Annotated in this window: 55 protein-coding genes and 1 pseudogene; 33 read left to right on the top strand and 23 right to left on the bottom strand. The window is 63.2% G+C overall.

Annotated features, from left to right (window positions below):
• Positions 1–252 precede the first annotated feature (252 nt).
• Entirely contained in the window at positions 253–765 is a 513-nt protein-coding gene (locus ACX3OZ_RS17780; protein WP_459096026.1) for a hypothetical protein, read from the top strand.
• Positions 766–774: 9 nt separating this feature from the next.
• Here the strand turns inward: ACX3OZ_RS17780 and proC are convergent, their stop codons facing one another.
• The 3 genes from proC to ACX3OZ_RS17795 form a co-directional block, all read right to left on the bottom strand.
• On the bottom strand, positions 775–1,599 hold the full coding sequence (proC, locus tag ACX3OZ_RS17785) for a pyrroline-5-carboxylate reductase (RefSeq protein WP_459096025.1): 825 nt from the start codon (positions 1,597–1,599) through the stop codon (positions 775–777).
• Positions 1,596–2,096 (bottom strand): type III secretion system chaperone family protein, encoded by a 501-nt coding sequence (locus ACX3OZ_RS17790; protein WP_459096024.1) that lies wholly within the window; start codon positions 2,094–2,096, stop codon positions 1,596–1,598. The genes proC and ACX3OZ_RS17790 overlap by 4 nt, the downstream gene beginning before the upstream one ends.
• Positions 2,097–2,449: 353 nt before the next feature.
• Positions 2,450–2,704: an accessory factor UbiK family protein gene (locus ACX3OZ_RS17795; protein WP_459096023.1), complete on the bottom strand. Its 255-nt coding sequence runs from the start codon at positions 2,702–2,704 to the stop codon at positions 2,450–2,452.
• 110 nt (positions 2,705–2,814) lie between these two features.
• Here ACX3OZ_RS17795 and lgt point away from each other — a divergent pair, with 110 nt between their 5' ends.
• The 9 genes from lgt (at position 2,815) to pth (ending at position 10,326) form a co-directional block, all read left to right on the top strand.
• Positions 2,815–3,642 carry a prolipoprotein diacylglyceryl transferase gene (gene lgt / locus ACX3OZ_RS17800; protein ID WP_459096022.1) on the top strand — a complete coding sequence of 276 codons (828 nt, stop codon included), beginning with the start codon at positions 2,815–2,817 and terminating at the stop codon, positions 3,640–3,642.
• 29 nt (positions 3,643–3,671) lie between these two features.
• A complete protein-coding gene (locus ACX3OZ_RS17805) occupies positions 3,672–4,751 on the top strand; it encodes a class I SAM-dependent methyltransferase (protein WP_459096021.1) in 1,080 nt (359 codons plus the stop codon).
• On the top strand, positions 4,748–5,518 hold the full coding sequence (gene pgeF, locus ACX3OZ_RS17810; protein ID WP_459096020.1) for a peptidoglycan editing factor PgeF: 771 nt from the start codon (positions 4,748–4,750) through the stop codon (positions 5,516–5,518). The genes ACX3OZ_RS17805 and pgeF overlap by 4 nt, the downstream gene beginning before the upstream one ends.
• A 176-nt stretch (positions 5,519–5,694) precedes the next feature.
• A complete protein-coding gene (locus ACX3OZ_RS17815) occupies positions 5,695–6,627 on the top strand; it encodes a ribose-phosphate pyrophosphokinase (RefSeq protein ID WP_459096019.1) in 933 nt (310 codons plus the stop codon).
• A 112-nt stretch (positions 6,628–6,739) separates the two neighbouring features.
• Positions 6,740–7,099: a YciI family protein gene (locus ACX3OZ_RS17820; protein ID WP_459096018.1), complete on the top strand. Its 360-nt coding sequence runs from the start codon at positions 6,740–6,742 to the stop codon at positions 7,097–7,099.
• A 90-nt stretch (positions 7,100–7,189) separates the two neighbouring features.
• The gene (locus ACX3OZ_RS17825) at positions 7,190–7,525 is read left to right on the top strand and encodes a YciI family protein (protein ID WP_459096017.1); all 336 of its coding nucleotides are present in this window, start codon (positions 7,190–7,192) and stop codon (positions 7,523–7,525) included.
• Positions 7,525–8,760, top strand: coding sequence for an RNA polymerase sigma factor (locus ACX3OZ_RS17830; RefSeq protein WP_459096016.1), 1,236 nt, complete (start codon positions 7,525–7,527; stop codon positions 8,758–8,760). Before ACX3OZ_RS17825 ends, ACX3OZ_RS17830 begins: the two co-directional genes overlap by 1 nt.
• 171 nt (positions 8,761–8,931) lie before the next feature.
• A complete protein-coding gene (locus ACX3OZ_RS17835; protein WP_459096015.1) occupies positions 8,932–9,561 on the top strand; it encodes a 50S ribosomal protein L25/general stress protein Ctc in 630 nt (209 codons plus the stop codon).
• Positions 9,562–9,630: 69 nt separating this feature from the next.
• Positions 9,631–10,326 (top strand): aminoacyl-tRNA hydrolase, encoded by a 696-nt coding sequence (gene pth / locus ACX3OZ_RS17840; RefSeq protein ID WP_459105099.1) that lies wholly within the window; start codon positions 9,631–9,633, stop codon positions 10,324–10,326.
• A gap of 109 nt (positions 10,327–10,435) precedes the next feature.
• Here the strand turns inward: pth and ACX3OZ_RS17845 are convergent, their stop codons facing one another.
• Entirely contained in the window at positions 10,436–11,701 is a 1,266-nt protein-coding gene (locus tag ACX3OZ_RS17845) for a PQQ-dependent sugar dehydrogenase (protein ID WP_459105112.1), read from the bottom strand.
• Positions 11,702–11,881: 180 nt separating this feature from the next.
• Here ACX3OZ_RS17845 and ychF point away from each other — a divergent pair, with 180 nt between their 5' ends.
• The gene (gene ychF / locus ACX3OZ_RS17850; protein WP_459096013.1) at positions 11,882–12,979 is read left to right on the top strand and encodes a redox-regulated ATPase YchF; all 1,098 of its coding nucleotides are present in this window, start codon (positions 11,882–11,884) and stop codon (positions 12,977–12,979) included.
• A gap of 194 nt (positions 12,980–13,173) precedes the next feature.
• On the opposite strand, the gene ACX3OZ_RS17855 is transcribed toward ychF, so the two are convergent.
• A complete protein-coding gene (locus ACX3OZ_RS17855; RefSeq protein ID WP_459096012.1) occupies positions 13,174–14,079 on the bottom strand; it encodes a helix-turn-helix domain-containing protein in 906 nt (301 codons plus the stop codon).
• A gap of 125 nt (positions 14,080–14,204) precedes the next feature.
• On the opposite strand from ACX3OZ_RS17855, the gene melA reads away from it, so the two are divergent.
• The 9 genes and pseudogenes from melA (at position 14,205) to ACX3OZ_RS17900 (ending at position 20,268) form a co-directional block, all read left to right on the top strand.
• Positions 14,205–15,578 carry an alpha-galactosidase gene (melA, locus tag ACX3OZ_RS17860; RefSeq protein ID WP_459096011.1) on the top strand — a complete coding sequence of 458 codons (1,374 nt, stop codon included), beginning with the start codon at positions 14,205–14,207 and terminating at the stop codon, positions 15,576–15,578.
• A 99-nt stretch (positions 15,579–15,677) separates the two neighbouring features.
• Positions 15,678–15,878, top strand: a pseudogene (locus ACX3OZ_RS17865) (helix-turn-helix domain-containing protein); the annotation flags it as partial.
• A 102-nt stretch (positions 15,879–15,980) separates the two neighbouring features.
• Positions 15,981–16,460: a MaoC family dehydratase gene (locus ACX3OZ_RS17870; protein WP_459096010.1), complete on the top strand. Its 480-nt coding sequence runs from the start codon at positions 15,981–15,983 to the stop codon at positions 16,458–16,460.
• Positions 16,457–17,014 (top strand): MaoC family dehydratase, encoded by a 558-nt coding sequence (locus ACX3OZ_RS17875; RefSeq protein ID WP_459096009.1) that lies wholly within the window; start codon positions 16,457–16,459, stop codon positions 17,012–17,014. The genes ACX3OZ_RS17870 and ACX3OZ_RS17875 overlap by 4 nt, the downstream gene beginning before the upstream one ends.
• A complete protein-coding gene (locus tag ACX3OZ_RS17880; RefSeq protein WP_459096008.1) occupies positions 17,011–17,394 on the top strand; it encodes a hypothetical protein in 384 nt (127 codons plus the stop codon). Before ACX3OZ_RS17875 ends, ACX3OZ_RS17880 begins: the two co-directional genes overlap by 4 nt.
• 369 nt (positions 17,395–17,763) lie before the next feature.
• Entirely contained in the window at positions 17,764–18,783 is a 1,020-nt protein-coding gene (locus ACX3OZ_RS17885) for a TerC family protein (RefSeq protein WP_459096007.1), read from the top strand.
• Between the two features lie 349 nt (positions 18,784–19,132).
• Positions 19,133–19,315: a hypothetical protein gene (locus ACX3OZ_RS17890; RefSeq protein ID WP_459096006.1), complete on the top strand. Its 183-nt coding sequence runs from the start codon at positions 19,133–19,135 to the stop codon at positions 19,313–19,315.
• Between the two features lie 95 nt (positions 19,316–19,410).
• On the top strand, positions 19,411–19,803 hold the full coding sequence (locus tag ACX3OZ_RS17895) for a VOC family protein (RefSeq protein ID WP_459096005.1): 393 nt from the start codon (positions 19,411–19,413) through the stop codon (positions 19,801–19,803).
• A gap of 66 nt (positions 19,804–19,869) precedes the next feature.
• Positions 19,870–20,268 (top strand): GFA family protein, encoded by a 399-nt coding sequence (locus tag ACX3OZ_RS17900; RefSeq protein WP_459096004.1) that lies wholly within the window; start codon positions 19,870–19,872, stop codon positions 20,266–20,268.
• Between the two features lie 18 nt (positions 20,269–20,286).
• On the opposite strand, the gene ACX3OZ_RS17905 is transcribed toward ACX3OZ_RS17900, so the two are convergent.
• From ACX3OZ_RS17905 to petA, 5 genes are all read right to left on the bottom strand, one after another.
• On the bottom strand, positions 20,287–20,820 hold the full coding sequence (locus ACX3OZ_RS17905) for an adenine phosphoribosyltransferase (RefSeq protein ID WP_459096003.1): 534 nt from the start codon (positions 20,818–20,820) through the stop codon (positions 20,287–20,289).
• A gap of 36 nt (positions 20,821–20,856) precedes the next feature.
• Positions 20,857–21,051, bottom strand: a complete 195-nt coding sequence (locus ACX3OZ_RS17910; protein ID WP_459096002.1) for a hypothetical protein — start codon at positions 21,049–21,051, stop codon at positions 20,857–20,859.
• Positions 21,052–21,193: 142 nt separating this feature from the next.
• Positions 21,194–22,051, bottom strand: a complete 858-nt coding sequence (locus ACX3OZ_RS17915; protein ID WP_459096001.1) for a cytochrome c1 — start codon at positions 22,049–22,051, stop codon at positions 21,194–21,196.
• A 17-nt stretch (positions 22,052–22,068) separates the two neighbouring features.
• Positions 22,069–23,322, bottom strand: a complete 1,254-nt coding sequence (locus ACX3OZ_RS17920) for a cytochrome b (protein ID WP_459096000.1) — start codon at positions 23,320–23,322, stop codon at positions 22,069–22,071.
• 14 nt (positions 23,323–23,336) lie between these two features.
• A complete protein-coding gene (gene petA / locus ACX3OZ_RS17925) occupies positions 23,337–23,861 on the bottom strand; it encodes a ubiquinol-cytochrome c reductase iron-sulfur subunit (protein WP_459095999.1) in 525 nt (174 codons plus the stop codon).
• 237 nt (positions 23,862–24,098) lie between these two features.
• Here petA and ACX3OZ_RS17930 point away from each other — a divergent pair, with 237 nt between their 5' ends.
• From ACX3OZ_RS17930 to ACX3OZ_RS17940, 3 genes are read left to right on the top strand one after another with little or no spacing between them, the layout of a single operon-like run.
• On the top strand, positions 24,099–24,569 hold the full coding sequence (locus ACX3OZ_RS17930; protein WP_459105100.1) for a tRNA (cytidine(34)-2'-O)-methyltransferase: 471 nt from the start codon (positions 24,099–24,101) through the stop codon (positions 24,567–24,569).
• A 17-nt stretch (positions 24,570–24,586) separates the two neighbouring features.
• A complete protein-coding gene (gene hemF / locus ACX3OZ_RS17935) occupies positions 24,587–25,459 on the top strand; it encodes an oxygen-dependent coproporphyrinogen oxidase (RefSeq protein ID WP_459105101.1) in 873 nt (290 codons plus the stop codon).
• Positions 25,460–25,516: 57 nt separating this feature from the next.
• Complete coding sequence (locus ACX3OZ_RS17940) at positions 25,517–25,696, top strand: DUF1059 domain-containing protein (RefSeq protein ID WP_459095996.1); 180 nt, start codon at positions 25,517–25,519, stop codon at positions 25,694–25,696.
• Here ACX3OZ_RS17940 and ACX3OZ_RS17945 read toward each other — a convergent pair.
• From ACX3OZ_RS17945 to ACX3OZ_RS17955, 3 genes are all read right to left on the bottom strand, one after another.
• On the bottom strand, positions 25,693–26,862 hold the full coding sequence (locus tag ACX3OZ_RS17945) for a CCA tRNA nucleotidyltransferase (protein ID WP_459105102.1): 1,170 nt from the start codon (positions 26,860–26,862) through the stop codon (positions 25,693–25,695). The genes ACX3OZ_RS17940 and ACX3OZ_RS17945 overlap by 4 nt on opposite strands.
• Entirely contained in the window at positions 26,859–27,485 is a 627-nt protein-coding gene (locus tag ACX3OZ_RS17950) for a CoA pyrophosphatase (RefSeq protein ID WP_459105103.1), read from the bottom strand. Before ACX3OZ_RS17950 ends, ACX3OZ_RS17945 begins: the two co-directional genes overlap by 4 nt.
• Before the next feature lie 88 nt (positions 27,486–27,573).
• Complete coding sequence (locus ACX3OZ_RS17955) at positions 27,574–28,131, bottom strand: GNAT family N-acetyltransferase (RefSeq protein ID WP_459105104.1); 558 nt, start codon at positions 28,129–28,131, stop codon at positions 27,574–27,576.
• Positions 28,132–28,477: 346 nt separating this feature from the next.
• Here ACX3OZ_RS17955 and ACX3OZ_RS17960 point away from each other — a divergent pair, with 346 nt between their 5' ends.
• Positions 28,478–29,437 (top strand): glutathione S-transferase family protein, encoded by a 960-nt coding sequence (locus ACX3OZ_RS17960; RefSeq protein ID WP_459105105.1) that lies wholly within the window; start codon positions 28,478–28,480, stop codon positions 29,435–29,437.
• 1 nt (position 29,438) lies between these two features.
• Here ACX3OZ_RS17960 and ACX3OZ_RS17965 read toward each other — a convergent pair whose 3' ends face one another.
• From ACX3OZ_RS17965 to ACX3OZ_RS17975, 3 genes are all read right to left on the bottom strand, one after another.
• The gene (locus ACX3OZ_RS17965) at positions 29,439–29,738 is read right to left on the bottom strand and encodes a hypothetical protein (RefSeq protein WP_459095991.1); all 300 of its coding nucleotides are present in this window, start codon (positions 29,736–29,738) and stop codon (positions 29,439–29,441) included.
• 125 nt (positions 29,739–29,863) lie between these two features.
• Positions 29,864–29,986, bottom strand: coding sequence for a hypothetical protein (locus tag ACX3OZ_RS17970; RefSeq protein ID WP_459095990.1), 123 nt, complete (start codon positions 29,984–29,986; stop codon positions 29,864–29,866).
• Positions 29,987–30,083: 97 nt separating this feature from the next.
• Positions 30,084–30,560, bottom strand: a complete 477-nt coding sequence (locus ACX3OZ_RS17975; protein ID WP_459105106.1) for an NUDIX domain-containing protein — start codon at positions 30,558–30,560, stop codon at positions 30,084–30,086.
• A gap of 110 nt (positions 30,561–30,670) precedes the next feature.
• Between ACX3OZ_RS17975 and ACX3OZ_RS17980 the strand changes: the two genes are divergently transcribed.
• The gene (locus ACX3OZ_RS17980; protein ID WP_459095988.1) at positions 30,671–31,564 is read left to right on the top strand and encodes a metallophosphoesterase family protein; all 894 of its coding nucleotides are present in this window, start codon (positions 30,671–30,673) and stop codon (positions 31,562–31,564) included.
• A 166-nt stretch (positions 31,565–31,730) separates the two neighbouring features.
• Here ACX3OZ_RS17980 and ACX3OZ_RS17985 read toward each other — a convergent pair whose 3' ends face one another.
• Positions 31,731–32,153 (bottom strand): YciI family protein, encoded by a 423-nt coding sequence (locus ACX3OZ_RS17985; protein WP_459095987.1) that lies wholly within the window; start codon positions 32,151–32,153, stop codon positions 31,731–31,733.
• 144 nt (positions 32,154–32,297) lie between these two features.
• On the opposite strand from ACX3OZ_RS17985, the gene ACX3OZ_RS17990 reads away from it, so the two are divergent.
• The 3 genes from ACX3OZ_RS17990 to ACX3OZ_RS18000 are packed head-to-tail and all read left to right on the top strand — an operon-like array spanning position 32,298 to position 35,257.
• A complete protein-coding gene (locus ACX3OZ_RS17990; RefSeq protein WP_459095986.1) occupies positions 32,298–33,626 on the top strand; it encodes a hypothetical protein in 1,329 nt (442 codons plus the stop codon).
• Complete coding sequence (gene murD / locus ACX3OZ_RS17995) at positions 33,616–34,905, top strand: UDP-N-acetylmuramoyl-L-alanine--D-glutamate ligase (RefSeq protein WP_459095985.1); 1,290 nt, start codon at positions 33,616–33,618, stop codon at positions 34,903–34,905. Before ACX3OZ_RS17990 ends, murD begins: the two co-directional genes overlap by 11 nt.
• Before the next feature lie 19 nt (positions 34,906–34,924).
• Positions 34,925–35,257 carry an SMR family transporter gene (locus ACX3OZ_RS18000; protein WP_459095984.1) on the top strand — a complete coding sequence of 111 codons (333 nt, stop codon included), beginning with the start codon at positions 34,925–34,927 and terminating at the stop codon, positions 35,255–35,257.
• A 59-nt stretch (positions 35,258–35,316) separates the two neighbouring features.
• Here ACX3OZ_RS18000 and ACX3OZ_RS18005 read toward each other — a convergent pair whose 3' ends face one another.
• Together ACX3OZ_RS18005 and ACX3OZ_RS18010 are read right to left on the bottom strand one after the other, a co-directional pair.
• Positions 35,317–36,525 (bottom strand): tetratricopeptide repeat protein, encoded by a 1,209-nt coding sequence (locus ACX3OZ_RS18005; RefSeq protein ID WP_459105107.1) that lies wholly within the window; start codon positions 36,523–36,525, stop codon positions 35,317–35,319.
• Positions 36,426–37,046 carry a hypothetical protein gene (locus ACX3OZ_RS18010; protein WP_459105108.1) on the bottom strand — a complete coding sequence of 207 codons (621 nt, stop codon included), beginning with the start codon at positions 37,044–37,046 and terminating at the stop codon, positions 36,426–36,428. The genes ACX3OZ_RS18005 and ACX3OZ_RS18010 overlap by 100 nt, the downstream gene beginning before the upstream one ends.
• Positions 37,047–37,325: 279 nt before the next feature.
• On the opposite strand from ACX3OZ_RS18010, the gene ACX3OZ_RS18015 reads away from it, so the two are divergent.
• Positions 37,326–37,772, top strand: a complete 447-nt coding sequence (locus tag ACX3OZ_RS18015; RefSeq protein ID WP_459105109.1) for an ANTAR domain-containing protein — start codon at positions 37,326–37,328, stop codon at positions 37,770–37,772.
• Positions 37,773–38,026: 254 nt separating this feature from the next.
• Here the strand turns inward: ACX3OZ_RS18015 and ACX3OZ_RS18020 are convergent, their stop codons facing one another.
• The 3 genes from ACX3OZ_RS18020 to ACX3OZ_RS18030 all read right to left on the bottom strand — a co-directional run bounded on the left by ACX3OZ_RS18020 (position 38,027) and on the right by ACX3OZ_RS18030 (position 40,792).
• On the bottom strand, positions 38,027–38,566 hold the full coding sequence (locus ACX3OZ_RS18020; RefSeq protein ID WP_459105110.1) for an MgtC/SapB family protein: 540 nt from the start codon (positions 38,564–38,566) through the stop codon (positions 38,027–38,029).
• A gap of 304 nt (positions 38,567–38,870) precedes the next feature.
• On the bottom strand, positions 38,871–39,656 hold the full coding sequence (locus ACX3OZ_RS18025; protein ID WP_459095980.1) for an SDR family NAD(P)-dependent oxidoreductase: 786 nt from the start codon (positions 39,654–39,656) through the stop codon (positions 38,871–38,873).
• An 89-nt stretch (positions 39,657–39,745) separates the two neighbouring features.
• Positions 39,746–40,792 carry an NAD(P)-dependent alcohol dehydrogenase gene (locus tag ACX3OZ_RS18030; protein ID WP_459095979.1) on the bottom strand — a complete coding sequence of 349 codons (1,047 nt, stop codon included), beginning with the start codon at positions 40,790–40,792 and terminating at the stop codon, positions 39,746–39,748.
• Positions 40,793–41,064: 272 nt separating this feature from the next.
• Between ACX3OZ_RS18030 and ACX3OZ_RS18035 the strand changes: the two genes are divergently transcribed.
• Entirely contained in the window at positions 41,065–43,233 is a 2,169-nt protein-coding gene (locus ACX3OZ_RS18035; RefSeq protein ID WP_459095978.1) for a putative bifunctional diguanylate cyclase/phosphodiesterase, read from the top strand.
• Positions 43,234–43,237: 4 nt separating this feature from the next.
• On the opposite strand, the gene ACX3OZ_RS18040 is transcribed toward ACX3OZ_RS18035, so the two are convergent.
• Positions 43,238–43,495, bottom strand: a complete 258-nt coding sequence (locus tag ACX3OZ_RS18040; protein WP_459095977.1) for a hypothetical protein — start codon at positions 43,493–43,495, stop codon at positions 43,238–43,240.
• Between ACX3OZ_RS18040 and ade the strand changes: the two genes are divergently transcribed.
• From ade to ACX3OZ_RS18055, 3 genes are all read left to right on the top strand, one after another.
• The gene (ade, locus tag ACX3OZ_RS18045) at positions 43,494–45,230 is read left to right on the top strand and encodes an adenine deaminase (protein ID WP_459095976.1); all 1,737 of its coding nucleotides are present in this window, start codon (positions 43,494–43,496) and stop codon (positions 45,228–45,230) included. The two genes, ACX3OZ_RS18040 and ade, sit on opposite strands and share 2 nt — an antisense overlap.
• A 7-nt stretch (positions 45,231–45,237) precedes the next feature.
• Positions 45,238–46,875: a CocE/NonD family hydrolase gene (locus tag ACX3OZ_RS18050; RefSeq protein WP_459095975.1), complete on the top strand. Its 1,638-nt coding sequence runs from the start codon at positions 45,238–45,240 to the stop codon at positions 46,873–46,875.
• A 344-nt stretch (positions 46,876–47,219) separates the two neighbouring features.
• A partial coding sequence (locus ACX3OZ_RS18055) for a DUF6538 domain-containing protein (RefSeq protein WP_459105111.1) occupies positions 47,220–48,159 on the top strand: 940 nt, incomplete at its 3' end.

Below are 48,159 nucleotides of genomic sequence, written 5' to 3' on the forward strand. Positions count from 1 at the left end.
CGAAAGACGCCCGACTTCGCCTACTTCAATGCGCTGATGCCAATCCCGGCAGCGGCATAACCAGGGCCGAAATCCACCTAGAGATGCCCCAATAGCTGTTCAGACAAACCGAGCCAGCTCTCTACCGAGGGCGCGTCCAGGGAGGGACGCGCCCTTTGCTTTTCACCGGCCGCCCAGCTTGTGACGGACGTCAGAGGGGCCTAACAATGGGTAGCGCCCTCGCAGTGGGCTGGCGAACCAAAGGCACGGCTTTTGAATGCGATCATCAAATCGCAGCTAGCAGATCGACGCGCCCAAGGCGCGCTCATCCGCGCCAAAACGCTAATCGAGGGCCACGACGTCGATTCCGCGACGCACATCTATGCCGATTTGCTGCAAACCGATCTGACTCCAATGCTGCGCGGCGAAGTCCAGACCAATCTGGCGGCCGCGCTCTGCCTGCTGGCCCAGCAGCATCTCGAGTCGGCGGCGGCACTCGGCCAGCTCGAACAGGCCCGCGACCTGCTGCTGGCCGCGCTACAGCATCGCCGATTGGCCAATGCGCCCCAGGACTGGGTGGCCACCCGCGCCAATCTGGGCCTGGTGCATCTGGCCCGCTACCAGGCCACCGGCAATGAAAGCGATATTCTCTTCGCCCATCTGGCGCTGGACGGTATCGAGCCGGCGCTGCGCCAGACCGACGATCCCGATCTGCTGAACTGGATCATGGCGATCCGCGAGCATCTGGTTGATCTGCAAGACCGCCGCAAGCCCCGGCGACGTTAGCGCCGCGTGCTAACCGCGCCCGAGTTCTTCGCTGCGCTTGCGGGCGGCGTCGACGGTGCGGTGGATCAGCTCGGTCAGGCCGTTTTCGCCCATCAGCACGGCAAGGCCGGCGGCGGTGGTGCCATTGGGCGAGGTCACGTTCTGCCGCAGCACGGCGGGTGGGGCAGTATCGGCTTCGAGCAAAGCGGCGGAACCGATGACGGTCTGGCGCGCCAATTGCTCGGCAACCGCGTCTGACAGGCCTTGGCGCCTGCCGGCTTCGGCCAGTGCCTCGACCAGATGGAACACATAGGCCGGGCCGGACCCCGAAACCGCCGTGACCGCATCAAGCTGGGCTTCGTCCTCGAACCAGACCACCGGACCGGCAGCCTGCAGCAGCGCTTCGGCCACTGCGCGGCCTTCGGCGGTGACCTCGGGGCCGGCAACGGCGCCAGTGATGCCCTTGCCGATTTGTGCTGGCGTATTGGGCATGGTGCGGACCACGCGGCCCATATCGAGGCCACGCGACAATCGGGCAATGTCGATGCCGGCTGCAATGGAAATAGCCAGGGTTTGCGGGCCGATGACCGGGGCCAGCGTGGCCAGGACCGTGTCGATAATCTGCGGCTTGACCGCCAGCACCAGCACATAGGGCTGCAGGCCCACCGCATCGGCGCTGATGGTCAGGCCATAGTCTTCGGCCAGCTCCAGCGCCGGCGCGCCCGGATTGGGATCAACCAGCAGGAGATTGCTTGGTGGCAGGCCGGCATCGAGCCAGCCGCGCGCCAGCGCCAGCCCCATCTTGCCGGCACCCACCAGCATGACCGGACCGATATTGCGCAAGGCGGGGCTCATGCCTCGCCGACCGTTTCAAACATGACATGGCTCAGCGCGTCGGCGGCGGTCTTGCCGGCCCAGACGACAAACTGGAACGCCTGATAATACAGATCGCAGCTATCGGTGGCCGAGCGCAGCAGCGCCTCGCATTGCTGGGGCGACACATCGGCGCCACCGGTCAGCAGGTGCGAATTGCGGAACAGCACCACGCCTTCCTTGTTCCAGATATCGAAGTGACCAATCCACAGCTGCTCATTGATGAGCGAAATCAACTGCTTGATCTCGTTGCGCCGACCTTCGGGCACCTTGAGATCGAAAGCGCAGGCGATGTGCAGGCTTTCGAGATCTTCCATCCAGTTGAACGAGACGTGGTAATCCGACCAGCCGCCCCGGACCGAAATTGAGATTTCGTCGGCATCCTGCCGCTCGAAATTCCAGTCATTGATCGAGGCAATATGCTCGATAATGTCCACGGGATGGACATTGCGATCGGGCTCAACTTGCAGAAGTGACATCGACGGTTCCGTCCGTTAACCGGCTGATTTGGGTACTCAGGGAACTGGCCGCACGCACGATGAGCTTACGAATCGTCCTGATGAAATGACCCTACACCGCGATCCTGATTCAGGGGACGCAACGCAGGCCATGGACGGCAATCTCTTGTGGATGACGATGCGCGGCCCAGAGTTAACAGACGATTAACGCCGACTTCACGTTCACAGCCTATCTGTATCAGAATAGACCTATCGCGGCCTGCAACCCGTTGACCGGGCCAGATTCAACGCGAAAAGCTGCCAGCAATGCAAAGGCAGCGGCCGACGCAAACCGTCGGCCCGTGCCATCACCGCAAGGCTGCTGCAGCAGAGCTTTAGTTGGCCTTGGGCGCCTTGCCCTTCAGACCGGCCAGTTCCTTGCGCAGCGCGTCGATTTCTTCGCCCTGTACTTGCACCAGCTCGCGCAAAGCGTCGAAATCCTCGCGCTTGACCAGATCCATATCGGCGACGAAGCGCTGGGCCTGGGACTTGACCACGGTTTCGACCTCGCGGCGCACCCCATCGGCAACGCCGGCGGCTTCATTCATCATTCGGCCCAGATCATCGAAGATCCTGCTATTCTGGCTCATCGCATTCCCAATCGGTTCGGCCTCTCACAGCCATATTTAGGCGATGCCCCCCGACTTGACCAGAGACAGCGAAGCGGCAATTGTCCGCCCGATTGCCGCAGGAGCCGCATTTGCCTTTCCCCAACATCGATCCGATCGCCTTTGCCATCGGACCTTTCGCCGTCCGCTGGTATGCGCTGGGCTATCTGTTCGGGGTCGGCCTCGGCGCCGGCTACGGCTATCTGCTGCTGGCCAATAAGCGGCTCTGGCACAAGGGCGAACCGCCCTTCAAGGCCGAGGACATCTGGGACTTCGCCTTCTGGACCATGCTGGCCATCGTGCTGGGTGGGCGCATCGGCTATGTGCTGTTTTACAACCTGCCCTATTACGCCGCCAACCCCGCCGAGATCATCAATACGCTGGATGGCGGCATGAGCTATCACGGCGGCATGCTGGGGCTGATGCTGGCGGTGATCCTGTTCACTTGGCGCAAGGGCAACGGCAATTGGCTGAGCGGGCTCGACCTGATCGCCTCGGTATCGACCATCGGCATTTTCCTGGTGCGCATCGCCAATTTCATCAATGGGGAGCTCTATGGCGCGCCGACCAATCTGCCCTGGGCGGTGATCTTTCCCACCGATCCCGAGCAATTGCCGCGCCACCCCAGCCAGCTCTATGAAGCGGCGCTCGAAGGGCTGCTGCTGTTCCTCGTCATTCGAATATTCACCCATGTGTTCTACGCACTGCGCCGGCCCGGCATGGTCGCCGGGATTTTCGGCATCGGCTATGGCCTGTCGCGCATCGTGGTCGAATTCGTGCGCCTGCCCGACGCCCAGCTCGGCTATCTCTATGGCGGCTGGCTGACCATGGGCATGGTGCTCTCCATTCCGCTGGTGCTGGCGGGACTTGGGCTGGTGGTGTGGGCCGGAACGCGGAAGCAAAATGCGCTGCGGGCCTGACCCGTCACAGCGTGGATGGACAAACAAACATGACTGACTCCCCCACCCTGCCCGAGCTGATCGATATGCAGATCCGCACCAGCGGACCGATGTCGATTGCCAGCTATATGGGGCTGTGCCTGACCCACCCGTCCAAGGGCTATTACAAGACAGCCGACCCGCTGGGGGCGCGCGGCGATTTCGTCACCGCGCCTGAAATCAGCCAGATGTTCGGCGAGTTGATCGGGTTTTACTGCGTCAGCCTGTGGCAGCAGATGGGCAGCCCAAAGGCGTTTACGCTGCTGGAGCTGGGACCCGGGCGCGGCACGCTGATGGCCGACATCTTGCGCGTCGCCTGCCGGGCCGAAGGGTTTCGCGACGGGCTCGACCTGCGCCTGTTCGAGACCAATCCGGCGCTGATCGCCGAGCAGAATGCGCGGCTGGAACCCTATGCCCCGCAATGGATCAACGCCTTTGAAAAAGTCGGCGATGGCCCGCTGCTGGTGATCGCCAACGAGTTTTTCGACGCTCTGCCGATCCGACAGTTTGTCCGCATGGATGATGGCTGGCACGAGCGCATGGTGGGGCTGACCGAGGGCAAGCGCAGCTTTGGGCTGAGCCCGACACCAATCCCCGTATCGGCCATGCCCGCAGCGGTGGCCGACGCCGAGATCAACAGCGTCTTCGAGGTTGGCCTCGCCAATGGCGAGGTGATGAAGCGGCTGGCCAGCACCGTCTCAACGCAGGGCGGCGCCATTCTTGCCGTCGATTATGGCTATGGCCGCACCCAGACCGGCGAGACGCTGCAGGGCGTGCGCCAGCACAAATATGCCGACGTGCTGGAAGCGCCGGGCGAAACCGATTTGTCGGTCCATGTCGATTTCGAGGCCCTTGGCACGCTGGCGGCGCAGGCTGGGTTGGCGGTGCAGCCTTTGGCCACGCAGGGCGAATGGCTGACCCGGCTGGGCATTGTCGAACGCGCCGCCGCGCTGAGCGCCGCCAATCCCAAGCTGGCCGCCGATATCGGCGCGGCCAAGACGCGGCTGATTGCGCCCGATCAGATGGGCAAGCTGTTCAAAGTATTCTGCGCCGCCAGCCCCGGGCTGGCCCCACCGGGATTTGCCGCATGAGTGTGCATTACGAACAGAGCGCCCTGCTGGGCGACCTGCCTACAGTGCGGCACGGCTTTTTCGGGCGGCGCGGCGGCAGCTCGCTGGGTGAATTCGCCGAGAACAACATGTCGATTGCCATCGGCGACACCCCGCGTCTCGTCGACATCAACCGCACCGGCGCTGCCGAAGGGCTGGGCTTTCGCCGCAACCAGCTATTCCTGCTCAAGCAGACCCATTCCAACCTCGTGCATTGCCTCACCGCCCACCCGATAGGCGACGAGCCCATCGAAGCCGACGCCATGGTGACCAGGCAGCCATTGCTGGCGCTGGGCATTCTCACCGCCGACTGCACGCCGATTCTGCTGGCAGATCGGGCCGCCGGCGTGGTCGGCGCGGCGCATGCCGGATGGCGTGGCGCCGTCGATGGCATCGTCGGCAATACCGTCGCCGCCATGGTGGCGCTGGGCGCCAGAACGGCCAACATCGTCGCCGCCATCGGCCCGACCATCAGTGGCGAAAATTACGAAGTCGGCCCGCAATTCATGGACGACTTCGTCAAGCTGCGGCCCGATGGCTGGCGGCATTTTTCGACGCATAATGGTGGACGGGCGCATTTCGACCTGCCCGGCTTTGTCGAAGCCGAACTGCGCGTGGCGGGGGTCGAAACCCTCGAACGCGTCGGCGGCTGCACCTATGGCCACCCGGACCGCTACTTCTCGCATCGTCACGCCACCCATCAGGGCGGCAAGACCGGCCGGCAGATCGCAATTATCGGGCTGGGGTGATCGCCACGACGGAGCCGATGCTTCCGTAGCTCGGGAATGGGCTTTCGCTCGCCGTTTACCCATTTTCGTCCATCAGCCATTTGTCGCGTTGCACCGGGGGGAACGACTCGCTAAAGCTGCCCGCGAAACTGGAGGATTCCCGAAGGCCGGGGATCGGTTGAGACAGGATCGCACTCATGAAGCTGGTGACCGGCAACTCCAATCGTGCTCTCGCCGAGGCTGTTGCCAGCTATCTCGAACTTCCCCTCACCGATTGTACGGTCAAGCGCTTCGCCGACAAGGAAGTCTATGTCGAAGTGCATGAGAATGTGCGCGGCGAGGATGTGTTCATCCTGCAATCGACCAGCTTTCCCGCCAATGACAATCTGATGGAACTGCTGATCCTGACCGACGCGCTGCGCCGTTCGTCAGCCCGCCGCATCACCGCCGTGGTGCCCTATTTCGGCTATGCCCGTCAGGACCGCAAATCGGCCCCGCGTACGCCGATCTCAGCCAAGCTGGTGTCCAATCTGATCACCGAGGCCGGCGCCAATCGCGTGCTGACGCTCGACCTGCATGCCAGCCAGATCCAGGGCTTTTTCGATATCCCCACCGATAACCTCACCGCTGCCCCGGTGATGGTGCGCGACATTCAGGACAATTATGACGTCAAGAACGTCATGATCGTTTCGCCCGACGTCGGCGGCGTGGTGCGTGCCCGCAACGTGGCCGGCCGCATCGGCGCCAACCTCGCCATCGTCGACAAGCGCCGCCCGCGCGCCGGCGTGTCCGAGGTGATGAACATCATCGGCGACGTCTCGGGCCAGACCTGCATCCTGATCGACGACATCGTCGATAGTGGCGGCACGCTGGTCAACGCCGCCGAAGCCCTGCTCAAGGCCGGTGCCAAGGCCGTGTCGGCCTATATCACCCATGGCGTGCTGTCCGAGGGCGCCTCCGAGCGCATCGCCGCCAGCAAGCTCAAGGAACTGGTGATCACCGATTCCATCGAGATCACCGACGCCCAGCGCGCCGCCGGCAATATTCGCCGCATGTCCATCGCCCCGCTGATCGGCGAAGCCATCGCCCGCACCGCCAGCGAACAGAGCGTGTCGAGCCTGTTCGACTAGGGTTCCCACCGCCGGCGTCTGCCGGTGCTTTTTTTGTGATGCCAGTCGAAATCGCCGCCTCTCGCGCGACATTGCCTTGAAGGGCTATGCTGCCCGCCAGAGGAGATGCGCCATGAAATATCTGCTGATGCTCTATGCCGACGAGAAGGCCGGCACCGCAATCCCGCCCGAACAGATGGCCGGTTTCATGGGCCAGATGGCGGCCTATCAGGCCACGCTGGAAAAAGCTGGTGCTTTTGTTGCTACCGCAGCCCTCCAGACCACCGACGCCGCCCGCACCATCTCCAACGCCAAGGGCGACCTCAAGGTGCATGACGGCCCCTATGCGGAAACGCGTGAGCAATTCGGCGGCTATTTCATCATCGAAGCGCCTGACATGAACGAGGCGATCCGGTTGGCGGCCCTGTGCCCGGCAGCGGGCTGGGGCCAGATCGAAATCCGGCCTTATCACCCCGGTTACGCGCCGGGCTGAAGAATTTTAATCGGTCGAGTCGAAAGCCGGGCCCCTGCCCCGACATGGTCATATCGGAGCATGATGCCCGACCAGAAAAGGAATTCTGCAATGCGCTACATGATGGTCATCCACCACGACGACGCGGCCCTGGGAAATGCCCCCCAGCAGCAGCTCTGGGCTGAATATGCGGCCTTCAACGAAGCACTGACCAAAGCTGGCGCCGGCTTCAGCAGCGGCGAACGCTTGCAACCGGCCAAGGCCGGCACCGTGGTGCGCATGGGCGGCGGCAAGACCGAAGTGCTCGACGGCCCCTTCGCCGACACCAAAGAGCAGTTCGCCGGCTATTATTTCATCGACGTGCCCGATCTCGATACCGCCGTCGAATGGGCCGCGCGCTGCCCCAGTGCCAAATATGGCGCCATCGAAATCCGGCCGATGGCCTGATGGATGCGGCGACGCGCCAGGCCGCCGAGCGGGCTGCCCGTGACAGCTATGGCCGACTCGTCGCCTTTCTCGCCGCCCGCACCCGCGACGTGGCGGGAGCCGAAGATGCGCTGGCGGAGGCCTTTGCCAGCGCGCTCACATCCTGGCCGGCCGATGGCGTGCCGGACAATCCCGATGCGTGGTTGCTGACCGTCGCGCGAAGGCGCCAGACCGACATGGCGCGGCGTCGGCAGACCCGGATGGCGGGGGAGGTGCATCTGCAGCTCATGACCGAGGAACTGGCCGACGCGGCCGCAAATCGTGACGTCATCCCCGACCGCCGGCTGGCACTGATGTTCGCCTGCGCCCATCCCGCCATCGAGCGCGGCATGCGGGCGCCGCTGATCCTGCAGACCATTTTGGGGCTGACGGCCGGTGATATCGCCGCCGCCTTCCTGCTGCCGCCGGCCACCATGGGCCAGCGTCTGGTGCGCGCCAAAGCCCGCATCAAGGAGGCCGGAATTGCTTTCGCCATCCCGGAGCGCGAACAGCTGCCGGGGCGGCTCGATGCGGTTCTGGAGGCCATCTATGCCGCCTATGCCAAGGGCTGGACCGAAATCGGCGACAGCAATGCCGAGCGGCTGGCCGACGAAGCCATCTGGCTGGGCCGGCTGATCGTCTCGCTGCTACCCGAGGAGCCTGAGGCCAAGGGGCTATTGGCGCTGATGCTCTACGCCGAAGCCCGCCGCGCGGCGCGGCGCGACTCGCAAGGGGACTATGTGCCGCTCGAGGCCCAGGATGTGGCGTTGTGGGACGAACCGCAGCTCGTGGAGGCCGAAACATTGCTACATGACGCCAATCAAGCCGGCCCCAGCGGGCGCTATCAGGTAGAAGCCGCTATCCAGTCGGCGCATGTGGCGCGACGGATCACCGGCCGGGACAACTGGGCCGCCGTAGTAGCGCTATATGATGTGCTGCTGGCGCTGACGCCATCGCCGGTAGTGCTGCTCAACCGCGCGGCGGCGCTGACCGAAACCGCTGGCCCCGACGCCGCTTTGGCCAGTCTCGATAGTATCGCCGATGACCCGCGCATGGCCAACTACCAGCCCTATTGGGCGGCACGCGGCCATCTGGCGGCCCGCGCCGGCCGCAAGCAGGACGCGCTTGAAGCGCTGACGCTCGCCATCGGGCTTTCGACTGACGAGGCCGTGCGCCATTATCTCATAACCCAGCGCGCTGCACTGCGCGACGGCTAGGCTTTTTTCGCGCATTAATTCGGCAGCAACGTCTTGAAGAAATCTTGCAAGTTTCTTGCTCGCGACCCGGCTTTCCGCTATAGCCCGCGCCATGAAGTGCTCGTCACCCCTGGAGGACGGGCGCGTATGCTGTTGTAGTGACGCATACACCAACCCAGAATGGATTTTTCCATGGCTGCGACCACAACTAAAGTGCTCAGTGCACAGGCGCGCGAAGGAGTGGGCAAGGGGGCCGCTCGTGAGCTGCGTCGTCAGGGACTCGTTCCTGCTGTTATCTACGGTGACAAGAAAGCCCCCGTCACCATCGCCATCGCCTACAAGGATGCGCACAAGCACATCTATGCTGGCGGCTTCAAGTCCCACATCATCGAGCTCGATGTTGATGGCACCAAGCACCGCGTGATTCCGCGCGACTACCAGCTTGATCCGGTCAAGGATTTCCCGCTGCATGTGGACTTCCTCCGCGTCAGCAAGAACACCAAGCTCACCGTTCAGGTGCATGTGGAGTTCATCAATGAAGAAGCTAGCCCCGGCCTCAAGCGCGGCGGTACGCTGAACATTGTGCACCACACGCTCGGCCTGATCGTCGGCGCCGACAACATCCCCGAGAAGGTGACGGTCGATCTGACCGGTGTCGACATCGGTGACAGCGTCCACGTCTCGGTCATCACGCTGCCGGCCGGTGCGGTCGTTGGCGGCCATGAAGACGACGCGACCATTGCCACCATCGTGGCACCGTCGGCGCTCAAGTCGGCTGGCGAAGACGCCCCCGTCGTTGAAGAAGCCCCCAAGGCCGAGTAATTCTCGCTTTGGTTCTGCTATAAGTTCGAGGCGGCCTTCGGGTCGCCTCTTGCGTTTCTGGAGTTTGGCATGAAGCTGCTTGTCGGCCTGGGCAATCCGGGCAGCCAATATGCGGGCAACCGCCACAATATCGGCTTCATGGCGCTCGACGCCATCGCCCGCGCCCATGGCATCACCCAATTCCGCAGCAAGCATGGCGGACAACTGGCTGAAGGCAGCATTGGCGGCGAGAAGGTGATTCTGCTCAAGCCGCAGACCTTCATGAACCGCTCGGGCGACAGCGTGCGGCAGGTGGCGCAGTTCTATAAAATCGCGCCCGCCGACATCATCGTGCTCTATGACGAACTCGACCTCGCCGCCGGTAAGGTGCGGGTCAAGATCGGTGGCGGCAATGGTGGCCATAACGGGCTGCGCTCGATCGATCCGCAGATCGGGGTCGGTTACAAACGCGTACGCATCGGCATCGGCCATCCGGGCAAGGAATTCGTCACCAACCACGTGCTGGGCGATTTCGCCAAGGCCGACCAGGCATGGGTCGAACCGCTGCTCGACGCCATGGCCAAGCATGTCGACCTGCTGCTCAAGGGCGACGACAGTGGCTACATGAACAAGCTGGCGCTGGTGCTGCAACCAAGCGCCGCTGACCAGCCGGCGCCCAAGGGGCAGAGCCACATCCGACAGGCACGGCCGGCCAAGCCAGCCGCGAAGCTGCCGGAGAGTGGGCCGATGGCGGCGATGTTGAAGAAGCTGCTGGGCGGGGACTAAGGGGGCCCGGGGCGTCGCCCACACTCCATGTCACCCCGGCCTTGAGCCGGGGCCCATCTCGAGATCTCAGGATGGATCCCGGCTCAAGGCCGGGATGACACCAAGATTCCTAAGCCGCCGTCACGCGCCACACGGCATCACCCACATCGTCCACGGCCAGCAGCGCGCCGTCCTTGGCGACGGCAACGCCCACCGGGCGGCCATGCGAGGTCTTTTCGTCGGCGGCCAGGAACCCGGTCAGCAGATCGCGCGGCGCGCCCTGCGGCTTGCCATCAACGAAGGGTACCAGGATCACCTTGTAGCCGCTGAGCTTGCTGCGGTTCCACGAGCCATGCTGGCCGATGACCATGCCGGCCGGCATGCCCGCCAGCGTACCTTCGGGCAGCCAGCACAGGCCGAGCGAAGCTGTGTGCCCGCCCAGCGCGTAGTCCGGCGTCAGGGCGCTGGCGACCAGCGCCTGATCCTGCGGCACACGATCATCGACCGTCTTCCCCCAATAGCAGAACGGCCAGCCGTAAAAGCCGCCATCCTTGACCGAGGTCAGGTAATCCGGCGGAGTTTCGTCGCCCAGCCCGTCGCGCTCATTGACCACGGTCCACAGCGAGCCATTGGTTGGCTCCCAGGCCATGCCGACCGGATTGCGCAAGCCACCGGCAAAGATGCGATGGGTTTCGGTCCTGAGGTCGAGTTCGAAAATGCAGGCGCGGCCTTTTTCGGCCTCCATGCCTTCATCGGCGATATTGCTCAACGAGCCGACAGCCACATAGAGCTTGGAGCCATCCGCATTGGCAATGATATTGCGCGTCCAGTGGCCGCCCGGCTTCATGTCCATCAGCTTGCGGCCCGGCGCGGTGATCTTGGTCTGGCCGGTTTCATAGGGAAACGCCACCACGCTATCGGTGTTGCCGATGTAAAGCGTGTCGCCAACCAGTGCCATGCCGAAGGGCTGGCTGAGATTGCTGAGAAACACCTCGCGCAGCTCGGGCACGCCATCGCCATCGGCGTCGCGCAGCAGGGTGATCTGATTGGCGCTTGGCCGCGTCGCACCGGCCCGGCGCATGACGCGGTTCATGGCATAATCGCGGAAGCCGCGCACCGTGCCGGGCAGCGAGGCCGACTCGGCCACCAGCACGTCGCCATTGGGCAGCACATAGGCCCAGCGGGGATGCTTGAGCCCCGAGGCAAAGGCGGTGACCTTGAGACCGGATGCCACATCCGGCTTTTCGCCCTGCTTCCAGCCCATGGCGGTCGGCATTTTCAGCATGGGCATGGCGCCCTGCGGCTTGGCATCGGGAATATTGGGGTTGGACCCCATCGCCGGCTTGAACGAGCCCATATGACGGCCGCGATAGTAAAACCAGAGGCCCCCCGCGATGACAGCGACGAGTACGACAAGTGAAATCAATATATCCACAGCAGGCTTCCTCCGGCATTCTTGAATGGCAGCTTTGATAAGCGGTCGCGCGGCACACGGCAAGACGCCCATGCCCTGCTGTGCATTGACTTCTCGCCCTATCCGAACGATGTCAGGGCCAACAATTTTCGGAGCTTCCCCATGGGTTTCAAGATGGGCATCGTCGGCCTGCCCAATGTCGGCAAGTCGACCCTGTTCAATGCGCTGACGCGCACTGCCGCCGCCGCCGCCGCCAATTTCCCGTTCTGCACCATCGAGCCCAATGTGGGCGACGTGCCGGTGCCCGATGAACGCCTGCAAAAGCTGGCCGAGATCGGCAAATCGATCAACGTGCTGCCGGCACGGATGAGCTTTGTCGATATCGCTGGCCTGGTGAAGGGCGCGTCCAAGGGCGAAGGGCTGGGCAACCAGTTTTTGGCCAATATTCGCGAATGCGACGCCATCGCCTATGTGCTGCGCTGCTTTGAAGACGGCAACATCATCCATGTCGCCAACAAGGTCGATCCGCTGGCCGACGCCGAAGTGGTCGAGACCGAGCTGATGCTCGCCGATCTCGAAAGCCTCGAGAAGCGCCGCATCGGCGTGGAAAAGAAGGCCAAGGGCAACGACAAGGACGCCAAGGTCACGCTCGAGCTGATCGACCGGTCGCTGGTGCTGCTGCGCGAGGGCAAGTCGGCCCGCTTCGTCGAGCGCTCCGCCGAGGAAGAAAAAGCCTTCCAGGAACTGCAGCTGCTGACCTCCAAGCCCGTGCTTTACGTTTGCAATGTCGATGAAGGCGCGGCTGAAAACGGCAATGCCATGAGCGAAGCCGTCGCCGCCTATGCCCACGCCAATGGCGCTGGCGTCGTCGTCATCTCCGCCGAGATCGAAAGCCAGCTGGCCCAGCTTCCCGACGCCGAGCAGGCCGAATATCTCGAATCGTTGGGCCTGCACGAAGCCGGCCTCAACCGGCTGATCCGCGAAGCCTATGACCTTTTGGGCCTGCAGACCTACTTCACCGTCGGCCCCAAGGAAACCCGCGCCTGGACCATCCATAAGGGCGACAAGGCCCCGGCTGCTGCCGGTGTGATCCACTCCGATTTCGAGCGCGGCTTCATCCGCGCCCAGACCATCGGCTTTGAGGATTACGTGGCGCTGGGCGGCGAAACCGCCGCCAAGGAAGCCGGCAAGGCTCGCGACGAAGGCAAGGAATACGTCGTCAAGGACGGCGACGTGATGCTGTTCAAGTTTAATACTTGAGGTCTACGCCCGAATGGCTGAGCCAAGCACTCGATCCTCCCTTCTCCCCTCGTGGGAGAAGGTGCCCGAAGGGCGGATGAGGGGCTCTACCTATGATCAAAGCATGGGATGACCCAGGCCCCCTCACCCTGACCTTCCGCTGAACGCGTCAGGTCTGTCCCTCTCCCACAAGGGGAGAGGGACGTCTGTGGCGGTCACCCCTCGATCCTATCCTTGCGCATCTGGCTCGGTGTCATGCCGTAGGCTTTGCGGAAATGTTCGTAGAACTGGGTCTGGCTGGCAAAGCCGGCCTGGAAAGCGACATTGGCGATGGACAGACTGCCGTCGAATAGCAGCGAGCGGGCGCGGATCAGGCGCATGCGGATGACGAATTGCTGCATCGAGATATGCATCACCCGGCTGAACAGCGTGGTGGCATAATTGGGATGGAGGCCCACCACGCCGGCAATGGCCTCGGCGCTGAGCGGGTCGGTGATATTTTCGACGATGTGGCGCACCATGCGCACCACATAGCGGACCGGCGAGCCGGTGCGGGTGCGAGGCGCCGCGCGCTCGAGCCAGGCGGGCAGCAGCGTATCCCAGCCGGTGATCGCCGCCCGGCGGAACATGGTGCCGATCTCGGCGCGGACGATGTCGCTGCGCCTTGCATGGCCGCTGCGATAATCCTGATGCCAGCGGTCGAGGGTTTCCAGCCCGATGCACTCGGCGGTGAGCTGGATGACGCCGCCGCCCATCAGGGTTTCGGTGAGCCGGCCGAGTTGCGGCATTTCGAGGAACGCATCCATCGGCAGATAGATGTTGAGCTGGCGGCCGCTCATGGCCTCCGCGCTGAGACCCACGGTCTGGTGTGGAATGCCGGCCCAGAAGGCAACCAGCCGGCTCGCGCCCACGCTCACTGCGCCGCCATCGAAGACATAATCCATGCTGCCCTGGCTCAGCCAGTTGAACTCGATATGGCCGTGGCTATGCGGCGCCGGCATGAGCTGGGGCGTGAAGGAGCGAATGCCAAAACGGCCGAATGCCTTGCCGGAGGCGTAGAAAACACGATCCGGGCGCGGCGTCGGCCGGGGCGCGCGGCGGGTGGGTACGGCCTCGACCATGACAGGCACTGTTCTTAGAAAACCGGAAGAAGTGCCTACTATTCCGCATTGTTTCGTGAGGCGCAAGCGCTAGGGTTTGCTCCAGTTCTGCGCCGGCTGCTCGCCGTGCTTTGGAGGATATCGCGGTGGCCAATCCCAAAATCACCTTTATCGGCGCCGGCTCGTCGGTGTTCATGAAAAACATCGTTGGCGACGTGCTGCAGCGCCCGGCTTTGGCTGGCGCCACCATCCGCCTGATGGACATCAATCCGACGCGGCTGGAAGAAAGCGCCATCATCGCCAACAAGCTGATCGCCACGCTGGGCGTGCCGGCGACGGTGGAGACCTATGCCAATCAGCTTCAGGCACTGGACGGCACCAATTTCGTCGTCGTCTGCTTCCAGATCGGCGGCTATGAGCCGTCCACGGTGGTCGATTTCGAGGTGCCGAAACAATACAAGCTGCGCCAGACCATCGCCGATACGCTGGGCGTCGGCGGCATCATGCGGGGGCTGCGCACTGTGCCGCATCTGTGGAGCATTTGCGAGGACATGCTGGCGGTCGCGCCCGACGCCATCATGCTGCAATATGTGAACCCGATGGCCATCAACACCTGGGCCATCGCCGAGAAATACCCGACCATCAAGCAGGTGGGGCTGTGCCACTCGGTGCAGGGCACGGCGATGGAGCTGGCCCATAATCTGGATATTCCCTATGCGGATATCCGCTATCGCTCGGCCGGCATCAACCACATGGCGTTCTATCTCAAATTCGAGCATCGCCAGCCCGATGGCAGCTATCGCGACCTCTATCCCGACCTCGTGCGCGCCTATCGCGAGGGCCGCGCCCCCAAGCCGGGCTGGAACCCCCGCTGCCCCAACAAGGTGCGCTATGAGATGCTGACGCGGCTGGGCTATTTCGTCACCGAAAGCAGCGAGCATTTTGCCGAATACACTCCCTATTTCATCAAGGAGGGGCGTGAGGATCTGATCGAGAAATTCGGCATTCCGCTCGACGAATATCCCAAGCGCTGCGTCGAGCAGATTGCCGGCTGGAAGAAGACCTCGGAAGACTACCGCAAGGCCGACCGCATCACGGTCAAGCCGTCCAAGGAATATGCCAGCTCGATCATCAACTCGGTGTGGACCGACGAGCCCTCGGTGATCTATGGCAATCTGCGCAATAATGGCGTCATCACCAGCCTGCCGGATGCCGCCGCGGTGGAGGTGCCGTGCCTGGTCGATGCCAATGGCATCCAGCCCACCTATATCGGCGATTTGCCGCCCCAGCTCACCGGGTTGATCCGTACCAATATCAATGTGCAGGAGCTGACGGTGCGGGCGCTGATCGAGGAAAACCGCGAGCATATCTACCACGCCGCGATGCTCGACCCGCACACCGCGGCCGAGCTGGATCTGGAGCAAATCTGGAGCCTTGTGGACGACCTGACGGCCGCTCATGGCGACTGGTTGCCCGAATGGGCGCGTGGCCCAGGGCGATCACGTTTGGCGGGTGATTAACACCTCATTAACCATACGGGAACATCCTGAGGGCGTTCCGGGTTCAATCTCTGGGGGCTCCAGAAAGAGAACACCATGTATGATTTCGAGCCCGATCCTCGCGCTACTGAGGCACTGGTTGGACTACCAGTTGCCGATGTGGAACGGGATCTTATTCTGGCAACGCTGCGGCAGACAGAAGGCAACCGCACCCACGCTGCACTGGTTCTGGGCATCTCGATTCGAACCATGCGCAACAAACTTCGGGACTATGCCGATCAAGGCGTAGACATTCCCCCCAGCGCGTCACCGGACGCATGATAAAGGCCCGCCACCCGGCGGGCTTTTTCCTTCTCGGACGCCCCGGGCTTGCCTTGCGCGGCCAAAGCGGGCACATAACTGCTTGACGTATAGGGCAAGTAAATGACCAACCCAATCACCCAAGATCGGCGTCATTTCGAGGATCTGCAGATCGGCGAAGTGATCGACCTGGGCCATATCACCGTGAGCAAGGCGATGATTACCGACTTTGCCCGCGAATTCGACCCCTTCCCGTTCCACCTTGATGAAGCGGCCGCCAAGGCGAGCCTGCTCGGTGGCCTGGCCTCCAGCGGCTGGCAGACCGGCGGGCTGAGCCTGCGCATGCTGGTCGACAGCTTTCTGTCCAAGGTCGCCTCGGCGGGCGGGCTCGGCTTTTCCAATCTCAAATGGAAGAATCCGGTGATGGTTGGCGACACCATTGGCGGCACGGTGACCATTGCCGAGTTGCGCCGCTCCAGCACCCATCCGCAATGGGGCATTATGAGCCTCGATTTCGACGTGCGGAACCAGAAGGACCAGAAGGTGCTGACCATGCGCCTGTCCAATCTGATCGATACGCGCCAGCCGGGAGCCACTGCATGACCCGCTGGTTTGAGGATATCGTCATCGACGAAGTGTTTCCGCTCGGTAGCCACACCTTTGAGCAGGACGAAATCATCGCCTTTGCCACCCAATATGATCCACAATATTTCCATATCGACCCCGCAGCCGCCATGCATAGTCACTTCGGCGGGCTGATCGCCAGCGGCTGGCACACGGTGAGCGTAGGCCATCGCAAGATGGTCGATACGCTGTTTGCCGAGGAAGACCGGCTGCGCGCCCAGGGCAAGGAGCCCGGCGTCTCGGGCCCCTCCCCCGGCGTCAACGAGATGGTGTTCAAGGTGCCGGTGCGCCCCGGCGACACGGTAAGCTATGAGCTGGTGGTGACCGACAAGCGGGCATCCAACTCGATTCCCAGCTGGGGGCTGCTGTTCAACCGGCTGACGGCGCTCAACCAGCGCGGCGAGCTGGTCTATCGTGCCGAACTGGTCGGCTTTTCCAAACGGCGCGACTACGTCATGCCGCTCAAGCTGAAACTGTTGCAGGCGCTCACCAGAGTGCCGCTGATCGGGCCAATGCTGAAGCAGGGCTCTTGAAAGCGGACGGACGGCCCGGCACTGTCAGCCGCATGCTCCGAATCGCCCTCATCACTGCCCTCGCCCTCGTCTCCACCGCCCCCGCCTTTGCCCAGAGTTTTACGGGCAATTGGGCGTGTCGTGACGCCACCACCGCCAAGGCGGGGATCCTCACCATCTATGGCGAGGTCTATGGCTTTGCCTCGACCACCATCAGTGATGGCAGCTCGGGCACCGGCACCATCACCGGCTATCAGGACGGCGTCGCCTTCAACGATGGCGGGCTCAAATCCGGCCGCAATATCCAGGCCGGCCGGGTCATCCCAGATCCGACCTATGGCACGGCCATTCAGCTGGAGACGGCCGAGGCAATCGTGATGCTGTGCACGCCGCGCAGCTGAGCGTGAGCGATTGCTCTCCACTCTCGTGGCACAATCCCAGCATCTAAACGCGGTGTCATCCCGGCCTTGAGCCGGGACCCATCCTGAGATGTGACGACCGGCGGGATCGGGGGATGGGCCCCGGCTCAAGGTCGGGGTGACACCGTGGGTGGGGCGATATCCTGGGGCGTCGCACGCCGGCGCTGAGTTGTGCATTCAGCCACTCCCCACCCCCCCATCGCCAACAAAAAAGCGACATTCCGTCGCCCGGGGGTTGATATTTTCGCGCGATAGGGCATTTTCACGGTGCAGCGCCGGGCCCCTCTGGCGAGGGCCACCCATGCCCTCGTGATGTCGGAACTGCTCCAACTTATGGAGAAAGGTCCGGCGATGGAATCGCTTCTTGCCGCCCTAACGGGCGATTTTCTGGGTACTCCCGTCTATTTCTGGGTCGCGTTCATCGCGATCGTTGTCGCGCTCCTGGTCTTCGACCTCGGCATCCTGCACAAGGATGAACATGAGATCGGAGCGCGGGAAAGCCTGACGCTTTATGGCTTTTACGTCGCTATTGCCGTCGCCTTTGGCGGCTGGGTGTGGTGGCAGCGCGGCAGTGAAGCCGGGCTCGAATTCTTCACCGGCTATCTGATCGAGCAATCGCTGGCGATGGACAATATGTTCGTCATTGCCAGTATCTTCGGCTTCCTCGCTATCCCCCGCCTCTATCAGCACCGCGTGCTGTTCTGGGGCATTCTGGGCGTCATCGCCTTCCGCGCCATCCTGATCGGGCTGGGCGCCGCGCTGGTGCATCAGTTCAGCTGGATCCTGTTTGGCTTCGGCGCCTTCCTGGTGTTCACCGGTCTGCGCATGTTCAAGCAGCACGAGACAGAAGCAGACATTGAGCACAATCCGGTGTTCCGCTTCCTCACCAGCCGCTTCCGCGTCACCAAGGAACTGCATGGCCGCAATTTCACGGTCAAGCAGGCTGATCCCAAGACCGGCAAGCTGGTCACCTGGCTGACGCCGCTGGCGGTGGCGCTGGTGATGGTGGAAACCGTCGACCTGATCTTTGCCGTGGATTCGGTGCCGGCCGTCTTCGCGGTGACGCAGGACACCTTCATCGTTTACACTTCCAACATCTTCGCCATTCTGGGCCTGCGCGCGCTGTATTTCGCCCTGGCGGCGGCAATGAACCGTTTCCGCTATCTGCAGACCTCGCTGGCGATCATTCTGGTGCTGGTGGGCATCAAGATCTTCCTCGTGCCGATGGGCGTGCATATCGACACGCTACTGAGCCTCATCGTGACGCTGTCGATCCTGGCCGGGGGCGTATTGTTCTCGCTGTGGAAGACCCGCAACGAGCCGGTCGAAGCAGAAGAGCCGATCGCGCAGGAGGAGAAGCGAGCCTCCTGACGCGCGACAAAAATGGGCCGGCGGTTGACGCCGGCCCATGGCTTTTCTATCCTCTGGACGTTTCCAGAATGAGGTTGCGAACCGAAATGATCTGAAATCTTGCCCCGAACGCCCCAAGAATCCGCCGTTCCGCGCCTGCGCGTGACCGCCCGATTCTGGATGCCGTTCCGTGCGAGATCAGCTTCAGGTTCACCCAGCCGCTAGCGGCTACACGACCGATCATCTCCCCCTGACGGCATCGCCGGCGTCTTTTCAAACCCCGCTTCATCGCGCGGCGCCTGCTGGGCGTTGCGCAGATTTTCAGACCCCGCCGTTGCGTTGAAAGCGCCGGACGGGGATGGAGAAAGGCTTGTCTATGCCCAAAAACATGTTCCAACGCCCGCAACAGGTCGCCCCCTCTCGCAATGTGCCGCGCCATGGCGCGCCGCTGCCAGTGGGCAGGCTGGAGGCCCGCAAGCTGGCCCAGCCCAAGCCGGAGACAACCTTGTCGCTGCCGGCGCTGGAAGCCCTGCTGAAAGCGCCCCGGCGCTAAGCCACAGCCCGGCGCTCCGGCGCCGGGCCACCTTTGCGCCAGTCTTGCCGCATTTCCCGGCTAATCGGGGCAGGACTGACACGAAGGAGACGACCATGGGCAGGATCCACGAGATCGTATTCGACTGCGACAAGCCCGCCAAACTCGCCCAGTTCTGGGCCGGCCTGCTCGATGGCTATCAGGTGCGCCCCTATGACGAGGCCGAGATCGCCCGACTGGCCGCGCTCGGCCTGACGCCGGAAACCGATCCGACCGTGCTGGTCGATGGCCCCGGCCCGGCCTTGTGCTTCCAGAATGTCGATGGCCGCCGCTACGACAACAATCGGGTGCATTTCGACATCGAAGTCGGTGATCGCGCCGGCGAGGTCGAACGGCTCAAGACCGCGGGCGCCGAAACCGTGCGGGTGCTGCCCACCTATACGGTAATGCGCGACCCCGAGGGCAACCAGTTCTGCCTGGTCGACCAGCGCGAGGCGATGGCGGCGTGAGGCTGCTGACAGGTTCTGGCGGCCCACCCCGCTAGGGTCGCGGCCTATCCAGCAAGGAGCTTTGCCATGACGCTTGTCGCCACCTGCCATTGCGGCGCGACCAAAATCGAGCTGCCGCATCTGCCGATCGCCGCCAAGGAGTGCAATTGCAGCTTCTGCGCCCGCACCGGGGCGATCTGGGGCTATTACGCACCGGGCGAGCTGAAGCTGCTATCGCAGCAGGACGACAAGACCTATTCGGCCAGCGGCATGAACCAGCATCATTTCTGCAGCAATTGCGGCATGCAGACCTGGGGCGAGTCACCCGACTGGGCCTCGATGTATAACAATGACGGCACACCCAAGGACGGCGACCCCAACGCCATGCCGACCGCCCGCACCTATGCGGTCAATCTGCGGCTGATCGACGATTTCGATTGGAGCCAGGTCGTGGTGGAAAAAATCGACGGCCGCAACAGCTGGTAGGTGCTGAGGAGGGGCCTCTCAGTGCCCCTCAAACGCCATCAGCGCCTTGACCTCGACACCCTCGGCCGCCAGCTTGGCCGCGCCGCCCAGCGCCGGCAGGTCGATGACGAAGGCCGCCTGGGCCACCGTGGCCCCGGTGCGGCGCAGCAGGCCAACGGCGGCGATGGCGGTACCGCCAGTGGCGATCAGATCATCGACCAGCAGCACGGTGTCATTGCTGTCCAGCACATCGGCATGGATCTCGATGGTGTCGACGCCATATTCCAGCGCGTAGTTCTGCCCGATGGTCTCGCCGGGTAGCTTGCCCTTCTTGCGGATCGGAATGAAGCCTGCCCCCAACGCGATGGCAACGCCCGCGCCGAAGATGAAGCCGCGCGCTTCGATGCCGGCGACATGGGTGATGCCCTGGCCGCGATATTGGGCGGCCATGCGCTCAATGCTTTCCTTGAAGCCCTCAGGATGCTCGATCAGCGTAGTGATGTCGCGAAACAGGATGCCCTTCTTGGGGTAGTCCGGAATCGTGCGCACGAGGGCCTTGAGGTCGAGCGACATGGCAAACCTGTATGAATTTGGAACGGAAGAAAGCGCTCAGCGCAGGCGGCGGCCGACGAGATGGCGGGCCAGCACCCCGGCATTATAGGCCGCCGAGCGGGTGACATTGATCGCAGTTTCGCGGGCTTTTGGATTGGACGCCACGGCGTTGATGCCGGCGCGCACTGCCGGATGCCGGCTCATGGTGATGGCGGCCCCGACGACAGTCACAGCAATACGAATGGCGGACATGTCGGCTCCCTCACGCAGTGATTTGCGCGCAAAGAATATTGCGGGCTGCGCGCCGCTTGGCAAGGGCCTCGACGCCTCGTGACCACAAACAGAAAGGGCCCCACCCGGGGCCCTTTCCAATTTTCTCAATCGCGGGCAGCGATCAGTGCTCGATGCCCTTCCAGATGCGACGCTTGGTGGCGTACATCAGGCCGGCAAAGACCAGCAGGAACAGCAGCACCTTGAAGCCGGTTTCCTTGCGCGACACCAGACCGGGCTCAGCCATCCACATCATGAAGGCCGACACGTCGGTGGAATACTGCTCCAGCGTCTCGGGAACGGCGGTTTCGCCTTCGCCAACGGCATAGGCGACCTGCCCATCCGACAGCGGCGGGGACATGCCGATGGCGTGGCCGGGGAAGTAGTCGTTGTAATACTTGCCGTCAGCCAGCTCGAAGTCGGCGGGCGCGGTTGCCGGCACGTCGTCATGGTAGCCGTTGAGCAGCGCGTGGATATAATCCGGGCCGCCTTCCGAATAGCCGGTGAAATAGTTGAACACCCAGAACGGGAAGGCATCGGTCACGCCGCGGGCCTTGGCCAGCACCGAGAAGTCGGGCGGGAACGAACCGCCCATGGCATCGCGTGCTTCCTGTTCGCTGGCGAATGGCGACGGCCAGCGATCAGCCGGCACTGCCGGGCGAACGCCGCCTTCAACCGTGGCATCGGCCACTTCATATTCGGCCGCCAGCGCCTTGATCTGGGCGTCGGAGAAGTGGGGACCACCCGCCTCGGCCAGATTGCGGAACGCGATCAGGCGTGCGCCGTGACAGCTGGCACAGACTTCGCGGAACACCTGGAAGCCGCGCTGCAGCTGGTTCTGGTCGTAAGTGCCGAAAATACCGGCAAAGCTCCAGCTCTGCTTTTCGATATGGGCGCCGCCTTCAGCTGCCTGCGGGGCCGCGCCAAAGGCGAGGCCGGCAACCAGGGCCAGAGTGGCCAGGATAGTTTTGGTCTTGAACATGGTTCCTGCCCCTTCCATCACGCGTTCGCTTTGCCGAGGACGCTCTCGGAGATGCTGGTCGGCAACGGCCGGGGCTTCTCGATGCGACCAAGGACCGGCAGGACGACAAGGAAGTGTGCGAAGTAATAGAAAGTGCAGATCTTGGCCAGGATGACGTAGATGCCTTCCGCCGGTGCGGCACCAAGATAGGTGAGCGCGACGAAATTGACCACGAACAGCCAGTAGAACCACTTGAACATCGGGCGGAAGTTACCCGAGCGGGTCTTGGCCGTATCCAGCCAGGGCAGGAAGAACAGGATGACGATCGAGCCGCCGAAGAAAATCACGCCACCGAGCTTGGAGTCGATGAACAGGATGTTGAAGTCGATGGCACGCAGGATGGCGTAGAATGGCAGGAAGTACCATTCAGGCACGATATGGGCCGGCGTCACCTGCGGGTTGAACTCGATGTAGTTGTCCGGGTGACCCAGAATGTCGGGCGCAAAGAATGCGAACCAGGCAAACGGGATCAGGAACAGCGCCATGCCGAAGGCGTCCTTCATCGTGTAGTACGGATGGAAGGGCAAGGTATCGCGCTTGGTGTCCTTGACGTCGACGCCGATCGGGTTGTTGTTGCCCGGCACATGCAGCGCCCAGATATGCAGCGCCACGACGGCGGCAATCACGAACGGCAGCAGGTAGTGCAGCGAGAAGAAGCGGTTCAGCGTCGGGTTGCCCACCGAGAAACCGCCGCGCAGCAGCTCGAGCAGCGGCGTGCCGATGACCGGGATTGCCGCGAAGATATTGGTGATCACGGTAGCAGCCCAGCCAGACATCTGGCCCCAGGGCAGCACGTAGCCCATGAAGGCAGTCGCCATCATCAGCACAAAGATCAGCACGCCGAGGATCCACAGGATCTCGCGCGGTGCCTTATAGGAGCCGAAATACATGCCACGGAAGATGTGGATGTAAACGGCAGCAAAGAACATGGAAGCGCCCACGGCGTGGAACGCCTGGATCATGCGGCCACCATTGACGTCACGGCGGATATGCTCGACCGAGTCGAACGCCATGGCGACGTTGGGCGTGTAATGCATGGCCAGGATGACGCCGGTGACGATCTGGATACCCAGGCACATCACCAGGATCGCGCCGAAGGTCCACCAATAATTGAGGTTCTTCGGCGTCGGGAAATCCATCAGGTGCTCTTTGGAGAACCGGATGATCGGCAGGCGTTCATCGAGCCACTTCTCGATGCCCGTACCGGGCGTATAAGTCGAATGTTCTGACATCGGGCGAGCCCCCACTAACCGATCTGGACCAGCGTATCGCTGAGGAATTCATAAGGCGGCAGCACCAGGTTCTTCGGTGCAGGGCCTTTGCGGATACGGCCGGCGCTATCGTAGTGCGAGCCATGGCAGGGGCAGAACCAGCCGTCGAATTCGCCGGCATCGCCCACCGGAACGCAACCGAGATGGGTGCAGTTGGCGATCATGATCAGCCACTGTTCGTGGCCGGGCTTGGTGCGCTGCTCGTCGGTCTCGGGATCCTTGAGATCGGCCATTGGCACTGCAATGGCTTCGTCGATCTCGGCCTGGGTGCGGTGCCGCACAAAGACCGGCAGGCCGCGCCACATGATAGTGACCGACTGCCCTTCGGGAATCCCCGAAATATCGAAGTCGATGCTGGCCAGCGCCAGTGTCGAAGCGTCGGGATTCATCTGGTTGATCAGCGGCCAGACGGTCGCTGCGGCGCCGACTGCGGCCACCGACCCGGTTGCGACAAAGATGAAATCCCGCCGTGTCGTTGAATGTTGATCTTGCGTGGCCAAGGTCCGTATCCCCGTACAATCACATCAGACGCGGCCGGCAGCGGCAAACCATTCCGCGCATACGCAGAATCGGCTGCCGGCGCCCTCAATCGGCCCGTCAGTTGCGGTTCTTTTTGCACTGTCCCATGCGCTTGTCCAGTGATCCGCGTGGTGACATCAGGCAAGTGCGACACTATACCCGAACCGACCCAGGCCCAGCGCCGGCCCCTGCCCCTTTAAATTCCGGTGGAAACGCCCATGCCGGTCGATCTGGCCCTCTACCAACCCGACATCGCCAACAATACCGGCACGCTGATCCGGCTGGGGGCCTGCCTGGGGATAACCATCCACCTCATCCACCCCACCGGCTTCCCGTTTTCCGCCAAGGCCTTGGCCCGGGCTGGCCTCGACTATCTCGACCATGCGGCGGTGCATGAGCATGCCAGCTGGACCCAGTTTGACGCCTGGCGGCGCGCCGAAGGGCGACGGCTGGTGCTGCTGACCACCAAGACCGAAACCTCAGCCTATGCGGTGGATTACGGCGTTGATGACATTTTGATGGTGGGGCGCGAAAGTGCCGGCGTGCCCGACGCGGTGGCCGAGGCCTGCGACCTGCTGGTGCGCATTCCCATGCGGCCCGGTTTGCGCTCGATCAATGTGGCGCTGGCGGCAACCCTTATCCTGGGGGAAGCCAAAAGACAGACCGACGGCTTTACACAACTCATCTGACAGGCCATTGCACCATTATGACACTGCCACACGATATTGAGGCCAAGCAGGCCACCGCCCAGCACTGGTTCCGCGCTCTGCGCGACCAGATTGTTGCCGCCTTCGAAACCATCGAGGCCGAAGTAGCCGGCCCCAACGCCCATTTGCCGGCTGGTAAATTCGACATCGCCCCCTGGGACCGCCCCGCCGGCGGCGGCGGCGAGATGAGCATGCTGTATGGCCGCGTGTTTGAAAAAGCCGGCGTGCATATCTCCACCGTGCATGGTGAATTCTCAGAAGAGTTTGCCAAGCAGATGCCCGGCACTGAGGCCGGCACCAAATTCTGGAGTTCAGGGATTTCGCTGATCGTCCACCCCTGGAACCCCCATGTTCCAGCGGTGCATATGAACACGCGGATGATCGTCACCGGCAAGCAGTGGTTCGGCGGCGGCGCTGACCTGACCCCGGTGCTGGATCGCCGCCGCACCCAGGACGATCCCGATACCGTCGATTTCCACGCCGCCATGCGCGCCGCCTGCGATGGCCATGCGGGCGTCGATTACGATCGCTACAAGAAGTGGTGCGACGATTATTTCTTCCTCCCGCACCGCAATGAGCATCGCGGCGTCGGCGGCATTTTCTACGACCAGCACAATTCGGGCGATTGGGACGCTGACTTTGACTTCACCCAGTCGGTGGGTCGCACCTTCCTCGATATCTATCCCCAGTTGGTGCGCCGCAATTTCGAGACCCGCTGGACCGATGCCGAACGGCAGGAGCAGCTGGTACGCCGCGGCCGCTATGTCGAATTCAACCTGCTCTATGATCGCGGCACCACCTTCGGGCTGAAGACCGGCGGCAATATCAACGCCATCCTGTCGTCCCTGCCCCCCGAAGTTCGCTGGCCCTGAGATGCAACCTTTCCGGGCGCTGCGCGTTTTGCGCAGCAAACCGGAAGGATGACCATCATGAAGCGATTTGATTCCGGCTCACTGATTCCCGGCGCCACGTGGCATGCCGAGGCTGATAGTGAAGCCGAAGTGGTGCGCCGCGCGGTGGAAAGCCTGCGGCGCTATCACGGCGAGACCGAGGTGCGGCCCGAGATGATCGAGCGCATCAAGGAGCGGATTGTGGAGGTCGGCGGCTAGCGGCGCGCCTGCGCCAGCAGCTCCACTTTCCCCAGCGTAAAGCCGCTGTCGATCCAGACCCGCTCCAGCCGCGCCAGCTCGCGGCCCAGCGCCGGACCGGGCGGGATACCGAAATCCGTCAGATCATACCCCGACAATGGGAATGGCGGCACCACGATAGCCGCCAAAGTGCGCGCGGCTTCGGCCAGACGGGCCGGCCCCCATTTGCCCAGCGCGGCCGCCGCAGCAAGACCTTCGACCGCCGCCTCGCCATGCCGATAGGCCGCCTCGCCGATTCGATCGTATTGCAGCAGGGTTGCGGCCTTGATGATGGCGCGGGCCGTATTGAGCTGCTCGTTGGAGAGCCGCCACGCAGACTGCGCGGCGTCGAGATCATCGCCGGCGATCAGGGCCAGCCGGGTCTCGGGCGATTGCCCTCCCAACTGCTCATAGGCGGCCAGCGCCGGCAGCGCCGGTTCAGCCAGCGACAACAGACCGATATCGGCCATCTGCGTCAGGGTGCGCGTGATTTTGGGCAGGCCCAGCATGCGTATGATTTCGCCGCCAACGCGTTCGCGCGACAAATGGCCGAGTTCACTAACCGCCGCCGCGCAGGCCGCTAGACCCGCGGCGTCGAAGTTTTCCCCGCCATGGCTGGCCGAGAGGCGGAAGAAGCGATAGACGCGCAGCCCGTCCTCGGCGATGCGCTGAGTCGGCGCGCCGATGAAACGGACCACCCCATTGCGCGCGTCCTCGACCCCGCCCAGCGGGTCATACAGCGTGCCGTCAGCAGCGCAATAGAGAGCGTTGAGAGTGAAATCGCGGCGACCGGCGTCTTCCACCCAGTCGGTGCCGAAGGCGACCACCGCGTGGCGGCCATCGGTTTCCACATCGCGGCGCAGGGTCGTCACCTCGGCCAGCGTCTCGCCCAGCTTGAGCGTCACCGTGCCGTGGTCGATGCCGGTGGGATAGTAGGCGATACCGGCTGCCGTGGCCCGGGCGATCACCTCATCGGGCAGCAATTCGGTCGCCATATCGATGTCGCCGCTATGGGCTCGACCCATGATGGTGTCGCGTACCACCCCGCCCACGGCACGGGTGCGGCGGTTGGCGCCATCCAGCGCGGCAAAGATCGCCTGCGTTTCGGGGCGGAGCCGCCACTCGGCCGAAGCCAGCGCGTCACTCATGACGCGGCCTCTTTCATCGCCAGATCGCGGAAACGGCGCGTCAGATTGGCGGTAATGCCCCAGATGCGGTGCCCGTCATGGTCGATTTTCCAGGTGCGGTGTTCCTTGCCGTTCCGCTCGACGCGGAATTCGCCATAGGCCTCGGGCGTGAGTATCCGCTGCAGCGGCACCTCGAACACCGAATGCACCTCGCCCGGATTGGGCACGAAGGGCCTGCTCGGCCGTACCGTCGCCACCACCGGGGTGATGAGATAATTGGTGCCGGTGTAATAAGTCGGCATGAAGCCGATAACCCGGACATCCGCCTGCAGCATGCCGACCTCTTCGAAGGCCTCGCGCAGCGCCGCAGCCGCCACGTCCGCATCGCCGGCATCGACCTTGCCACCGGGAAAAGCCACCTGCCCCGAATGGGCCCGCAAATCCGGCGAGCGCTCGGTATAGAGCACGGTATGGCCCTCGGGCCGCCGAATCAGCGCGATCAGCACGGCTGCCGGCGTGGGCGGCCGGGTGTACGGGGTTTCCGGCGCCCAGTCAGGCACCAGCGTATGCGCCGGCGGCAGCGGCGGCGGCATGGTCAGCAGGCGCGTGGCCAGACGGTCAATAATGGCGTCATCGGACGACAAGGGGACACCGGAAAACGTTTCGGAAACCGGAGCTTAGGCCAGTGTACCGCCAAGGGTCCACCGCGTTTTGCGCAGCTCTGCCCGTCACTCAGCCCTGATGCCAGGCAGCAATCGGGCCCGACAGCGTGGTCGCCAGGCTCTTGTCCTCGGCAAACACCAGCACCCGCGTGGGGTCGACCGGGCCGGGGAACTCGATATTGCCCAACGTCGTCGGCTCCCAGCCCAGCGGGCAATAATAATCGCGGTCGCCCACCAACATGACGAACTGGCCATCGCCCCGCGCCAAAGCGCGCTTGGTGACTTCGCGGGCCAGCAGCTTGCCGGCGCCGAGCTTGCGGAAATTGGGGTGGGTGGCGAGCGGCCCGAGCATCCAGCCATTGATGCCGCCAATGCTGATCAGGGTCATCCACACCGAGCCGCAGGCCGTACCGTCGACTTCGGCGACGAGGCTCAGGCTCTTGTCGATGGGGAACCGCTCGCGAATGCGGAACGCCGTGCGCGCGAACCGGCCGGGACCGAAGGCGGTTGCCTGCAAATCCTCGATGAATTCATCATCAGCTTGGGTGGCGGGGCGAACCTGGAGCGCCACAGCGGTCAGAGCGGAGACAGCAGCGGGCGCAGCCGAAGGCGCAGAAACAAGGGTCATGACGATGATCCAGAATGGGAGATGCGTAGGAACCCGGTGCTTGAAAAGCACCGCTCGAGGGACCGCTTACGGTCGTCGGGTCGCCAGCAAAACCTTCACCATCCTGGGCGCCTCCACGCCTGAAATTCGCATTAGCACCATGGGGGCCTCGCGTAAAATGAAAATCATGGATCGCGCGCCAAATTGCAAGGGGCATCAACCAGCTGTGGCCCAAATGCACAACGGATCGTTGCATGAATGCAGCCTTATCGCTCGCCCCGCCGGTTACTATGTGTCAGGCAGCAACAAACGACGATGGGATATGATCCCGACAACGCGTCGACAACATGACGGAAAGGGTTCGATCTTGGGACAATTGATCGACGGAAACTGGTCCACCCAGTGGTACGACACCAAAAAGAGCGGTGGCAAATTCGAACGCAGCCAGGCGGGCTTCCGCAATTGGGTGACCGCTGATGGCAGCCCCGGCCCATCCGGCGTCGGTGGTTTCAAGGCCGAAGCCGGCCGCTATCACCTCTATGTGTCGCTGGCCTGCCCCTGGGCGCATCGCACGCTGATCTTCCGCAAGCTCAAGAATCTCGAGGGCCTGATCTCGGTATCGACCGTCTCGTCCAAAATGCCCGACGAAACCGGCTGGAGCTTTGACACCGCCAGCGGCTCGACCGGCGATACGCTGCTCGGCAAGGATCTGCTGTGGCAGGTCTATACGCAGGCCGTGCCCGACTATACCGGCCGCGTCACCGTGCCGGTGCTGTGGGACAAGCAGACCAACACCATCGTCTCCAATGAGAGCTCGGAAATCATCCGCATGTTCAACTCGGCTTTCGACGAGTTGACCGGCAACACCGATGACTACTATCCCGAAGCGCTGCGCAGCGTGATCGATCCGATCAATGCCCGCGTCTATGACGACATCAACAATGGCGTCTACAAGGCCGGCTTCGCCACCACGCAAGCCGCCTATGACGAGGCCGTGGCCACGCTATTCGAGGCGCTGGACTGGGTAGAAGCCAAGCTGGGCGAGACGGCCTATATCACCGGCGACAGCATCACCGAAGCCGATTGGCGGCTGTTCACCACGCTGGTGCGGTTCGACGCGGTCTATGTCGGCCACTTCAAATGCAATTTGAAGCGCATCGCCGACTACGCCAATATTTCGCATTATCTCAAGGCGCTCTACGAAGTGCCCGGGATCAAGGAAACCCTCGATCTCGAGCATATCCGCACGCACTACTATTGGAGCCACATCACCATCAACCCGACCCGGATCGTCCCGGTTGGGCCGGAGTTGCCGTTCCTGAAATAGGCTATTCGCAGGCTGTGGGCAGTTCGAGGCGATAGCTCGTCTTGCCCACGCCGGCCGGCGGCTCTGGCACCAGATAGACCGTCAGGTCGCATTCCTGGGTCCGGATCATCCATTCGGCAGCGCCATCGGCGCGGGTACCCGAATTGGTGATCTGCCCGATCGGCGCTTGCCGCACCGCGTCGGCCACGTCGCTACTGCCCAGGATCATGGCGATCTGCTCGGCGCTGTCATAATAGCCCGACAGCGCGGCGAAGGCCGAAGTCGGCGTCAGCAGCAGCAGGGCGGCGAGGATGTATTTCATGCAGACTCTCCACAGGGGACACTTGGGCGGGCCCGCGAAACGCTAACCTGCAGAAGGGCGCGCGTCTGAGCAGCGCCCTTCTGGGAAGCAATAGTCGGAGGCGGCTAGGCCCAACGCGTCGGCGGCTACTTCTTGGTGCCGGCGCCCGAGGTTGTCGCGGCAAACCCCTTGAGTGTGGGCACCGAAGCGTTGGTTTTCGGCTTTTCCTGCTTGGGCTTTTTAGCTTGGCCCTTGCTGTTCTTGGCCATGTGGGCCTCCTTGTTCGGCGCGGTCATCGCCCGAACCCCCACAATTGCACGAATTGGTTGCATTCGGCAGACAATCCCCTCAGCGCCAGATCCTGGTCTAATAACCCCACACCTTGCGGCGCGGCACTTTGTCAAAATACTCGTCGATCCGCTGTGACGTGGCCGGCGTCACCTTTTCCGGCAAAGCATGGCGATCGAACCAGCCCACTTCGGCTATCTCGTGATCGGGTTTGCGCTCGAACACCTTCTCGAACTTCGTCGCCACATAGAAAGCGACATGGTCGCGGTCGGTCACCGGGCTGGAATTGTGGTAGATACCGAATAGCTGCATCGGGCCGATCACGCGAAAGCCGGTTTCTTCCAGCGTTTCGCGGGCCCCCGCATGCTCAAAAGTCTCCCCCGGGCTGACGCCGCCGCCGGGAAACTGCCAACCGGGCACATAGGTGTGCCGGATCAGCAGCACCTTGTCGCCATCGACCACCATCACCCGGCTCCCCAAAGTCATGCGGTGCCACAGACCCTTGAGGGTCAGGAACACCTTGGCGCGCCAGCGCTGGAAGCCATTCATCTGCATTGAAACACTCCTTGGTGCGCCATCGATAGCAGAGACTTGATCGCGACAAAATTGACCACAGAGCCGATTGACCGTTTTCTTGCCGGCCCCCTTCTGGCATTACGCCCCCAATGATCACCCTGGCCCACATCTCCGATATCCACCTGTCGCCCATGCCGACCGTCGGCTGGCGCGATCTGCTCGGCAAACGCCTCACCGGCTATCTGAACTGGAAGCTGCGCCGGCACGGCGAGCTGAACAGCGAAACGCTGACCACGCTGGTCGCCCATATGCAGGCGCAGAATGCCGACTTCACGGCGGTGACCGGCGATCTGGTCAATCTGGCGCTGCGCTATGAAATGGACCGCGCCGGGGAATGGCTGCAGGCGCTCGGCGCCTCCGACAAGATCGCCGTCTGCCCCGGCAACCACGACGCCTATGTGTCGGGGGCCCTCGAATCCGCCCAGCATGCCTGGGGCGATTATATGCGCGGGGAAACCCTCGACGACGCCGCCTTTCCCTTTGTGCGCCGCATCGGCGAACTGGCGGTCATCTCCTGCTCCAGCGCCGTACCGACCCGCCCGTTCCTCGCCATCGGGCGCTTCGATGAAGCCCAGGCCGACCGGCTGGGCCGCATTCTCAAAATCATGGGCGAAGCGGATTATTTCCGCACCATACTGATCCACCATCCACCCAATGCCGAATTGCAGCACCCCTCATTCGGGCTCAAGGGCCACAAGCTGTTCCGGCAGGTCATTGCCGAGCATGGCGCCGAACTGATCCTGCATGGGCACACCCACCGCTCCTCGATCCACTCGATTCCGGGCAAGGACCGCGAAGTGCCGGTGGTCGGCGTTGCCGCCGCCAGCGCCGCCCAGGGCGGCACGCTGGACGATCCCGCACGCTACAATCTGTTCCGCATCGAACGCACTGGCGATGGCGGCTGGACCTGCACCATGCGCGAATATGGCTTCCAGCGTCTGGGCAGCGAGATTGTCATGCGGCTGCAGATGCGGATCTGCTGAGGGCGGCCAGCCGCCTCAATACTGTCCATCCCGTCCACCCGGACGGCACCTAAAAACTCGATGTCATCCCGGCCTTGAGCCGGGATCCATCTCGAGATCTCAGGATGGGCCCCGGCTCAAGGCCGGGGTGACATCGTGGGTGGGGCAATACCGCAAGACGCGCCAATCACCGCCCAGCAGTTTTCTCCCGCGTGCGGTTGTGCAGCGCTTCGACTTCCGGCGTTAGCGCCTCCCCGAAATCACCCATTTCGTAAAACGGGCGGATTTCGAGTTCGCTATAGCCGGGCATCGGATTGGGGCAACGCTTGGCCCAGGCGACGGCCTCGTCCATGTCGCGCACCTCCCAGATCCAATAGCCGGCCACCAATTCCTTGGTTTCGGTAAACGGGCCGTCGATGACGATGCGCTTGGCGCCGTCAAAGCCAATGCGCTTGCCCTGACTGGAGGGGCGCAGCCCGTCGCCGGCCAGCATGATGCCGGCATCGACCAGTTCCTCGTTGAATTTGCCCATGGATTCGAGCATCTCGGTCGTCGGCAACACACCGACTTCGCTGTCCTCGCTCGCCTTGACCAATACCATGACACGCATCTTGATCTCTCCTTGTTGCGGGGCCGCTTGCCCCTTACCCTCCCGACGAGCGAACTGGCCTCAATTCGACACAACAAACTGCCCCACTCCCGCCACGGCCGCAAATCACCTATATGATCAGTCAACCCGCGAGTGCCCCCTGCCTTGACCGAACAATTTCTCATCGAGCGCCCCCAATTCGATCCGGCGACGGGCATAGCCCGCTTCGGCTACGGTTTGGACGGCCTGCATTTTGTTGAAACGCTGAACCTGCCGGCCGGCGCCGATCTGGCTGCTGCCGACAGTCTGGGGTTTCGCAAGCTGCTTGATCTGACCGCCATCGTGCTCGGCGTCAGCTATTTCAAACTCAAGGCGCCCTTCGTCATCGCCGCCCCGGACATTCCGCTGAGCGAGGCTGAACGGGCCTTTGCCATCGACGTCTACGAAAACGGGCTCGGCGAATTCTACGCCCGCAACAATCTGCTGCGCTTCGGCAAGCTGTCCATTGCAGCACCGGACGATACCGCGACTTTGCCCGCCGTGCCCCTGCCCAACCGTACGCTGCTGCCGATTGGCGGCGGCAAGGATTCGCTGGTCAGCGTCGATCTGCTCAGCCACACCGGGGTGGATTTCACCCCCTTTGCGGTCAATCCCAAAGGGCCGATCCTGACCTCGGTCGCCACCATCGGCATCGAGCCGGTCTATGTCACCCGCACCCTCGACGCCGAGATGATCCGGCTGGGCCAAGAGCCGGGCTATTACAACGGCCACGTGCCCTCGACGGCGATCAACTCGATGATCGCCGCGCTCTGCGCCCTGCTCTATGGCTACAACCAGATCGTGCTCAGCAATGAGCGCTCGGCCAGCGAGGGCAATGTCGAATTCGATGGCCGCGAGACCAATCACCAATATTCCAAATCGCTGGGTTTCGAGCTGCTGATCGCCGCCATTCTGAGCGACGCCACCGGCGGATCGCTGAAGTATTTCAGCCTGTTGCGGCCCTATTCCGAGGCCCGCATCGCCTCGCTCTTCACCCACGAAACCAAGTTCGACCACGTGTTTTCGAGCTGCAACCGCAATTTTCGGTTGGCCGGGCATGACGGGCATCTGTGGTGCGGCGACTGTCCGAAATGCCATTTCGTCTTCCTGATTTTTGCGCCCTTCATGGCCAAGGATCGCTTGCTGTCGATCTTCGGCAAGGACCTGCTCGACAACCCCGCCAATGAAGGCTCGTTCCGCGAACTGGCCGGGCTGGCCGGGCAAAAACCCTGGGAATGTGTCGGCGAAATCCTCGAAGCGGCCGCCTGTCTTTATACCCTGACCCGCCATGCGGATTGGCACGAAGCGGCGGTGGTGCGGGCGGTCAAGGCGGATTTGTTCGCCCAGTATGGCGAGCCCAAACTGCAGCTGGCGATGGCCGAATGCCTGACCGACAGCCATGATCACCATATTCCGCCGGCACTGGCCGCACGGGTGGCCGCCTATGCGGTTTGAAGAACCGGTTCTGCTCTATGGCGCCGGCCGCGAGGCGGTGTCGACGCGGGCTTTTCTCAAGGCGCGGCAGCCAGAGCTAAAGGTGTTCGTCACCGTCGATAGCGGCAGCGCCGATATCGATGAGACTGAGGCGATTGCCCCAGAAGACTTGCCCGCCGCCATCACGGCGCATCGCTTTGGTTTGATTGTCAAAAGTCCCGGTGTGTCGCGCTATAAGCCGGTCTTCGCGCTTGCACGCGATGCCGGTATTCCGGTGACCTCCAACCTCAATCTGTGGAGCAGCGCCTATCAGGATGGGCGCCAGGTCATCGCCATCACCGGCACCAAGGGCAAATCGACCACCGCCACTTTGGTGCATCTGATGCTGACGCAATCGGGCATTGATGCCGGGCTGGCCGGCAATGTCGGGCTGGCGCCGCTCGATATCGCTGATCGCTATCCAATTGTAATATTTGAGCTTTCCAGCTACCAGACCGCCGACATGATTTTGCAGCCCGATCTCGCGGCGCTGACCAATCTGTTCCCCGAGCATGTCGATTGGCACGGCAATGTGGAGCGTTATTTCCACGACAAGCTGCATCTGATCGACCGCGAGGGCGGCTTTCCGGTGGCGCTGGGCGCAGCGGCCAAGAACAATGCGCTGGTGGCTCAGGCGCTGCGCGACCCAAGCCGACTGGTCCGCGCGCTGACCGATGACGAACGCGCCACTATCGACAAAGCTGCAGCCAGATCACGCCTTAAAGGCTTGCATAACCTCGATAATTGCCACCTCGCCGCCGAAATCGCATTGGCGGCGGGCGGTACGCTGGAGGGGATTTTGCGCGGCATCGCCGCCTTCATGCCGCTGCCGCACCGGCTGGAGGAGCATCCCATTGGCGGCGTGCTGTTTGTCGATGACTCAATCTCCACCACTCCCGAGGCGACCAAGGCAGCTTTGGCGGCGTATCGGGGGCAGCGGTTGGCACTGATTGCGGGTGGGCATGAGCGGCAGCAGGATTATGCTGAACTGGCAAATCTGCTGACGGGCTATGGGGTTACCACGCTGGCCTGCCTGCCGGTGACCGGTGACCGGCTGGCCGAGGCGACCCGTGCGGTTGCGCCGCAAATTGCGGTGCTGGAAGCGCCGGATCTCGAAACGGCGATGCGGGCTTTGCATGGCCAGCGGCAGAATTTTGATGCGGTGATCCTCTCGCCGGGGGCGCCGTCTTATAATCAATTCAAGAATTTCGAGGAGCGCGGGGCGCGTTTCATTGCCCTGGCGCAGGATATTTTCGGCTGACAGGCCAATAGGATAGCTCATGAACGGCGCCATCTATCTGCTCATCGCCATTGTCGGCGAGGTGATTGCCACCTCGTTCCTGCGCGCCTCGGCCGGCTTCACCCAATTGGTCCCGTCGATCGTGGTGGTCGTCGGTTATAGCGTGACGTTTTACTTCTTTTCGCTGGCGCTGCAGACCATTCCGGTGGGTATTGGCTACGCCATCTGGTCGGGTGTCGGCATCGTCTTGGTCTCGATCATCGCCTATTTCGTCTATGGCCAGACGCTGGACCTGCCGGCGCTGATCGGCATCGGATTGATCCTCGCCGGGGTGCTCGTGATCAATTTATTCTCGCAAGCATCGGCCCATTAGCTGGCAGTTTTCTGCCAGCATGCTGGTGGTTTGCTGTCAGCATGCTGGCGGTTTTCTTGCTAAAACGTCTCGGTCAGCGCCGCCTGGGGGACACCGGCCGCGAGCAGCGCCTCGCGGATCGCTTCGATCAGGACATTATCGCCGATGCGTTCGCGCAAACGCGGCAGCACGCCCCTGGCGCGGAAGCTCGCTACATCCAATACCTGCGGCAGGTAGCGATTGACCACGGCGCTGTCGCCAGCGCCCTGCCCGGCCATGATGGCCAGCACCGGCCCCAATTCGCGATCGGCGAGAGCGTAGAGTTCGGCCCGTTCGATGGCGCTGGCGAAATCGCCATCGCGCAAGGCCAGCAGCGTCGGTACGCCTTGGTACCAGGGCGGCGGGCTGGGCGACTGTTCGGCGGCGTCGCGCGCCATGGCTTCGGCCTCGCTGAGATTGCCCTCGAACGCCAGCAGCCGCGCATAGGCGGCCAGCGCGTCGGCATTGGCTGGATTGAGTTGCACCGATGAACTGAAATCGACGCGAGCCCGGATGCGGTCATGTTGCGCGTCATGCAGCCGGCCCTGCTGCTCCCAGACGAAAGCGCTGATCGGATTGAGCCCGATGGCCTGCTCGAGGCTGATGGTGGCCAATTGCAGCCGTTCGGCCGGCGACGCGTCGGCGGACGGGTGTTCGGCCAGCAGGCTGGCCGAGGCGGCCAGCGCCATGGCGTTCTGTCGGTCATCCTCCGGCAACGCGGCGAAACAGGCGCTGGCCCGCTCGGCCTCCGCCGCCCCGCCGGTTTCGCGGTATAGATCGAACAGCATACGACACAGATAAAGATTGAGCCGGCCATCGGGGAGGACGCCAGCGGTCAGCCACTGCCGCGCCCGGACATGCAACGGCCCGCGCGGACTGCCCAGCACCAGGCTCAGCGATTTCGAAACCCTGTCGAGCACGCCGGGCGCGGCGGCCTCGGTGGCGGGCACGGCCAGCGTGTGGCTCCACACCACCGTGCTGGTCACGCTGTCGGTGAGAATGGCGCTATATTGCACGACGTCGCCTTCGGGGCGGACAATGCCGGTCAGCACGTAATCGCTGGTCGGCAGGCCGGCGACCACGATATTGCCGCCACCCCCGCCACCACCGCCATAGCGCACCCCGAGATCGCCGAACTGTTCGAGGTCGGTCACCAATTCGATGGCCAGCCCCGCCACCGGTGGCGCGACGCTGGCCGCGCCGGCCAGATTTTGAAACTCGACAATGGTAATGCTGGGTCGCTGCAGCATCTCGGCCAGCGACTGGGCTTCCAGCCGCGCCCCCAGGCAGAAAGCGCATAGGCGGCCAGCGCCACCAGCAGCGCTATCCCCGCCAGCACAAACCAGGTTGGCGGCAGCCGACGCCCCCGGGCCGGCCGCGTGCGCGCCACAGCCGGTGGCGGGCTCGCTGGTGGCGGCGCGACGCCACCCCGGCCGGCGACGAATTCGGGAATATAGCGCCCGACCGGCAACTGGATGCGGACGAGTTCACCCATGCCAGAGCCGAGATAATAATCATCGAGCAGACTGCGCAGACGCCGCGCCTGCACGCGCACGATCGGGTCGGCCTGCGGATCGAAATCAACGGCGCGGCCGAACACATCCACCGCAATGGAATAGGCCTTGATGGCCTGTTCATCACCATCCAGCGTGCGGCGCACGATATAGTCGAGAAACCGGCCAAGCTGCGGCGAGCGTGAAATCTCTGGCCACGCGAGCAGCCGCTCAAGAGCAGTCAGGATCGCTTCGCGTTGCGGCGCAGGATCGGACAACCACGCCTCCCGGTTAGGCATTCATAGTGACTCGTTACATGTAAAACGCAAGCGCGTGTTACACCGGCGTAACCTGATTTTGCCTTTTCCACCGCTTCACGGTGCAGCATACGCGGGCTGTCGACGTTATCACGCCGCATAGTTTCCGGTTGGCTAGGCCCCGACCGAAACGCTTTGACCACCTAGTTTCGAATGCTAACGCCCGCCGCCCGCCGCGGTGCCGGCGAATATTTGCTTAAACGACATTGCTCCGGGGCGTCCGGCGCAACGAGGTGCGTATTGAACGATTATGTGGAAAACCTGCCCTTCGTGGCACTTGTGGATGATGACCAGCATTCGGCGCAGCTGCTGACGCGCATGCTGCTCGGCCAGGGCTCGCCCGCTATCGCATGGTACGGCGACGGCCATGATGGCGCCACCATGCTCCGCACGGTGCTGGGCAATCCGGCCGCCAACTGGCCCAGCCTGCTGATCGTCGATCTCAAGGCGCATAGCAGCGCTACGCTCGAATTCATCGCTGCCATCCAGCCACTGGCCCGCCAGAAGGGCGTGCCGGTCGTGGTGATGGCACCACCGCTCGGGCCACGGGCCCGCGACGCCCTGCATGACAGCGGCGCCGCAGCGGTGTTCTGCCGCCATGCCGATCTCGACGCCTATCGGCGCGAAGCGGCTGGCATTGTCAGTTTCTGGGCGCAAAGTCAGCGCCTTGATGCGGTTGGCATGTAGCTCCTGCGTCCACAGGTTGCATGCCTCGGCCGGGTGGGTGCTGCAGAACGGTTTTCGAACCGCTCCTGCATTCCCAAGTACCCCTCCGGCCACTCACACCTTCCCGGCCCGCTTGCACCGCGACCGGGAAGGGCGCCCGCCCCGCTCCAAGGGGCGTTGGCGCGAGGGCGCGGTCGCGACACCTCCTGGTCGCGTCCGCACGGGGGGAGAAGCAAATCGGCAGCGCGCTCGTCCCTCGGCGCTGCTGCCCCAATCTATTGCTTCTCCCCGCGGCCTCGCTCAGTGCCGGGATGCTTGTCATCATGTCCGCGAATGAATTTGTGGGCCACCACCCGCAAGGCCACCACCCGCAAGGCCGCCAGCACGGTCACGGCCAGCAGCGCCACGCCAAAGGCGACGAGATAATAGCCCAGCGCCGTTGCCAGCCCCACCGCCCCGGCCAGCCACATGCCGGCGCCGGTGGTCAGCCCCTGCACATTGCTGCCGCTCTTGAAGATGGCGCCAGCGCCGAGAAAGGCGATGCCCGCCGTGACCGCCTCGACGGCGCGGATCGGGTCGGCCCGCAAGCCACCGCTATCGGGCTCGATGGTGTGGAAAATCTCGAAGGCCAGGATGGTGAACAGCGCCGCTGCCACCGACACCAGAATATGGGTGCGCAGCCCGGCCTCGGCCGTGTGCCATTCCCGTTCGAAGCCGATCATCGCCCCCAGCACCGCCGCAATCAGCAGGCGGATGGCGATGATGTGCTGGGGCAGATAGGTCTGGACGAAGCCGAATTCGTTGCCGACATCCATGATGGGGTCCGGAGTTTGTGACGCTGTGGGCACAACCCCGTGGGGTTGGGTTTGTTCCAATGGGGGGTGCGTGCTTGCATCGGTGTATCGGTTCCTTCGCCTCCCTCCCCCTTGAGGGGAGGGATTGAGGGAGGGGGTCGTGCAGTTTGCCACAAGGCGACCCCCTCCCCGGCCCTCCCCTCAAGGGGGAGGGAGGGAAAGAGCTGATAGCTTCATGCCGCCAGAGGAGAAATCTCAGGATGGGTCCCGGCTCAAGGCCGGGATGACATCGGGGGTGGGGGGAACGGCGGGGGTTAGCCCGGATTTACACTGTCTTGAGCCAGCCGCCGTCGACGAAATAGGTTGAGCCGGTGGAATAGCTGGCTTTGTCCGAACACATGAAGACGAAGAAATTCGCCAGCTCCTCCGGCGTGGCGAAGCGCTTCATGCCGCCGGCTTCGTCGGCGACGGCTTGCAGATGGGCTTTCCAACCGGCTTCGCCGGCAATTTCCTTGGCGGTCTTGATCCAGTCGCCGGTGAGGATCAGGCCGGGATTGATGGTGTTGACGCGAATATTGTCGCCCACCACCTCATTGGCCAGCGTCTTGGAAAACATCATCAGCGCCGCTTTGGTGGTGTTGTAGATCGGCTCGTACCACAGCGGCTGCACGGCGCAGATCGAGGCATTGTGCAGGATCACCCCGCCGCCCCGCGTCTTCATGGCCGGCATCAGGCCGCGCGCCAGCCGCACCGCGGCCATCACATGCAGATCCCAGTAATATTGCCATTTGGCGTCGTCGGCTTCGGCGATGGTTTCGTTCGACCCGGTACCGGCATTGTTGATGAGAATATCGCCCCCGCCAAAGGCCTTGTGCGTGCCGGCAATGACGGCGTCGCAGCCGGCGGCGGTGGCGATGTCAGCGGCAATGGCGGTGGCGATGATGCCGAATTTGTCGGCCACCTGCGCCGCTGCATCGTCACCGCGCTCCTGGTTGCGGCCAACCAGCACGAGGTTGGCGCCCTCGGCGGCCAGTCCCTCGGCTATCGCCAGGCCGATCCCGGTGGTGCCGCCGGTGATGACGGCGATTTTGTCGCGCAAGTTCAAGTCCATGCTTGGCTCCTTGGATTGAAGGCCCCCTCATCCGCCCTTCGGGCACCTTCTCCCACGAGGGGAGAAGGTGATGGAGCCGAGAGTGCCTCTTACTTGGCCACCCGGATTTGCAGCTTTACGTCGGTGGGCCTTGCTTCCACGGCGCGGTCGAAGGCCAGAACCGCGTCTTCGAAGGCAAAGGTCTCGGAGATCAGCGGCTTGAGGTCGACCTTGCCCGAGGCGATCAGGGCGATGGCGCGGTCATATTGGTGGGCATAGCGGAAGACATTTTCGATGCGCAGTTCCTTGACCGAGGCGCCAGCGATATCGACGGCCACCGGCTCGACCGGCAGGCCGACCACGACGATGGCGCCGCCGGGGCGCGGCAGCTCCATGATGGTTTTCCAGGCGTGCGGCGAGCCGGAGCATTCAAACACCACATCGGCGCCCCACCCCTCGGTGAGCCGGGCCACTTCGGCAACGATGTTGTTGTCGCGAATATTGACCGGGATGATGCCCTGATATTGCGCGGCGATATCGAGCTTGGGCTGGGCCAGATCGGCGACGATCACCCTGGCGCAGCCGCCGGCCAAGGCCGCCAGCGCCACCATGGTGCCGATTGGTCCTGCCCCCAGCACCACGGCCGTATCGCCGGGCATGATGCGGGCCTTGCTGGCCGCCTGCATGCCCACGGCGAAGGGTTCGACCATGGCGCCTTCGGCAAAGCTCACATTGTCGGGCAGCTTGAAGGTGTAGTTGGCCGGATGCACCACTTCGGGCGTGAGCACGCCATGGATCGGCGGCGTGGCCCAGAAGCTTACCGCCGGATCGACATTATACATGCCGAGCCGGCTGGCCCGCGAATTGGGGTCGGGAATGCCCGGCTCCATGCAGACCCGGTCGCCGATTTTGAGATGGGTCACCCCGGCGCCGATTTCGGTGACCGTGCCGGCGGCTTCATGGCCCAGCACCATCGGCGCGTTGACCACGAAGGGGCCGATTTTGCCATGGGTGTAATAATGCACGTCCGAACCGCAGACGCCCACAGTGTGGATAGCGATCTTGACCATGCCCGGTCCGACCTCGAGCGGCAGCTCGATATCGCGCAGGGCCAGCTCGTGCTGGCGTTCGAGAACAAGGGCGCGGACTTTGGTCATGGAACATCCTCTTGAGGCCTGAAGCACTGGGCAGCCGCCCAGCTATTGGGCAAGTGTAACCCAGCCAATCAGCGCAGCAAGGCAGGATTCAGGCTTTTCCGGCCCGGCTGCGGGCGCTGTTTGTCGGCCTTCCCGGCGAATTAGCCCAAAGCTTGGTAACCAGTCCGCAATTTTACGCATTGTATGGTCGCTGACGTATGGTTCCAACCGGTCCGCTGATGCAGCCAAAGACCTCGACACGCGAACGCTGGCAGTTCTCTGCAGCAGTTCTGTTGCCCGTCATTCTCGCGTTGGTCATTACGGCTTCGGCGGTGCTCGGCTTTGTCTTGTGGTCGACCGCCAATATCGACCAGCGCGCGCTCGAGCGGCAAAGCGCCATGTTCGAGCAGCTTATCGAGGCCCGCCGCGCCCGTATCGAACATGAGCTGGAAAGCGTGGCCTATCGCGACACCGCGGTGGTCAATACCAGGCTGATGTTCAACTATAACTGGGTCGACGAAAATCTGGGCCGGTGGATGTATGATTTCTTCGAGCATAACCGGTCGGTGGTGCTCGATGCGACGGCGCAGCCGCTTTACCTGATGCAGGATGGCGTCGCCGTCGATCTCGCCGGCTACCACCAGATTGCCAGCCCGATCCAGGCGCTGGTCAACCAGCTGCGCGCCCGTCCCCCCGCCAGGGTGGCGCCCGGCGCTGTTCCGGCACCGCAATCGCTGTCCGATTTTGCCGTGGTGGAAGGCATTCCCGCCATTGTCAGCGTGATGACCATCATGTCCAACACCGGCGCGGTAGTGCAGGAGCCCGGCACCGAGCCATTGCTTGCGGTGGTGCAATTTCTCGATGCCGAGGCCGCCGCCCAGTTCAGCCGCGAATATCTGTTCGAGAACGGCGCGTTCAGCCTGGTCCGCAGCAGCGGCGCCGATCGCGCCACCCACCCCATTCTCAACTCGGGCGGGCGCTTCATTGCCTTTTTCGAATGGGACCACGACCGCCCCGGCCTGATGCTGCTACGCCAGACCGGCCCGGCGCTGGTCGCCGCCTTCATTGTCGGCTCTATCCTGGTGTTTCTGCTGCTGCAGCAATTGCGCCGCTCCGCCGCTGCGCTGACGGCGGGACGCCAGCATGCCGAATATCAGGCGGCGCATGACCGGCTGACCGGCCTGCCCAACCGCATGAGCTTTGACCTGCATCTCGCCCGGGTGCTGACCGACCAGCAGGACGGCAGCGCCCATTGCGCCTTGCTGATGCTGGATCTCGACCGCTTCAAGCAGGTCAATGACACGCTGGGCCATCAGGCCGGTGATGAGCTGATCTGCGCCGTCGGGCAGCGCATCCGCAATATTGTCGGCCAGGAGATGATGCTGGCCCGGCTCGGCGGCGATGAATTCGCGATCCTGACCACCACCCATGACGCCCCCCAGGACGTGGCGGCCCTGGCCAGCCGCATCATCGAGGCGGTGGGCCAGCCGTTTGAGCTCAACCATTTCAAGGCCCATGTCGGCGCCAGTATCGGCATCGTCCACAAGGCCGGCACCGCCGAGCCGCGCGAACTGGTGCGCAAGGCCGATATCGCGCTCTACGAGGCCAAGGCCAGCGGGCGCAATCGCGCCGTGGTCTATGAGGAGCATATGAACGAGCTGCTGCAGCTGCAGCACACCATCGAGGGCGAGCTGCGGCTGGCGCTGCAGCGCAATGACCAGCTCTGGGTGGCGTTCCAGCCGCTGATCGACCAGACCAGCCGCAAGGTGATCGGCGCCGAGGCGCTGGCGCGCTGGAACCACCCCAAATTCGGGCAGATTTCACCGGCCCGGTTTATTCCGGTGGCCGAGAATACCGGGCTGATCGAAGCGCTGGGCGAGGCGGTGTTGCGCAGCGCCTGCGAGCTGGGCGCCACGGCCCCCGGCCGCACTATCGCCGTCAACATCTCGCCGACCCAATTGCGCAATCCCGATTTTTCCATGCTGGTGTTCGACATTCTGCACCAGACCGGGATGCGGCCGGTGGATCTGGAGCTGGAAATCACCGAGTCGATCCTGCTCGATGACGAGCATGTTTCGGCCGGCAATCTGCGCACCTTCCGCGCGGCGGGGATCCATATCGCGCTGGATGATTTCGGCACCGGCTATTCCTCGCTGAGCTATCTCAAGCGCTATCCGGTCGACCGCATCAAGATTGACCGCTCCTTTGTCTGCCAGCTCGCCGAGGGGCATGTCTCGGTGCCGATCACCCAGGCGATCGTCACCCTGGCCCATGCCATGGATATCGAGGTGACTGCCGAAGGGGTGGAGACCGAGGATCAGGCCGATATTCTCGGCCAGCTCGGCTGCAATATCCTGCAGGGCTTCCTGTTCTCGGGCGGCGTTCCCGCCGGCGCGATCCAGACCATTTTCGCCGACACCGCCAACAGCCCCGAGCGCCGCCGCCGCACCAAGGCGGCGTGAGCCCTTAGCTCGGGTTGGACTGGGTCAGCGTATAGATCAGATAGATGATGGCGAAGAGCACGACGATGCCGAGCGTCGACAGCACCAGCACGCGCAAATTCATCCGGCGCGCATTGCCCTGACGGACATCGGTCGTGCTCCTGTGCGGATCATAGGTTTTCATGACGCGTTCCTTTGCAATGTCAGGGCCAACGTGCGCCACGCCATCGCGGTTCCCTGCCGCCTCTTGACGCGGCGCGGCGGCCAGCCGAGTCTCGGTCATGACCAAACCTCAGGACCGCTCGATGACCCTTACTGCCGCGACCCTCACAAGCATGATCATGGCCGGACAGGGCAAGGAAAAGGCCGATCTGGTCATCACCAATGTGCAATTGCTCGACGTGATCACCGGGGCGGTGACCACCACCGATATCGCCATTGTCGGCGACCGGATTGTCGGCACCCATGCGCGTTACGAGGGCAAGACGGTGATCGATGGCAAGGGGCGCTTCGCCGTGCCCGGCTTTATCGATACGCATCTGCATATTGAATCGTCCTTGGTGACGCCGTTCGAGTTCGACCGCTGCGTGCTGCCGCATGGCGTGACCACGGTAATCTGCGATCCGCATGAAATCGCCAATGTGCTGGGCGCCGAGGGGATCAAATATTTCCTCGATTGCGCCGAGCAGACGGTGATGGATGTGCGGGTGAACCTGTCGTCCTGTGTGCCGGCGACGGGGTTTGAAACCTCGGGCGCGGCGCTGGAAATCGAGGATTTGCAGCCGTTCCGCAGCCATCCCAAGGTGATCGGGCTGGCGGAAATGATGAATTTCCCCGGCGTGCTGCATGCTGATCCAGGCATTATCGCCAAGCTGGTGGCGTTTCAGGATGGCCATATCGATGGCCACGCGCCGTTGCTGAGTGGCACCGCGCTCAATGGCTATCTCGCCGCCGCCATCCGCACCGACCATGAAGCCACCAGCGCCGCTGAAGCCCGCGAAAAGCTGAGCAAGGGCATGGCCATTCTCATTCGCGAAGGCTCGGTGTCAAAAGACCTCAAGGCGCTGGCCGAAGTGCTGGACGAAAACACCTCCAGCTTCGTCGCGCTGTGTACCGATGACCGCAATCCGCTCGATATCGCCGAGGAAGGGCACTTGGATAGCTCCATTCGCCGGCTGATCGCCATGGGGCGGCCGCTGCATCACGTCTATCGCGCCGCCAGCCACTCGGCCGCGCGGATTTTCGGGCTGCGCGACCGCGGGCTGGTGGCCCCCGGCTGGCGCGCCGATATTGCGCTGCTCGATAGTCTGGAAGATTGCCGCGTCAGCGATGTCATCACTGGCGGGCGGCTGGTGGGGCCGGAGCTGTTTGCGGCGCGGCAGCCGGTCGCCACGGTGGGCCTCGACTCGATGAAGGCCAACAAGGTGACGGCGGATGACTTCATCGTCGCGCCGCGCGCCGACCAGAACCAGACCCCGGTGATCGGCGTCAAACCCGGCTTGATCCTGACCTTCCGCGACAGCGCCACCCTGCCGGTGGGCGACAAGGGCACCATGCCCGATCTCGAGGCCGATGTGCTCAAGGTCGCGGTGATCGAGCGGCACGGCAAGAATGGCAATATCGGGCGCGGCTTCGTGCGCGGCTTTGGCCTCAAACGTGGCGCCATCGCTTCTTCGGTGGGCCATGACAGCCACAATATCACGGTGATCGGCGCCACCGACGAAGACATGGCGGTGGCGGTAAACCGGCTGATCGAGCTGCGTGGCGGCTTTGTCGTGTCCGATGGCGGCAGGGTGACGGCCGAACTGGCGCTGCCGATTGCGGGGCTGATGAGCCCCAAGCCGTTCGAGGAGGTGACGCATGATCTGCATGCGCTGCGTGACGCCGCCTATGCGCTGGATTGCGTGTTGCCGGAGCCGTTTTTGCAGGTGGCGTTTCTGGCCTTGCCGGTGATCCCGCATCTCAAGATGACCGATCGCGGGCTGTTCGACGTGGACAAGTTCGACTTCGTGGAGTGAGCCAGAAATGGGCATCGGCAGTCTGATCCTCGCCCGACTATATGGACTGCCGCCGCGCCTATCCGGCGCCAACCGCCGGCGCGACATCGCCTTGCCGATGGATGACGGCGTGACGCTGATGACCGATGTGTATTCGCCGAAAGCACCGGGGCCGCATCCGACGATATTGATGCGGCTGCCCTATGGGCGGCAGGGTTTTGGCACGGTGGCCGAATGCTATGCCGAGCGTGGCTTTCATGTGGTGCTGCAAGCCTGCCGGGGCACCGAAAAATCCGGCGGCGAGTTCGATCCGCTGGTCAATGAGCGCGGCGATGGGCTGGCCACTTTGCGCTGGATCGCGGCGCAGGATTGGTATGACGGGCGGCTTGGGCTCTCGGGGCCGTCTTATCTCGGCTATGCGCAATGGGCGATTTGCGACGCCCTGCCGGCGGTGTCGGCAATGGCGACCAAGGTCACCAGCGCCGAATTTCGCTCGGTGGTGTTTCCCGCTGGGGCCTTCCATCTCGGGCTGTGGCTGAGCTGGGTGCAGGTGATCGAGGGCCTGCGCGGCAACCCATTGCAGATGACCGGCAGCATGTTTTCCGGCGGGGTGGAAAAACGCACCGCCCGCGCCGCCATGACGCTGCCGTTGCAACATGCCGACAATGTTGCGGTGGGCCATGACGTCAAATTCTGGCAGCACTGGTTCGACGTCGCCATCGGCAATGACGCCTTCTGGCGGGAACTCGACCATCGCCACCGGCTGGGGCCACATACTCCGCCCAACCACTTCATTTCCGGCTGGCATGATTTCATGCTCGACCAGCTACTGCGCGATTATCAGAGCCTGGTGTCGTTTGGGCACCAGCCCTATCTGACGGTGGGGCCATGGACCCATATCGCCAATGATCTGCAAGCCGAGAGCATGCGCGAAACCCTGCATTGGATGCGGGCCAAGCTGCTGGGCGACCCGTCCGGGCTGCGGGAGAAGCCGGTGCGGCTTCATATTTCGGGGCTGGATGAATGGCGCGAGTTTGACGCCTATCCGCCGGCGCCGCCGGTGATGCAGAGCTGGGGCATTGGCGCGGGTGGGCGGCTGAGGCGGGAGGGGTTTTCGGAGGGCAGCGACCGCTATCGCTATGACCCAGCCGATCCGACGCCCAATATCGGGGGCAATATGTTTGCCTTTACCGGGGCTGGGCCGGTCGACAATGCGCCGCGCGAAAGCCGGGCGGATGTGCTGCTCTATTCATCGGAGCCGCTGGCGGAAAACCTCATCATTCTGGGGCAGACGCAGGTGAGTTTGCGGGCAAGAGCCAGTATCAAACACGCCGATTTTTTCCTGCGGCTGTGTGATGTGGGGACCGATGGGGTGTCGATCAATATTTGCGACGGGCTGATCCGGGTGACGCCGGAGACGCCGGTGGAGGCGGATGGGTGCTGGCGACTGGAATTTGTGCTGCATGCGGCGTCGCATTGTTTTCTCGCCGGGCATCGGCTGCGGCTGCAAGTGTCGTCCGGGGCACATCCGCGCTATGCGCGGAATTTGGGGACGGATGAGCCGGTGGGCACCGGGACCAGCATGGTGGCCAATGAGGTGGAGGTTTTTTACGGGGGGACGGGCGTGAACTTGGCGACGTATGCCGAGGCGTCCCTCTCCCCTTGAGGGAGAGGGATAGAAAATCTGCGTCCAGCGGATTTTCGAGGGTGAGGGGTACTGCGCTAGCCCATGCCCAAAGGCCAACACAAGAGACCCCTCATCCGCCCTTCGGGCACCTTCTCCCTCAAGGGGAGAAAGCATGACAAGGCAGAAGCAGAGAAATAGGTCGAGACCCAGCTGTCGAAATGCATCACATGGCCAACGCTTTATTGCATCAAACAACTGATATCGCTATATTTTCTTCATTCTCTGACCCGACCCATTCATCGTCATCATCAATGTTTTGCGTGCCGCAGCTGCGCTTGTAACAGGCGCATTTGTCCACCATAGTGCATAACATGGATGACGAAATGAAACTCCCGCCTTACGTCGTGCGCCGCGGCACGGTGCTGCAATATGTCCGTCGGATCCCCGGGGATCTGGCGCACGCTTATCCCATCCAGCGCATTCAGCGCACCCTGGCCACCGCCAATGCCTCGGAAGCTTATGCCGCGGCGGCGCGCATCACCACCGACCTCGACGCCCAGTTCGCCGCCCTGCGCCGTGAAAAGGGCTTTGCCATCGGGATCATCCATGTCGATAGCTGGACCTGGCCGGATTGGGAACAACTGGCCGCATGGTTCAAGGCGACGCTGATCGAAGATGACCTCAAGGGGCTGACCCTAGGCCGGAAGGGCCATGCGGTCGCCGGCAAGCCCGGGCGGCCAGTCGATCTCAGTCTGGCCTATCCCGATGCGCCAGCCCTGATCCAGCACGACAACCGGCTCAAGGAGATGACCGTTGGCGAGTATGCCACCGAGCGCTGCGCCTTCGTGCAATCGATCATGCGCCGGCTCGGGGTGCCAGTGTCGCAGGCCAACCCGTATTTTGCTCGTTTCATGGCTGCCGCCCTGGCCGCTGAGATCAAGTTCCTCGATGTCGCGTTGCGCTTTCGCCTGGGTCAGGATGTGCAACATGCCCATCCCGATACGGTGGCTGGCCCGTGGCAGGCCGAGATCGCCAGCAGCACTGATGCGCAGGTGGCCCGGATTATGGGCTCGGCCAACGCCCGACAGGCGACCGCCGGGAAATCTTTGTCTGATTGCCGCGCCGCTTATGCTGCCGAACGGATCCGGACCAACAAGCCGGCGACCAGCAAGCAATTGGACGACATGGATAAGACCATTGGCCTGTTCCAGGCGCTGGCCGGGGTCAGCGATGTCGGTCTGGTGCAGCGCCGGCATATCATATCGTTTCGCGACCAGATGTATGACAGCGGCCGCTACGCCACCGCTTCAGTCAATAAGCGCA

The organism is Devosia sp. A369 (assembly GCF_054489345.1).

What these genes read in the sequence shown, in the direction of transcription:
- proC (WP_459096025.1), bottom strand. Translation starts at nt 1,599, where the DNA reads ATGAGCCCCGCCTTGCGCAATATCGGTCCGGTCATGCTGGTGGGTGCC.
- ACX3OZ_RS17790 (WP_459096024.1), bottom strand. Translation starts at nt 2,096, where the DNA reads ATGTCACTTCTGCAAGTTGAGCCCGATCGCAATGTCCATCCCGTGGAC.
- ACX3OZ_RS17795 (WP_459096023.1), bottom strand. Translation starts at nt 2,704, where the DNA reads ATGAGCCAGAATAGCAGGATCTTCGATGATCTGGGCCGAATGATGAAT.
- ACX3OZ_RS17805 (WP_459096021.1), top strand. Translation starts at nt 3,672, where the DNA reads ATGACTGACTCCCCCACCCTGCCCGAGCTGATCGATATGCAGATCCGC.
- pgeF (WP_459096020.1), top strand. Translation starts at nt 4,748, where the DNA reads ATGAGTGTGCATTACGAACAGAGCGCCCTGCTGGGCGACCTGCCTACA.
- ACX3OZ_RS17815 (WP_459096019.1), top strand. Translation starts at nt 5,695, where the DNA reads ATGAAGCTGGTGACCGGCAACTCCAATCGTGCTCTCGCCGAGGCTGTT.
- ACX3OZ_RS17820 (WP_459096018.1), top strand. Translation starts at nt 6,740, where the DNA reads ATGAAATATCTGCTGATGCTCTATGCCGACGAGAAGGCCGGCACCGCA.
- ACX3OZ_RS17825 (WP_459096017.1), top strand. Translation starts at nt 7,190, where the DNA reads ATGCGCTACATGATGGTCATCCACCACGACGACGCGGCCCTGGGAAAT.
- ACX3OZ_RS17830 (WP_459096016.1), top strand. Translation starts at nt 7,525, where the DNA reads ATGGATGCGGCGACGCGCCAGGCCGCCGAGCGGGCTGCCCGTGACAGC.
- ACX3OZ_RS17835 (WP_459096015.1), top strand. Translation starts at nt 8,932, where the DNA reads ATGGCTGCGACCACAACTAAAGTGCTCAGTGCACAGGCGCGCGAAGGA.
- pth (WP_459105099.1), top strand. Translation starts at nt 9,631, where the DNA reads ATGAAGCTGCTTGTCGGCCTGGGCAATCCGGGCAGCCAATATGCGGGC.
- ychF (WP_459096013.1), top strand. Translation starts at nt 11,882, where the DNA reads ATGGGTTTCAAGATGGGCATCGTCGGCCTGCCCAATGTCGGCAAGTCG.
- ACX3OZ_RS17855 (WP_459096012.1), bottom strand. Translation starts at nt 14,079, where the DNA reads ATGGTCGAGGCCGTACCCACCCGCCGCGCGCCCCGGCCGACGCCGCGC.
- ACX3OZ_RS17870 (WP_459096010.1), top strand. Translation starts at nt 15,981, where the DNA reads ATGACCAACCCAATCACCCAAGATCGGCGTCATTTCGAGGATCTGCAG.
- ACX3OZ_RS17875 (WP_459096009.1), top strand. Translation starts at nt 16,457, where the DNA reads ATGACCCGCTGGTTTGAGGATATCGTCATCGACGAAGTGTTTCCGCTC.
- ACX3OZ_RS17885 (WP_459096007.1), top strand. Translation starts at nt 17,764, where the DNA reads ATGGAATCGCTTCTTGCCGCCCTAACGGGCGATTTTCTGGGTACTCCC.
- ACX3OZ_RS17895 (WP_459096005.1), top strand. Translation starts at nt 19,411, where the DNA reads ATGGGCAGGATCCACGAGATCGTATTCGACTGCGACAAGCCCGCCAAA.
- ACX3OZ_RS17900 (WP_459096004.1), top strand. Translation starts at nt 19,870, where the DNA reads ATGACGCTTGTCGCCACCTGCCATTGCGGCGCGACCAAAATCGAGCTG.
- ACX3OZ_RS17905 (WP_459096003.1), bottom strand. Translation starts at nt 20,820, where the DNA reads ATGTCGCTCGACCTCAAGGCCCTCGTGCGCACGATTCCGGACTACCCC.
- ACX3OZ_RS17910 (WP_459096002.1), bottom strand. Translation starts at nt 21,051, where the DNA reads ATGTCCGCCATTCGTATTGCTGTGACTGTCGTCGGGGCCGCCATCACC.
- ACX3OZ_RS17915 (WP_459096001.1), bottom strand. Translation starts at nt 22,051, where the DNA reads ATGTTCAAGACCAAAACTATCCTGGCCACTCTGGCCCTGGTTGCCGGC.
- ACX3OZ_RS17920 (WP_459096000.1), bottom strand. Translation starts at nt 23,322, where the DNA reads ATGTCAGAACATTCGACTTATACGCCCGGTACGGGCATCGAGAAGTGG.
- ACX3OZ_RS17930 (WP_459105100.1), top strand. Translation starts at nt 24,099, where the DNA reads ATGCCGGTCGATCTGGCCCTCTACCAACCCGACATCGCCAACAATACC.
- hemF (WP_459105101.1), top strand. Translation starts at nt 24,587, where the DNA reads ATGACACTGCCACACGATATTGAGGCCAAGCAGGCCACCGCCCAGCAC.
- ACX3OZ_RS17940 (WP_459095996.1), top strand. Translation starts at nt 25,517, where the DNA reads ATGAAGCGATTTGATTCCGGCTCACTGATTCCCGGCGCCACGTGGCAT.
- ACX3OZ_RS17945 (WP_459105102.1), bottom strand. Translation starts at nt 26,862, where the DNA reads ATGAGTGACGCGCTGGCTTCGGCCGAGTGGCGGCTCCGCCCCGAAACG.
- ACX3OZ_RS17955 (WP_459105104.1), bottom strand. Translation starts at nt 28,131, where the DNA reads ATGACCCTTGTTTCTGCGCCTTCGGCTGCGCCCGCTGCTGTCTCCGCT.
- ACX3OZ_RS17965 (WP_459095991.1), bottom strand. Translation starts at nt 29,738, where the DNA reads ATGAAATACATCCTCGCCGCCCTGCTGCTGCTGACGCCGACTTCGGCC.
- ACX3OZ_RS17970 (WP_459095990.1), bottom strand. Translation starts at nt 29,986, where the DNA reads ATGGCCAAGAACAGCAAGGGCCAAGCTAAAAAGCCCAAGCAGGAAAAG.
- ACX3OZ_RS17975 (WP_459105106.1), bottom strand. Translation starts at nt 30,560, where the DNA reads ATGCAGATGAATGGCTTCCAGCGCTGGCGCGCCAAGGTGTTCCTGACC.
- ACX3OZ_RS17980 (WP_459095988.1), top strand. Translation starts at nt 30,671, where the DNA reads ATGATCACCCTGGCCCACATCTCCGATATCCACCTGTCGCCCATGCCG.
- ACX3OZ_RS17985 (WP_459095987.1), bottom strand. Translation starts at nt 32,153, where the DNA reads ATGCGTGTCATGGTATTGGTCAAGGCGAGCGAGGACAGCGAAGTCGGT.
- murD (WP_459095985.1), top strand. Translation starts at nt 33,616, where the DNA reads ATGCGGTTTGAAGAACCGGTTCTGCTCTATGGCGCCGGCCGCGAGGCG.
- ACX3OZ_RS18000 (WP_459095984.1), top strand. Translation starts at nt 34,925, where the DNA reads ATGAACGGCGCCATCTATCTGCTCATCGCCATTGTCGGCGAGGTGATT.
- ACX3OZ_RS18005 (WP_459105107.1), bottom strand. Translation starts at nt 36,525, where the DNA reads ATGCTGCAGCGACCCAGCATTACCATTGTCGAGTTTCAAAATCTGGCC.
- ACX3OZ_RS18020 (WP_459105110.1), bottom strand. Translation starts at nt 38,566, where the DNA reads ATGGATGTCGGCAACGAATTCGGCTTCGTCCAGACCTATCTGCCCCAG.
- ACX3OZ_RS18025 (WP_459095980.1), bottom strand. Translation starts at nt 39,656, where the DNA reads ATGGACTTGAACTTGCGCGACAAAATCGCCGTCATCACCGGCGGCACC.
- ACX3OZ_RS18030 (WP_459095979.1), bottom strand. Translation starts at nt 40,792, where the DNA reads ATGACCAAAGTCCGCGCCCTTGTTCTCGAACGCCAGCACGAGCTGGCC.
- ade (WP_459095976.1), top strand. Translation starts at nt 43,494, where the DNA reads ATGACCAAACCTCAGGACCGCTCGATGACCCTTACTGCCGCGACCCTC.
- ACX3OZ_RS18040 (WP_459095977.1), bottom strand. Translation starts at nt 43,495, where the DNA reads ATGACCGAGACTCGGCTGGCCGCCGCGCCGCGTCAAGAGGCGGCAGGG.
- ACX3OZ_RS18050 (WP_459095975.1), top strand. Translation starts at nt 45,238, where the DNA reads ATGGGCATCGGCAGTCTGATCCTCGCCCGACTATATGGACTGCCGCCG.